This window comes from Streptomyces sp. KL109B, assembly GCF_030766935.1.
In the GTDB taxonomy this organism is placed as follows: Bacteria; Actinomycetota; Actinomycetes; order Streptomycetales; family Streptomycetaceae; genus Streptomyces.
Map to the genome: position 1 here is coordinate 345,013 of NZ_JASERL010000006.1, position 56,791 is coordinate 401,803.

46 protein-coding genes and 1 pseudogene (2 of these 47 running past the window's edge) are annotated in these 56,791 nt (G+C 71.9%); 26 read left to right on the top strand and 21 right to left on the bottom strand.

Annotation, left to right across the window (positions count from 1 at the left end):
• Nucleotides 1-93, top strand: the 3' portion of a protein-coding gene (locus RBJ65_RS22335; RefSeq protein ID WP_306324346.1) for a trypsin-like serine protease. The gene continues 2,118 nt to the left of window position 1, outside the view; the window shows 93 of its 2,211 coding nt (coding positions 2,119-2,211); its start codon lies beyond the left edge, outside the window; the stop codon is at nucleotides 91-93.
• A 20-nt stretch (nucleotides 94-113) separates the two neighbouring features.
• Here the strand turns inward: RBJ65_RS22335 and RBJ65_RS22340 are convergent, their stop codons facing one another.
• Both RBJ65_RS22340 and RBJ65_RS22345 read right to left on the bottom strand, forming a co-directional pair.
• Nucleotides 114-335, bottom strand: a complete 222-nt coding sequence (locus tag RBJ65_RS22340; RefSeq protein WP_306324347.1) for a twin-arginine translocase TatA/TatE family subunit — start codon at nucleotides 333-335, stop codon at nucleotides 114-116.
• A gap of 4 nt (nucleotides 336-339) precedes the next feature.
• A complete protein-coding gene (locus tag RBJ65_RS22345) occupies nucleotides 340-1,254 on the bottom strand; it encodes a sporulation protein (protein ID WP_306324348.1) in 915 nt (304 codons plus the stop codon).
• 107 nt (nucleotides 1,255-1,361) lie between these two features.
• On the opposite strand from RBJ65_RS22345, the gene RBJ65_RS22350 reads away from it, so the two are divergent.
• The gene (locus RBJ65_RS22350; protein WP_306324349.1) at nucleotides 1,362-1,817 is read left to right on the top strand and encodes a tellurite resistance TerB family protein; all 456 of its coding nucleotides are present in this window, start codon (nucleotides 1,362-1,364) and stop codon (nucleotides 1,815-1,817) included.
• A gap of 17 nt (nucleotides 1,818-1,834) precedes the next feature.
• On the opposite strand, the gene RBJ65_RS22355 is transcribed toward RBJ65_RS22350, so the two are convergent.
• Nucleotides 1,835-2,767, bottom strand: a complete 933-nt coding sequence (locus tag RBJ65_RS22355; RefSeq protein WP_306332165.1) for a M56 family metallopeptidase — start codon at nucleotides 2,765-2,767, stop codon at nucleotides 1,835-1,837.
• Nucleotides 2,768-2,771: 4 nt separating this feature from the next.
• Nucleotides 2,772-3,191 (bottom strand): BlaI/MecI/CopY family transcriptional regulator, encoded by a 420-nt coding sequence (locus tag RBJ65_RS22360; RefSeq protein WP_306318927.1) that lies wholly within the window; start codon nucleotides 3,189-3,191, stop codon nucleotides 2,772-2,774.
• A 216-nt stretch (nucleotides 3,192-3,407) separates the two neighbouring features.
• Between RBJ65_RS22360 and RBJ65_RS22365 the strand changes: the two genes are divergently transcribed.
• Together RBJ65_RS22365 and RBJ65_RS22370 are read left to right on the top strand one after the other, a co-directional pair.
• Entirely contained in the window at nucleotides 3,408-4,958 is a 1,551-nt protein-coding gene (locus RBJ65_RS22365) for a CNNM domain-containing protein (protein WP_372341271.1), read from the top strand.
• A complete protein-coding gene (locus tag RBJ65_RS22370) occupies nucleotides 4,955-5,977 on the top strand; it encodes a hemolysin family protein (protein ID WP_306318928.1) in 1,023 nt (340 codons plus the stop codon). Before RBJ65_RS22365 ends, RBJ65_RS22370 begins: the two co-directional genes overlap by 4 nt.
• A 37-nt stretch (nucleotides 5,978-6,014) precedes the next feature.
• Here the strand turns inward: RBJ65_RS22370 and RBJ65_RS22375 are convergent, their stop codons facing one another.
• A complete protein-coding gene (locus RBJ65_RS22375) occupies nucleotides 6,015-7,640 on the bottom strand; it encodes a carboxylesterase/lipase family protein (protein WP_306318929.1) in 1,626 nt (541 codons plus the stop codon).
• A gap of 164 nt (nucleotides 7,641-7,804) precedes the next feature.
• Here RBJ65_RS22375 and RBJ65_RS22380 point away from each other — a divergent pair, with 164 nt between their 5' ends.
• Together RBJ65_RS22380 and RBJ65_RS22385 are read left to right on the top strand one after the other, a co-directional pair.
• Nucleotides 7,805-8,068 (top strand): GlsB/YeaQ/YmgE family stress response membrane protein, encoded by a 264-nt coding sequence (locus RBJ65_RS22380; protein WP_306318930.1) that lies wholly within the window; start codon nucleotides 7,805-7,807, stop codon nucleotides 8,066-8,068.
• A gap of 115 nt (nucleotides 8,069-8,183) precedes the next feature.
• The gene (locus RBJ65_RS22385; protein ID WP_306318931.1) at nucleotides 8,184-8,987 is read left to right on the top strand and encodes a PaaX family transcriptional regulator C-terminal domain-containing protein; all 804 of its coding nucleotides are present in this window, start codon (nucleotides 8,184-8,186) and stop codon (nucleotides 8,985-8,987) included.
• 33 nt (nucleotides 8,988-9,020) lie between these two features.
• Here the strand turns inward: RBJ65_RS22385 and RBJ65_RS22390 are convergent, their stop codons facing one another.
• From RBJ65_RS22390 to boxC, 4 genes are read right to left on the bottom strand one after another with little or no spacing between them, the layout of a single operon-like run.
• The gene (locus tag RBJ65_RS22390) at nucleotides 9,021-9,878 is read right to left on the bottom strand and encodes an amidohydrolase family protein (protein ID WP_306318932.1); all 858 of its coding nucleotides are present in this window, start codon (nucleotides 9,876-9,878) and stop codon (nucleotides 9,021-9,023) included.
• Nucleotides 9,878-11,455, bottom strand: a complete 1,578-nt coding sequence (locus RBJ65_RS22395) for a benzoate-CoA ligase family protein (RefSeq protein WP_306318933.1) — start codon at nucleotides 11,453-11,455, stop codon at nucleotides 9,878-9,880. The genes RBJ65_RS22390 and RBJ65_RS22395 overlap by 1 nt, the downstream gene beginning before the upstream one ends.
• A gap of 34 nt (nucleotides 11,456-11,489) precedes the next feature.
• Complete coding sequence (gene boxB, locus RBJ65_RS22400; protein WP_306318934.1) at nucleotides 11,490-12,908, bottom strand: benzoyl-CoA 2,3-epoxidase subunit BoxB; 1,419 nt, start codon at nucleotides 12,906-12,908, stop codon at nucleotides 11,490-11,492.
• A gap of 6 nt (nucleotides 12,909-12,914) precedes the next feature.
• Entirely contained in the window at nucleotides 12,915-14,576 is a 1,662-nt protein-coding gene (boxC, locus tag RBJ65_RS22405; protein WP_306318935.1) for a 2,3-epoxybenzoyl-CoA dihydrolase, read from the bottom strand.
• Nucleotides 14,577-14,761: 185 nt separating this feature from the next.
• On the opposite strand from boxC, the gene RBJ65_RS22410 reads away from it, so the two are divergent.
• Nucleotides 14,762-16,135, top strand: a complete 1,374-nt coding sequence (locus RBJ65_RS22410; protein ID WP_306318936.1) for an NAD-dependent succinate-semialdehyde dehydrogenase — start codon at nucleotides 14,762-14,764, stop codon at nucleotides 16,133-16,135.
• A gap of 63 nt (nucleotides 16,136-16,198) precedes the next feature.
• Here the strand turns inward: RBJ65_RS22410 and RBJ65_RS22415 are convergent, their stop codons facing one another.
• Both RBJ65_RS22415 and RBJ65_RS22420 read right to left on the bottom strand, forming a co-directional pair.
• A complete protein-coding gene (locus RBJ65_RS22415) occupies nucleotides 16,199-16,336 on the bottom strand; it encodes a hypothetical protein (protein WP_306318937.1) in 138 nt (45 codons plus the stop codon).
• A gap of 27 nt (nucleotides 16,337-16,363) precedes the next feature.
• Nucleotides 16,364-17,260 carry a lysylphosphatidylglycerol synthase domain-containing protein gene (locus tag RBJ65_RS22420; protein WP_306318938.1) on the bottom strand — a complete coding sequence of 299 codons (897 nt, stop codon included), beginning with the start codon at nucleotides 17,258-17,260 and terminating at the stop codon, nucleotides 16,364-16,366.
• A gap of 335 nt (nucleotides 17,261-17,595) precedes the next feature.
• Between RBJ65_RS22420 and crcB (RBJ65_RS22425) the strand changes: the two genes are divergently transcribed.
• Both crcB (RBJ65_RS22425) and crcB (RBJ65_RS22430) read left to right on the top strand, forming a co-directional pair.
• Nucleotides 17,596-18,060, top strand: coding sequence for a fluoride efflux transporter CrcB (crcB, locus tag RBJ65_RS22425; protein ID WP_306319154.1), 465 nt, complete (start codon nucleotides 17,596-17,598; stop codon nucleotides 18,058-18,060).
• Nucleotides 18,057-18,431 (top strand): fluoride efflux transporter CrcB, encoded by a 375-nt coding sequence (crcB, locus tag RBJ65_RS22430; protein WP_306318939.1) that lies wholly within the window; start codon nucleotides 18,057-18,059, stop codon nucleotides 18,429-18,431. Before crcB (RBJ65_RS22425) ends, crcB (RBJ65_RS22430) begins: the two co-directional genes overlap by 4 nt.
• A gap of 100 nt (nucleotides 18,432-18,531) precedes the next feature.
• Here the strand turns inward: crcB (RBJ65_RS22430) and RBJ65_RS22435 are convergent, their stop codons facing one another.
• Both RBJ65_RS22435 and RBJ65_RS22440 read right to left on the bottom strand, forming a co-directional pair.
• Complete coding sequence (locus RBJ65_RS22435) at nucleotides 18,532-19,332, bottom strand: GNAT family N-acetyltransferase (RefSeq protein ID WP_306318940.1); 801 nt, start codon at nucleotides 19,330-19,332, stop codon at nucleotides 18,532-18,534.
• A gap of 214 nt (nucleotides 19,333-19,546) precedes the next feature.
• Nucleotides 19,547-20,365: an SDR family NAD(P)-dependent oxidoreductase gene (locus tag RBJ65_RS22440; RefSeq protein WP_306318941.1), complete on the bottom strand. Its 819-nt coding sequence runs from the start codon at nucleotides 20,363-20,365 to the stop codon at nucleotides 19,547-19,549.
• A 408-nt stretch (nucleotides 20,366-20,773) separates the two neighbouring features.
• Between RBJ65_RS22440 and RBJ65_RS22445 the strand changes: the two genes are divergently transcribed.
• Together RBJ65_RS22445 and RBJ65_RS22450 are read left to right on the top strand one after the other, a co-directional pair.
• Nucleotides 20,774-23,332 (top strand): ATP-binding protein, encoded by a 2,559-nt coding sequence (locus RBJ65_RS22445; protein WP_306318942.1) that lies wholly within the window; start codon nucleotides 20,774-20,776, stop codon nucleotides 23,330-23,332.
• The gene (locus tag RBJ65_RS22450) at nucleotides 23,329-25,260 is read left to right on the top strand and encodes an NAD-binding protein (RefSeq protein WP_306318943.1); all 1,932 of its coding nucleotides are present in this window, start codon (nucleotides 23,329-23,331) and stop codon (nucleotides 25,258-25,260) included. Before RBJ65_RS22445 ends, RBJ65_RS22450 begins: the two co-directional genes overlap by 4 nt.
• Before the next feature lie 121 nt (nucleotides 25,261-25,381).
• On the opposite strand, the gene RBJ65_RS22455 is transcribed toward RBJ65_RS22450, so the two are convergent.
• A complete protein-coding gene (locus tag RBJ65_RS22455; protein ID WP_306318944.1) occupies nucleotides 25,382-25,906 on the bottom strand; it encodes a hypothetical protein in 525 nt (174 codons plus the stop codon).
• 241 nt (nucleotides 25,907-26,147) lie between these two features.
• On the opposite strand from RBJ65_RS22455, the gene RBJ65_RS22460 reads away from it, so the two are divergent.
• The gene (locus RBJ65_RS22460; RefSeq protein ID WP_306318945.1) at nucleotides 26,148-27,998 is read left to right on the top strand and encodes an APC family permease; all 1,851 of its coding nucleotides are present in this window, start codon (nucleotides 26,148-26,150) and stop codon (nucleotides 27,996-27,998) included.
• 49 nt (nucleotides 27,999-28,047) lie between these two features.
• Here RBJ65_RS22460 and RBJ65_RS22465 read toward each other — a convergent pair whose 3' ends face one another.
• Nucleotides 28,048-28,218 carry a DUF5999 family protein gene (locus RBJ65_RS22465; RefSeq protein ID WP_306318946.1) on the bottom strand — a complete coding sequence of 57 codons (171 nt, stop codon included), beginning with the start codon at nucleotides 28,216-28,218 and terminating at the stop codon, nucleotides 28,048-28,050.
• A gap of 393 nt (nucleotides 28,219-28,611) precedes the next feature.
• Between RBJ65_RS22465 and kdpF the strand changes: the two genes are divergently transcribed.
• The 6 genes from kdpF to RBJ65_RS22495 are packed head-to-tail and all read left to right on the top strand — an operon-like array spanning nucleotide 28,612 to nucleotide 36,646.
• Complete coding sequence (kdpF, locus tag RBJ65_RS22470) at nucleotides 28,612-28,701, top strand: K(+)-transporting ATPase subunit F (protein ID WP_018533641.1); 90 nt, start codon at nucleotides 28,612-28,614, stop codon at nucleotides 28,699-28,701.
• A gap of 8 nt (nucleotides 28,702-28,709) precedes the next feature.
• On the top strand, nucleotides 28,710-30,374 hold the full coding sequence (kdpA, locus tag RBJ65_RS22475; protein ID WP_306318947.1) for a potassium-transporting ATPase subunit KdpA: 1,665 nt from the start codon (nucleotides 28,710-28,712) through the stop codon (nucleotides 30,372-30,374).
• Complete coding sequence (gene kdpB / locus RBJ65_RS22480; protein WP_306318948.1) at nucleotides 30,371-32,518, top strand: potassium-transporting ATPase subunit KdpB; 2,148 nt, start codon at nucleotides 30,371-30,373, stop codon at nucleotides 32,516-32,518. Before kdpA ends, kdpB begins: the two co-directional genes overlap by 4 nt.
• Nucleotides 32,519-32,543: 25 nt before the next feature.
• Entirely contained in the window at nucleotides 32,544-33,194 is a 651-nt protein-coding gene (locus RBJ65_RS22485) for a potassium-transporting ATPase subunit C (protein WP_306318949.1), read from the top strand.
• On the top strand, nucleotides 33,194-33,904 hold the full coding sequence (locus tag RBJ65_RS22490; RefSeq protein ID WP_306318950.1) for a response regulator: 711 nt from the start codon (nucleotides 33,194-33,196) through the stop codon (nucleotides 33,902-33,904). Before RBJ65_RS22485 ends, RBJ65_RS22490 begins: the two co-directional genes overlap by 1 nt.
• Before the next feature lie 48 nt (nucleotides 33,905-33,952).
• On the top strand, nucleotides 33,953-36,646 hold the full coding sequence (locus RBJ65_RS22495) for a DUF4118 domain-containing protein (protein WP_306318951.1): 2,694 nt from the start codon (nucleotides 33,953-33,955) through the stop codon (nucleotides 36,644-36,646).
• 33 nt (nucleotides 36,647-36,679) lie between these two features.
• Here the strand turns inward: RBJ65_RS22495 and RBJ65_RS22500 are convergent.
• Both RBJ65_RS22500 and RBJ65_RS22505 read right to left on the bottom strand, forming a co-directional pair.
• Nucleotides 36,680-37,861 (bottom strand): annotated as a pseudogene (locus RBJ65_RS22500) (SLC13 family permease); the annotation flags it as partial.
• A gap of 105 nt (nucleotides 37,862-37,966) precedes the next feature.
• The gene (locus RBJ65_RS22505) at nucleotides 37,967-38,707 is read right to left on the bottom strand and encodes an IclR family transcriptional regulator (protein WP_306318952.1); all 741 of its coding nucleotides are present in this window, start codon (nucleotides 38,705-38,707) and stop codon (nucleotides 37,967-37,969) included.
• Nucleotides 38,708-38,893: 186 nt separating this feature from the next.
• Here RBJ65_RS22505 and RBJ65_RS22510 point away from each other — a divergent pair, with 186 nt between their 5' ends.
• From RBJ65_RS22510 to RBJ65_RS22525, 4 genes are all read left to right on the top strand, one after another.
• Nucleotides 38,894-40,060 carry an alanine--glyoxylate aminotransferase family protein gene (locus RBJ65_RS22510; protein WP_306318953.1) on the top strand — a complete coding sequence of 389 codons (1,167 nt, stop codon included), beginning with the start codon at nucleotides 38,894-38,896 and terminating at the stop codon, nucleotides 40,058-40,060.
• Entirely contained in the window at nucleotides 40,057-42,960 is a 2,904-nt protein-coding gene (locus tag RBJ65_RS22515; protein WP_306318954.1) for an FAD-binding and (Fe-S)-binding domain-containing protein, read from the top strand. Before RBJ65_RS22510 ends, RBJ65_RS22515 begins: the two co-directional genes overlap by 4 nt.
• The gene (locus RBJ65_RS22520) at nucleotides 42,957-44,930 is read left to right on the top strand and encodes an enoyl-CoA hydratase (RefSeq protein WP_306318955.1); all 1,974 of its coding nucleotides are present in this window, start codon (nucleotides 42,957-42,959) and stop codon (nucleotides 44,928-44,930) included. Before RBJ65_RS22515 ends, RBJ65_RS22520 begins: the two co-directional genes overlap by 4 nt.
• A 123-nt stretch (nucleotides 44,931-45,053) precedes the next feature.
• On the top strand, nucleotides 45,054-46,475 hold the full coding sequence (locus tag RBJ65_RS22525) for an aminotransferase class V-fold PLP-dependent enzyme (RefSeq protein WP_306318956.1): 1,422 nt from the start codon (nucleotides 45,054-45,056) through the stop codon (nucleotides 46,473-46,475).
• Here RBJ65_RS22525 and RBJ65_RS22530 read toward each other — a convergent pair.
• Complete coding sequence (locus RBJ65_RS22530; RefSeq protein ID WP_306318957.1) at nucleotides 46,441-48,168, bottom strand: ATP-binding cassette domain-containing protein; 1,728 nt, start codon at nucleotides 48,166-48,168, stop codon at nucleotides 46,441-46,443. The two genes, RBJ65_RS22525 and RBJ65_RS22530, sit on opposite strands and share 35 nt — an antisense overlap.
• 251 nt (nucleotides 48,169-48,419) lie before the next feature.
• Here RBJ65_RS22530 and RBJ65_RS22535 point away from each other — a divergent pair, with 251 nt between their 5' ends.
• Both RBJ65_RS22535 and lysA read left to right on the top strand, forming a co-directional pair.
• A complete protein-coding gene (locus RBJ65_RS22535) occupies nucleotides 48,420-48,782 on the top strand; it encodes an SAV_915 family protein (protein WP_306318958.1) in 363 nt (120 codons plus the stop codon).
• Complete coding sequence (gene lysA, locus RBJ65_RS22540; RefSeq protein ID WP_306318959.1) at nucleotides 48,779-50,119, top strand: diaminopimelate decarboxylase; 1,341 nt, start codon at nucleotides 48,779-48,781, stop codon at nucleotides 50,117-50,119. Before RBJ65_RS22535 ends, lysA begins: the two co-directional genes overlap by 4 nt.
• Before the next feature lie 25 nt (nucleotides 50,120-50,144).
• Here the strand turns inward: lysA and RBJ65_RS22545 are convergent, their stop codons facing one another.
• Nucleotides 50,145-50,705 carry a DapH/DapD/GlmU-related protein gene (locus RBJ65_RS22545; RefSeq protein ID WP_306318960.1) on the bottom strand — a complete coding sequence of 187 codons (561 nt, stop codon included), beginning with the start codon at nucleotides 50,703-50,705 and terminating at the stop codon, nucleotides 50,145-50,147.
• Between the two features lie 158 nt (nucleotides 50,706-50,863).
• Between RBJ65_RS22545 and RBJ65_RS22550 the strand changes: the two genes are divergently transcribed.
• On the top strand, nucleotides 50,864-52,756 hold the full coding sequence (locus RBJ65_RS22550) for an alkyl/aryl-sulfatase (RefSeq protein WP_306318961.1): 1,893 nt from the start codon (nucleotides 50,864-50,866) through the stop codon (nucleotides 52,754-52,756).
• 65 nt (nucleotides 52,757-52,821) lie between these two features.
• Nucleotides 52,822-53,724, top strand: coding sequence for an NAD(P)H-binding protein (locus RBJ65_RS22555; protein WP_306318962.1), 903 nt, complete (start codon nucleotides 52,822-52,824; stop codon nucleotides 53,722-53,724).
• Nucleotides 53,725-53,829: 105 nt separating this feature from the next.
• On the opposite strand, the gene RBJ65_RS22560 is transcribed toward RBJ65_RS22555, so the two are convergent.
• Together RBJ65_RS22560 and RBJ65_RS22565 are read right to left on the bottom strand one after the other, a co-directional pair.
• On the bottom strand, nucleotides 53,830-56,211 hold the full coding sequence (locus RBJ65_RS22560; protein WP_306318963.1) for an MFS transporter: 2,382 nt from the start codon (nucleotides 56,209-56,211) through the stop codon (nucleotides 53,830-53,832).
• A gap of 53 nt (nucleotides 56,212-56,264) precedes the next feature.
• Nucleotides 56,265-56,791: the 3' portion of a TetR/AcrR family transcriptional regulator gene (locus RBJ65_RS22565; RefSeq protein ID WP_306318964.1), read on the bottom strand. Its footprint extends 73 nt past the window's final position; the window shows 527 of its 600 coding nt (coding positions 74-600); its start codon lies beyond the right edge, outside the window; the stop codon is at nucleotides 56,265-56,267.

Consider the following 56,791-nt stretch of genomic DNA (forward strand, 5'->3'; position numbering starts at 1 on the left):
CCCGGCGGCACCAGCGGCACGGTGACCACCTACAAGCCCGGCACCGGCGGACTGCCCGCCGCGGGCACGGAGTTCGGTTCCGCGGCCCGCTGACGCGGGTCACGAACGGATTGTTACTGGGCGGGCGGTGGCTTCCGGGTCACCGTCTCGCCCGGGATGACGCGGGGCGGGCGCTGTGCGGCGTCCGCCCCGTCCTGCTCCTTCGCGGCGCGGGCCTCGGCCTTGAGGATGCGGGCCGACTTGCCCGCGCTGCGCGTCAGTTCCGGCAGTTTCTTCACGCCGACCACCACGGCGATCACGATCAGGATGATGGCCAGCTCGCTGAGTCCGAACATGGTGTCAGTCCTCGCCGCTCTCGTCGTCGCCTTCGTCGTCCTCGTCATCGCCCTCGAAGAAGTCGCCGACCTCGTCCACGACTTCGGCCGCGACCATACCGCCGACCACCCCGACCGCGAGCCCGGCCGCGCCCGCCGCGACGGCCGTGCCCATGCCGGGGCCGGTGTCGGCGTAGTCGTCGCTGAAGGAGTGCCAGTGCTCGCAGCGGGCGGTCAGCTCGCGCATCCAGCCGTCCACGACCGAGGTCCAGTCCTGGTGCCGCACCTCGTCGTGGGACACGGTGAAGCGGGTGAGGGTGTCGTGGCCGCGGTGCTTGTCGGCCTCCAGGACCACCTCCATGCCGTCGGGCGCCGCGAGGAAGGCCACCTCCAACTCGTAGAGGGCGTAAGCGTATTGGGGAGCCGGGGCCAGGTCGATCTCCTGGTAGAAGGGGAGTCGCTGACCCGTGCCGCCGATGTGTCCGTACTCCAGGTCGGCGGACGTGAAGCCGAAGCCGAGCCGGCCGAAGGCTTCGAGGATCGCCTCCTGTACGGGCAGGGGGCCTACGGCGAGCCGGTCGAGGTCGCCCGTGTCCTTGCCGCCCGCGACGGCGAGTTCGGTGCGGACGCCGAGCGTGATGCCGAGGTCCTGCCCGTACAGCTCGGTGATCGGTGTCTCCCACGGCAGCGTCACCGTGAACGGCACGCTGTGCTCGGCGCCCGCGACGAGCCGGAAGCCGCCGCCGACCACGAACCGGTCGAACACCTCGTCACCGGCGACGAGCTCCAGGGTGATGTGCTCGATGTCGAAGTCCCCGCTGCCGCCCCTGAGATGGACCTGCCCCGAGACGGTGCCGCCGGGCGCGGCGGTCCAGGCGGGGAGCACGGTGTCGACGGTGGGGCCACCCGCACCGAGCGAGCCGAGCAGTCTCTTGAACACGGGAACTTCCCCCGATCTCCGTTAGTTTCTACGTTGCCGAGTTTCTACATTGCTGTAGAAGTATGGCACGGCAAGACATCTCAATCCGCTCGATCCAAGGAGCATCCGTGGCCCTGTGGGACCGCATCAAGGAATCCGCGTCGACGATGCAGACGCAGCTGGTGGCGAAGAAGAACGACCTGAAGTCCGGGGCGTTCCGCGACGCCTCCATGGCCATGTGCGCCCTGGTCGCCGCGGCCGACGGCACCATCGACCCCTCGGAGCGGCGCCGCGTCGCGCAGCTCATCATGAGCAACGAGGTACTGCAGAACTTCGACGCCACCGACCTCCAGCGCCGCTTCGAGGCCAACCTCGACAAGCTGACGGCCGACTTCGACTTCGGCAAGGTCAGTGTGTTGCAGGAGGTCGCCAAGGCGAAGAAGAAGGAGGCCGAGGCGCGCGCCGTCATCCAGATCGGCATCGTCATCGGCGGCGCCGACGGCGACTTCGACAAGACGGAGCAGGGCGTCGTGCGGGAGGCATGCCAGATGCTGGGCCTGCCGACGCACGAGTTCGACCTCTAGGCTCCGGGCCAGCTACGTCACAGTGGGGTCGCCGCATGCAGCGTGGCCGCCAGCGTGAATGCCGAGTTGGCGGACGACATGGCGGAGGCGACCGCGCCGAACCCCGCCGTCCACGTGGCGAGCCCCACGGCGGTGAATGCCGTGGCCCGGCCCGGCCTGCCGGGCGGCGGGGCGAGCAGCGCGGCGACGCGGCGGGGCACCGGTCCTGGAGCGGCGAGCGCCGCGAACACCGGCTCGCGCGCCCCGCGCGTCGACAGCGCCGCCTTGCCGATGGCGCGCGCCACCACCGTGCGGTCGCCGACCCGCGCCGCCGCCTCCTCGTCGGCCCACCGCTCGGCCGTGTACGCCACGGCCGAACTCAGCGGGCGCAGAAAGGGGTTGGCGCGGGCGGCGAGGCGCACGGTCAGCAGGTGTCGGTGGTGGCGGGCCGTCAGATGGGTGCGCTCGTGCGCGAACAGGGCCCGGCGCTCCGCCGAGCTGAGCCGGTCGAGCAGCGCCGTGGTGACGACGACCCGGCCGCCCCCGCCTCCGGGCAGCGCGTACGCGTACGGCCGCGGGTCGGGCAGCACCGCGACCCGCGTGGCGGGCAGTCCGGCGAGCGCCGCGTGGGCGCGGCGGCGCAGCGCGAAGTGCCGCCACACCGTGCGGGCGCAGGCGGCGACGACGGCGATCAGCGCCGGAATGGCCGCCTTGCCCGCGATCTCGTCCTGCGGCACGGCGGCCCGCACCTCCGGATCCGACCAGCCGTCCGGCAGCGGGTTGCCCGGCAGCTGCGCGGTGCCGACCACCATCAGGAGACCGAGGCAGACCGTGCTGCACACCGCCATCACCGCGGCGACGCGGGTCAGGAGGCGGGTCGCGGTGCGCGGATGCAGTCGCTGCGCGGCGAGCCGGGCCACCGGCCAGGCCGTCAGCGGCAGCACCAGCGGAAGGAAGACGAAGATGCCCACGCGCTCAGTCCGTGCCTTCCTCGTCGACGCCGCTGCCGGTTTCCTCGGCGCCTTCCGCGCGGCGCAGCAGATCCCGCAGCAGCCGCTCGTCGCCTTCGGCCAGCGAGGTCACGAAGCTCGCGAGCACCGCCTCCCGGTCCGGCTCGGCGTCCAGGACCCTGCGCATCTTGAAGGCGGCGAGCCCGGCCTCGTCGGCCACGGGCGTCCACACGAACGAGCGGCCCTCGCGCCGCCGGGTCACCGCGTCCTTGGCCTGCAGCCTCGCCAGGATCGTGACTACGGTGGTGTACGCGAGGTCCCCGCCCAGCTGGTCGCGCACCCACCCGGCGCTCACCGGGGCGTCGGCCGCGCGGAGCGCGGCGAGGACCAGCGCCTCCAGCTCGCCCTGAGCGCGCCGCGGGGTCCTGTGGCCTGGCTTCGTCACCTGGGCCTCCTGATCGCCGGGGTCGTGGACCCGCCCATCTTCTCAGCGGGCGGGAACAATGGTGACACCTCGGCCGTTGTGAAGATCAAGGCAAAGAGAAAGTAAAACGCGAAGGAGCAGCCGGTTGTCCGCCAGATCGACGGACCCTCCGGGGCACAGTCCCCGACCACCCCGCCCCACGAGCCATGAGCACGGCACACGGCGAGGTGGTGTCACATGCTGAGTGCCGTGCTCGGTCTCCTCGCGGTCCTCGTGCTGACCGCCGGAACCGGATACTTCGTCGCGCAGGAATTCGCCTACGTCGCCGCCGACCGCCTGGCCCTCGCCCGCGACGCCGATGCGGGCGACAAGAAGGCGGCGAAGGCCCTCAAGGTCCTCGAGCGGCTCTCCTTCATGCTGTCGGGCGCCCAGCTCGGCATCACGGTCACCGGCCTGGTCGTCGGCTTCCTCGCCGAACCCTCCGTCTCGACCCTGCTGCGCCCGGCCCTCGAAGGCATCGGCATCCCGGCCGCGGCCGTCACCGGAATCTCGGTGGTCCTGGCGTTCGTGCTGGCCACGGTCGTGCAGATGGTGCTCGGCGAGCTGGCCCCGAAGAACCTCGCCCTCGCCGTCCCGGAGCGCCTCGCGAAGTCCCTCGCCGGGTCCACCCTCGCGTATCTGAAGGTCGTCGGCCCCGTCGTGCACCTCTTCGACAGCGCCGCGAACAAGCTGCTGCGCAAGGTCGGCATCGAACCCGTCGAGGAGCTGCACCACGGCGCGACCCTGGAGGAGCTGAGCCACCTCATCGGCGAGTCCCATCAGCAGGGCGAGCTGCCCCGCGAGACCGCCGCCCTCCTCGACCACGCCCTGGCGTTCAACGAGCGGACCCTCGACCAGGTGATGGTGCCGCGCGCGGACGCCGTCTTCGTCCGCGCGGAGGCGACGGCCGCCGACACCGTCGAGCTGATCGCCAAGCACGGCCACTCCACGTACCCGGTCATGGGCGACCACCCGGACGACGTCACGGGCGTCGTCGGCGTCCGCGAACTGACGCGGCTGCCGCAGTCCGCGTACGAGGACACCACGGCCGGGGCGCTGGCCAGGCGTCCCCTGCTGCTGCCGGACCGGCTCCAGCTCCCGGCCGCCGTCGACCGGATGCGGGAGGCCGACGACGAGTTCGCTGTCGTCCTCGACGAGCACGGTGGCGTGGCGGGCGTCGTCACGTACGAGGACATCGCCGAGGAGCTGGTCGGTGACATCGCGGACGAGACCGACCGCGAGACACGGCCGGCCGTCCCGGACGTCGACGGCACCGGCTGGGTGGTCGACGCGGGCCGCCGCCTCGACGAGATCGCCGAGGCCACCGGCGTCGAGCTGCCCGAGGGCGAGGGGTACGACACCGTGGCCGGCCTGATCGTCGACCGCCTCGGCCGCTTCCCGGCGGTCGGCGACCGGGTCGCGATCGACCTGGACGACGACGCGGGTGGCGTGCAGGCCGTGCTCGACGTCCGGACCCTCGACCGCCACGTGGCCGAACTGGCCGGTCTGACCCTCCGCACCCCAACCGCCCCACAACCACCGCCCGACACCGAACCCGGCACCGTCCCTGGCCCCGAGCCCGCCGCCGGTCCCGAACCCGGCACCGGCCCCGAGTCCGCCGCAGGTCCCGGCACCGGCCCCGAGCCCGCCGCCCGTCCCGACACCGAGCCCGCCGCCGGACCCGGCACCAAGGCCGCCACCGGACCCGCCACCGCATCGTCCGACACCGAAGAGGAGCCGCGCTCATGAGTTTCCCCATGGCCCTCTTCATCACCGTCCTCCTCCTCATCGGCAGCGGCTTCTTCGTGGCCGCCGAGTTCGCCCTCGTCGCCGCCAAGCGGCACCGCATGGAGCAGGCCATCGCGTCCGGCGCGCGCGGCGCCAAGGCTGCCCTCGCCGGGATGCGCGAGCTGTCGCTGATGCTCGCGGGCGCCCAGCTCGGCATCACCATCTGTACGTTGGGCCTCGGCTCGATCTCCAAGCCCGCCATCTCCCACGAGCTGGACCCGCTGCTGCACAGCTGGGGCCTGCCCAGCGGCCTCAGTTACGGAGTCTCCTTCGCGTTCGCGATGATCGTCGTGGTGTTCCTGCACATGGTCGTCGGCGAGATGGCGCCCAAGTCCTGGGCGATCGCGCACCCCGAGCGTTCGGCGATGCTGCTCGCGCCGCCGTTCCGCGCCGTGGTCAAGGTCGTCCGCCCGCTGATCTGGGTCCTCAACCGGGTCAGCAACGCGCTGGTACGCATGTGCCGAGTCACCCCGCGCGACGAACTCGCCGAGGTGCACAACCGCGAGCAACTCACCCACCTCGTCGTGGAGTCGGAGCGGCTCGGCCTGATCAGCAAGGACGACTCGGAGCTGATCACCAGCTCCCTGGTCGAACCACTCACCCCGGTCGGCGACCTCCAGACACCCGCCGCACACATCACCTCCGTCCCTGCGGACGCGGACCTCGACACGGTCCTCGCCACGGCGGCGGACCGCGACCGCAGCCGTCTCCTCGTACGCGACGGGGGCCGGGTCGCCGGTTCCGTGCACGCCCGCGACGCGCTGATCGCGCGCAGCCGGGGGCGCGCCACGACGGCCGGTGAGCTGGCCCGCCCGGTACCGGAACTGCTCGCGACCGACACGGTCGGCCAGGCCATCGAACAGCTCCGCAAGGGCCGTGCCTCCCTCGCCGTCGTCCACGACGACACCGGCCGCCTCACCGGCCTCGTCGCCCTCGACGACCTCCTGGCCCGACTGACCCACCCGCAGGCGGCGGCCTGAGTCCGGGCAGGGTCCGGCGGCACTGGTCCGGGCGGCATCAGCCCAGCGCCTTCCAGAAGGAGTCGTGGTGTTCCTTGGCGAAGTCGACGGGGCGTATGCCGCCAGGACCGGAGGCCAGGGACTGGGCGTTGAGCGCGGAGCCGGTGCCGGGCTTCCAGGGGGCGCGGCCGGTGCGCGCGAAGCCGGACCAGACGTCGATCATCGCGGCGGACAGCGCCCGTTGGCGGGCGTCCAGCGGACGGTGTGCGGCGAGCTCGAAGAGGTACGGGAGCTCGAAGGTGTGCATGGCGCCGGCGGGGAACGACGGCTCGGGGTAGGCCGGATCGGCGTACCAGGGCGTGGGGTCGTCGGCGAACTCGTAGGTGTACGTGGGGACATGGCGGGCCAGGGCCTCGCCGGTGGCGACCGTGGCGCGGCCGTGGTCGGCATCGGTGAGCGCCGCGCCGAGGGCCAGGGCGGGGGAGCCGTCGTGTGCCCCGATGGGATATTCGGCGGCGATCGCGCGGGCCTGCTCCTCTCCGAAGTCGGCGTCGAGCCGGGTGCGGTAGTCGCGCTCGTCGAGGACGGCGTCCGGGTCGCCGGTGGACCGCCGTTTCATCAGCTCCATGTTGTAGGCGAAGGCGAGGTTCTCGTCGCGGGTGATGCCCTGCAGCACGGGCACCCTGTTGAACTCGCCACTCGCGAGGGCCTGTTGCGGCGTCCGCGGCAGCAGCGCGCCGCCGTACACGGGTCCGTAGTGCGGTCCGGTGCCGAAGGGGTGCACGAGCTGCTCGGGTGACGCCTCGCGCCAGTCGTCGATCCCGTGCGTCTCCTCGATGTCCCGCGCCGTGGCCTCGCCCTGCCGCAGCGCGTCCGCCCGATCGGCCGTCGCGTCGGCCCGCGTGCACGCGCCGCTCTGCAGGATCGCCCGGTGGAACAGTCCGGCCGAGGTGGGCGCGACCAGATGGGCGCAGGTGCTGGTGGCCCCGGCGGACTGGCCGAAGAGGGTGACGTTGCCCGGGTCGCCGCCGAACGCCGCGGCGTTGTGCCGCACCCACCGCAGCGCCGCCTGCTGGTCGAGGAACCCGTAGTTGCCGGACTCGCCGCCCTTCTTCTCCAGGTCGGGGTGGGCGAGATAGCCCAGTGCCCCCAGCCGGTAGTTGACCGTCACGACCACGACATCGCCCTGCGCCGCGAGCCGCGCCGCGCCGTTCATGGCGCCCTCCCCGTCGGTGTGGTCGCCACCGTGCAGATAGACCATGACGGGGCGTGGCCGCGGCGAACTCGCCCTGGGTGCGGTCACGTTGACGTACAGGCAGTCCTCCGAGTCCGAGTGCGGGCCCACGGGCGGGACGAGCCCGGTCTGCGGGCACGGCGAGCCGGGCCTGGTGGCGTCCCGGACTCCGCGCCACCGGGGCGCGGGCGCGGTCGGCGCCCATCTCAGGTCACCGACGGGCGCGGCCGCGTACGGGATGCCCGCGAAGGAGCGGACCGTGCCCTCGGCCGAGCCACGTACGACCCCCTTGTCGGTCCGCACGGTCGGACCGGCGACGCCGCCCGTGGCGGTGACGGCACCGGAGGCCACGGCGTCAGAGGCCGCGGCACCAGAGGAGGTGGCCGTGACCACGAGGGCGCCGGAGACGAGCGCGACGGCGATGGCCGCGTGTGTTGTCCGCTTCAACATGCCCATCAACGTACGCAGTTGGAGACATCCTCAGTAGCCGGGTAGCCACCACTCTCCTCCGGGGGATATCCCCCGCAGTGACACTCAACCCGCGCCGACGGGACTGCGTCACCTATGCCGGGAAACACGTAAACCGACATCCGAATGCGAACAGGCAGGCAGGTATGGAGATCTCCGGCATCTTCACCGCGATCGTCATCGGCATCGTCATCGGCATCCTCGGCCGACTGGTCATCCCCGGACGCCAGCGCATCGGCATCCTGTGGACGCTTCTGGTCGGCATCGTCGCGGCGCTCGTCGGCACGGCCATCGCCGGCGCCTTCGACGTCGCCGAGACCGACGGCGTCGACTGGATCGAACTGGCCATCCAGATCGGCCTCGCCGCGCTCGGCGTGGTGGGCGTGGAGCGGCTCAAAGTCCGGCGCTGAGAGGTGGCACACCCGCTACGCAAAGCTCCAAAGCTCTACGTACACCTGACGTAACGTGGTAGTTCCGTAGCAGGATTCGGCTATCCTTGGTCAACGTCCAGCGGAGGAGTCGGCATTGACCAGGTCGAGTGCGCGTTCCCTCCTGCTCACGGTGCTCGGCGAGTACGTGCTGCCGCGCGACGCCCCGGTGTGGACGTCGGTGCTGCTGCGCGTGATGGAAGGACTCGGTGTCGAGGAGAAGGCGGCGCGGCAAGCGCTCAACCGGATGGCGGCGAGCGGGCTCGTCACCGCCGAGCGGTCCGGGCGGCGGGTGCGCTGGGCCCTCACCGAGCGGGGCCGGACGCTGCTGAGCGAGGGCGCCGAGCGCATATATTCCTTCGGGCGGGCGCGGGCGAGCTGGGACGGCCGCTGGCTGGTGCTCCTCGTCAGCGTCCCCGAGGCCCGGCGCGAACTGCGCCACCGGCTGCGGACCCGACTGACCTGGGTGGGCCTCGGGAGCCCGGCCCCGGGCCTGTGGGTGTGTCCGCACACCTCGCGCGAGGCGGAGGCCAAGCAGGTGGTGGAGGACCTGGGGCTCGGGCCCGAAGTGTCCTCGTTCTGCGGCCCGTTCGCGGGCATCGGCTCCGAGCGGGACATGGTGGAACAGGCGTGGCGGCTCGGTGAACTCGCCACCGAGTACGAGGAGTTCGTGCGCTCTTTCGCGGGGACCCGGGCCGAATCCGGCGAAGCCACCCTGCTGGCCCAGGTCCGCCTGGTCGACGCGTGGCGCCGCTTCCCGGCCCTCGACCCCCAACTCCCGCTGGAGTTGCTGCCGCCGCACTGGATCGGCGTACGCGCCACGAACGTCTTCACCGAACTGCACGAGCGGTGGCACCACGAGGCGCAGGACGAGTGGGACCGATGGACCGAAGGCGGCTGACCCGCCCCGCGACCCGCCCCACCGGCCGCCCCGTCACCCCTCCGGCTTGAGCCGGTACACCTGCGCCGCGTTCCCCGCGAGCACCAGACCCGTCGTCGTCTCGTCGGGGCAGAGCTCCGCGATCGCGCGGGCGTTGCGCGCGATGCCGGGCACCCCGGGCCAGTCCGTACCGAAGATCATGCGGCGGGTGAGGCGGGCCCAGTCGAACTTGCCGTAGTACGTGCGCAGCCGGGACGGCGGCAGGCCGGAGAGCTCGATCCACACGTGTTCGTTGGACAGCGCCATGAACGCCGCCGCGTCGTACCACCAGCCACGCCCGCCGTGCGCGAGCGCCACGTCGAGGCGGCGGAAGTCACGCAGCACGTCGTCCAGGAAGACCGGGTCGGCGTACTTGTTGAGGGCGCCGGGGAACGTGCTGGTGCCGCAGTGCACGACGAGCGGGATCCCGGCGGACTGGCACAGCTCGTACGCGGGGTACAGGCGGCGGTCGTTGGCGGCGACGCCCGCGTGCACCGGGTGCAGCTTGCAGGCGACCGCGCCGAGGTCGAGCTGGCGCTGGAGCTCCTCCTCGATGGGGTAGTGCAGGTGCGGGTTGACGTTGGCGATGAACTTGGCGCGGGACGGCTCGTACGAGGTGAGCGGCAGCAGGTCCTCGACCGGCTGGATGCCGGTGGTGCGCGGGCTGTACTCCGACAGCAGCAGCGCGATGTCGACGCCCTCGGCGACGAGGTGGCGGTGGAAGGCCTCGGGGTCCACCGTGTCACCGTCGTAAACGCGCGCGAGGAGGTCGTGGTCGGCGACGCCCTGCGTCCACTCCTCGTAGCTGGGTTTCAGGGTGGACAGGCGGGCCGGGTGGAGGTGGACGTCGATCAGCGGGTAACCGTCCAGCATCAGGTCTCCTCAAAGGCGGCGGTCAGGTCGGCGGCGGCGCGCGCCCGCAGCTCCACGCGGCGGATCTTGCCGGTCGCGGTCGTCGGCAACGCCTCCGTGAACAGCACGTGCCGGGGCCGCTTGAACGAGGGAAGACCCGTGCGGCAGAACGCGATCAGCTCGGCCGCCGTGATGTCCTGCCCCGGCGTCCCGACGACGTACGCGACCGGCTTCTCCAGGCCGTCCGTGTCCGTCGCCGCGACCACCACCGCCTGCGCGACGGCGGGGTGTTCGAGCAGCCGGGCCTCGACCTCGGCCGGTGACACCCAGATGCCACCGGCCTTGAGCATGTCCCCGGTGCGGCCGAGACACGTGTAGTAGCCGTCCTCGTCGCACACGTAGGTGTCTCCGGTGCGCAGCCACTCGCCGCGGAACACCTGCCGGGTGTCGTCGTACCGGGACCAGTAGCCGGTGGCGACGGACCGGCCGCGTACGTACAGGGTGCCTGGTGTGCCGGTGGGGGTGTCGTGGCCGTCCTCGTCGAGGATCCGCAGGTCGTAGCCGGGGACCGGGCGGCCGGTGGTGCCGGGGCGGATGGCTCCCGGAGCGTTCGACAGGAAGATGTGCAGGGTCTCCGTCATGCCGATGCCGTCGAGGATGTCGATCCCGAAGTGCTCGCTCCAGCGGTGCTGCAGCGCGGCGGGCAGTGCCTCGCCCGCCGAGGCCGCCCGCCGCACACCCGCGAGCGCGTCGCCCGGCAGCCCGGCGCGGAGCATGTGCGCGAAGAAGGTGGGCCCCGCGAAGAACAGCGTCGCCCCGTACGCGCGAGCCCGCGCGGTCAGCAACTCCGGCCTGGACGGCTCCGGTTCGAGGACGCTCGCCGCGCCGACCGCGAGCGGAAAGAGCACCGAGTTCCCGAGCCCGTACGCGAAGAACGCCTTCGCCGCCGACAGACACCGGTCGTCGGGCCCGATGCCCAGGACCCGCGCCGCGTACGTCTCGCAGACCTCGGGGACCGCGCCGTGCCGGTGCATCGCGGCCTTGGGGGAGCCGGTGGTGCCGGAGGTGTAGAGCCAGAAGGCGGGGGAGTCGGCCGTGGTCGTGTACGTGTCGGTGGTGGCCGGGTGTGCCGCCACCAACTCCCTTATTCCGTGCACCGGTTGGCCGCCGGTGAAGGCGTCAGAAGTGACGTCGGATGCGGCGAGCACACCTCGCAGCTCGGGCGCCTGAGCCACCGCCTTGTCGGCCACGGACACGTACGCGGAACTCACCGCGAGGAACGCGGCCCGCGCGTCCCGCAGCAGCTCGCCCAGGTCGCCCGCGTGCAGCATCGTCGACACCGGCACCGGTATCGCCCCGACCCGAAGCGCCGCAAGGAACACGGTGACGAAGTCGGGGGAGTCGGCCATGAACAGCAGCACGCGCTGCTCGGGGCGCAGGCCGACGGCGCGAAGCCCGGTCGCCGTGCGGCACACCCGGTCGTGGAGTTCCGCGTACGTGAACTCCCCGGCGGGGCCGGTCAGCGCGAGCCGGTCACCGTCGCCGTCGTCGATCCTGCGGTCGAGCAGATAGCGGCACGCGTTGAAGGGCTCGCTCATGGTCCCCTCCTCGGAACGTCGGGCCAGGCGGTCGTCAGGCCAAGTGGACGTACTCGTAGTCGAACGGCTTGCCGTTGATGCCCTGGCGGGGTGGCGCGATCCAGGAGGCGATCCGGCCGGGCTCGTGCACGGGCCGCATCAGCGAGCGGATGTACGTCTTGTCCACCTCGGTCGGCAGCCACGCGTCCTGCGCGTCCTCCCACGCCCCGGGCGCGAGCACCGTGCCGTCAGGCGCCGCCTCGACCCCGGCGAAGGCACCCACCCGCCGGTTGAACGCGACGTGCGGGAGGTAGAGCCGCCGGTCGATCCCGGCCTCCTCCAGGAGCCGGTTCCAGCGGGTCAGGCCGCTGTGGCAGTCGCGGATGTACTCGCGGCGCAGATCGGTGTTGAGGCCGACGAGCGCCGCCACCTCCCGCTGCCCGAACGCGCCCTCCACCAGCGCGTCCACCAGGTACGAGTCGTCGGTCAGCGCGTGGTCGTCCTTGCGGCGCTCCTCCGCCCAGCGGCCCTTGAGGCCGGAGGTGTAGTAGTTGGCGACGTTCGTCGACGTCTCTGAACCGAAGAGGTCGAGCGAGACCGAGTAGTGGAAGTTGATGTACTTCTGGATGACATCGAGGGGGATGCCGCCGCGGGCCGTCACGTCGTCGGTGTCGTGCTCGCGCATCAGCTCCGCCGTGCGCAGCACCACCCGGTCGATGCCGGTGGTGCCGACGAACATGTGATGCGCCTCTTCCTTCAGCATGAACTCGCAGGTACGTGACAGCGGGTCGAAGGCCGACTCTTTGAGCGTGCCCAACTGGTATTTGCCGTCGCGGTCGGTGAAGTACGTGAACATGAAGAAGGACAGCCAGTCAGGTGTCTCCTCGTTGAACGCGCCCAGGATGCGCGGCGAGTCGTCGCTCCCCGAGTTCCGGTGCAGCAGCTCCTCGGCCTCCTCGCGGCCCTCCCGGCCGAAGTAGGCGTGCAGCAGATACACCATCGCCCACAGATGCCGCCCCTCCTCGACATTCACCTGGAACAGATTGCGCAGGTCGTAGAGGCTGGGCGCGGTCGCCCCCAGGTTGCGCTGCTGCTCGACGCTGGCCGGTTCGGTGTCACCCTGGACGACGATGAGGCGTCGCAGATCGGCCCGGTACTCGCCGGGCACCTGCTGCCACGCCGGCTCGCCGCGGTGCGCGCCGAAGGCGATACGGCGGTCGGGTTTCGGCTCCGCGAGGAACACACCCCACCGGTAGTCCCGCATCGCGACGTGCCCGAACCGCGCCCAGCCGTCCCGGCCGACGTCTACAGCCGTCCGCAGATACACGTCGTCGGTGGGGAGGGTGGGGCCCATGGAGTCCCACCAGGAAAGGAAGTTGGGCTGCCAGGACTCCAGGGCGCGCTGGAGGCGGCGGTCCTCGTGCAGGTCGACATTGTTGGGGATCCTGTCCGTGTAGTCGGCGGTGAGCGCCATGGTGAGTCACACCCGCTTCCGGTCGAATTCCGCGCGCTGTCCGGTGCCGTACCGGCGCAGGGCGCCTTCGGGGCCCGACGCGTTCGGGCGGTTGAAGATCCAGTTCTGCCAGGCGGTGAGTCGTCCGAAGATCTTCGTCTCCAGGGTCTCGGGGCCTACGAAGCGGAGGTTCGCCTCAAGACCCGTGAGGGCGTCCGGGCTGAATCCGGCCCGCTCCTCCAGGGCGATGCGCACCTCCTCGTCCCAGTCGATGTCGTCGGGGGCGAAGGTGACGAGGCCGAGGCGTTCGGCCGCCTCGGCGTCGAGGGGGCGGCCCTCGGCGGCGCGGGCCGCCGACAGCGACTCCGGGTCCCCCAGGAAGCGGGTCCCGAGGCGGCTCAGTCCGTTGCTCATGGGGAGCGGGCCGAGGTTCATCGGGCCGACGGTGAGCGTGGCGTGCTCGGCGTCGGGGTCGATCTCCTCGAAGACACCGGCCAGGTGGAAGGAGCGGTCGGCGGCGAGCGCGACCTCCAGGAGCGTTCCCGCGAAGCAACTGCCGGGCTCGATCAGGGAGATGAGGCTGCGGCTGCTCAGGTCGAGGCGCTTGAGGGTGCGCTTCAGATAGAGGGTGATCTCGCGGGCGAGCCAGTCGTCGCCGTGGGCGAGGAGGAGTGCGTCGTGGGCGAGGACCCGGGCCGCGTCGCCACGGGTGCGAAGCACCCACGTCCCCAACTCCGGTTCGTTCGTACGCAGATCGAGGACGAGGTCGTCCAGTTCGCGGGCCAGGGCGAGCGGCCACGAGGCGTCGCCCTGTCGGTGCAGGGCGGCGAGATCGGCCGGAGCGTCGTCCCGGGGGCCGAAGAGAGTGATCTCCACGAGGCGGCGGGTACGGTCCAAGTCCGCCTGGACGTAACGGTATTCGACGCGATCCTCGGTCCGCGTCTTCTCCAGCGGCCCGAGCCGGATCCCCTCCGCCCCGCCCGTCGGACGGTCGGAGCGGGCGGCGGCCTCGGCCGCGCGGGCGGCGACCGTGGGCTCCCACTCCTTGCGCGGCACCGCCTCGTCGACAAGGCGCCAGCGCGCGGCCCGCCCGCCACCCACGCCCTCCGCCCTCGTGGCGAAGTGGTCGGCGAGATCCCGGCGCACGTGCCGCTTGTCGACGAGCCGCGTCAGACCACCCGTACCGGGAAGCACGCCGAGCAGCGGCAGTTCGGGCAGGGACACCGTCGACGAGCGGTCGTCGACGAGGAGGATCCGCTTGCAGGCGAGCGCCAGCTCGTAACCGCCGCCGGACGCCGTGCCGTTGAGGGCGGCCAGATACGTCTGCCCCGAGTGCGCGGAGGCGTCCTCGACGGCGGCCCGTGTCTCGTTGGTGAACTTGCAGAAGTTCACCTTCCACTCGTGGCTCGACGCCGCCAGCATCCGGATGTTCGCCCCCGCGCTGAACACCTTCTCCTTGCCGCTCGTCACCACCACGGCCCGCACCATGGGGTGCTCGAAGCGCAGCCGCTGCACGGCGTCGTACAGCTCGATGTCGACGCCCAAGTCGTAGGAGTTGAGCTTGAGTTCGTAGCCGGGAGCGATCCCGCCGCGCTCCGCGACGTCCATCGTGAGCGTGGCGACGGACTCGTCGACCTTCAGCTTCCAGTGGCGGTAGTGGCTCGGCGCGGTCCGGAACTCGACGCGCATGGCGTGTCCCCTCGTCCTCGGATGAGTCGTCCTCGGATGACACAACACTCCACGCTCGGCTGTAGGAGCGTCAATAACCCGTAGCACGTTTCCTGGGTGTCGACGGGGCCGACGGCGGGGCCCGGGACAGGGTCGGGGCCGGGGGTCTGGACGCGTATCGGGAGGTGAAAGGTATGGTCGCGAGCATGACGGCCTACAAGACGGTGAACCCCGCGACCGGCGAGACCCTCAAGGAATTCCCCGAGGCGACCGCGAAGCAGATCGAGACCGCGCTGGCCGACTCTCATGCGGCGTATCAGAGTTGGCGCACCTCGGACGTCGAGACCCGCTCGGCGGTGCTCCGCCGGGTCGGTGAGATCTACCAGGAGCGCAAGGACGAGCTCGCCCGCATCATCAGCCTGGAGATGGGCAAGCCGCTCGCCCAGGCCAAGGGCGAGATCGACATCGTCACCAGCATCTACGACTACTACGCCACCGAGGGCCCCGGCTTCCTCGCCGACGAGGAGCTCTCGGTCAGCGGCGGCGGCACCGCCACGGTGCGCACCGCGCCCCTCGGCTCCCTGCTCGGGATCATGCCGTGGAACTACCCGTACTACCAGGTGGCCCGGTTCGCCGCGCCGAACCTGATGCTCGGCAACACCATCCTGCTCAAGCACGCCCCGAGCTGCCCGCAGGCGGCCCTCGCGATGGAGCAGATCTTCACCGACGCCGGCCTTCCGACCGGCGCGTACCTGAACGTCTTCGCCACCAACGACCAGGTCGCCGACATCATCGCCGACCCGCGCAACCAAGGTGTCTCGCTCACCGGCAGCGAGCGGGCCGGTTCCGCGGTCGCCGAGATCGCGGGCCGGAACCTGAAGAAGTGTGTTCTGGAGCTTGGCGGCTCGGATGCGTTCATCCTCCTCGACACCGAGGACGTCGCGAAGACGGCCCGCGCGGCGGCGGGCGGCCGACTCGGCAACGCCGGACAGGCCTGCAACTCGCCGAAGCGCTTCCTCGTCCAGGACGGCCTGTACGAGGACTTCGTGCGCGAGCTGACCGCGAACGTCGGCGCGGTACAGGCGGGCGACCCGCTGGAGCCCGGCACCAAGTTCGGCCCGCTGTCCTCGCGCGCCGCCGCCGACCAGCTGCTCGGCCAGATCAAGGACGCCGTCGACAAGGGCGCCACGCTGCACACCGGTGGCGGCCGCGGCGAGGGCCCGGGCGCGTACGTCCAGCCGACCGTGCTGACCGGCATCACGCCCGAGATGCGCGCCTACACCGAGGAGCTGTTCGGCCCGGTCGCCGTCGTCTACTCGGTGAGCGACGAGGACGCCGCCGTCGAGCTGGCCAACAGCTCGCCGTACGGGCTCGGCGGCGCCGTCTGGAGCGGCGACGTGGAGCGCGCCAAGCGGGTCGCCGACCGGCTCGACACCGGCATGGTGTGGATCAACGGCTTCGCCGGCACCCAGGCGGACCTGCCCTTCGGCGGCGTGAAGCGCTCGGGCATCGGCCGTGAGCTGGGCAAGTACGGCATGGCTGAGTTCGCGAACAAGAAGCTGATCCGCGTCCAGGGCTGACCGCGCGGGCACCTTCGTACGGAGGAGTGGGAGGGCGGGCCCGTGCCCGCCCTCCCGCGTCTCCTACTTCCGGCGCCGGAGGAACAGCACCACCCTGGCGACCAGCAGGCCGAGGACGACCACGCCGGCGGTGATCTGCAACCAGCGGGGGACCGCGCCCAGCTCGGGCAGGTACAGGGCGAGCGGCGTCATGGGCTCCACGCCTCCACAAGTGTCGCGACCGGTCGGTCAGATCACCTTGCGGCGCACCAGCGAGGCAAGCAACAGGGCGCCCGGCAGCAGCGGCAGCCAGACCGTGAGCAGCCGGAAGCCCACGACCGCCGATGTCGCCTCGACGACCGGGGAGCCCGCGCCCACCAGCGCGAACCCGAGCGCCGCCTCCACGGAACCGACCCCGCCGGGCGTCGGCACGAACCCGGCGACGGCCGTGGCCGCCAGATACGCGAGGGCGAGGTCCAGGGTCGGCACCGGTATCTCAAGGGCCCGCGCCACCGCGACCAGGACCGTCGCCTGCAGCGCGGGAAAGCCGATCGCCCCGCACCACAGGGCGAGCACCCGGGCGGGCCGGGAGTGCAGCGCCCGCACGTCGGTCAGCGCGCTGCCCAGGAAGTCCCGGACGGCCCCGCGCAGCGGCCGCACCCACCACAGCACCGCCGCGACGAGGGCACACGCCCCGAGCAGCACGAGCACCGCGAGCCCGCCGCGCTCGACCGGCAGCAGCCCACCCAGCGGCAGCGCGTCCGGCGCGGCCGCCATCAGGGCGATCAGCAACGCGTACCGGCCGACGGGCCCGGCCAGCGAGTACAGCGCGAGCGCGGCGCAGGCGCGGGGCGTCGGTACCCCGCAGGAGTGCATGAAGCGCAGGTTCACGACGTGCGCACCGAGCCCCGCCGGCAGCAGATGATTCGCGGACCCCGCCGCGACCTGCGAGGCGAACAGCCGCCCCACGGGGAGCGGTTCGAGCACCGCGCCCTGCCGCAGCAGACACACCGGCACCCAGCACGCCACCGTGGCCACCGCCGCGGCCAGCAGCCAGCCCGGATCGGCGCCGCGCAGCCGCGCGAGACCCGAGACGAACAGCGGCCAGTTCCAGGCCACCCATACGGCGACCAGGACGAGCGGCACGAGCGGGAGCCACTTCCGGGCGCCGCGTGCGCACCGGGTGACGCGGGGGTTGTCTCGTAAGGGCAGGCGGCGGCGGAGGACAGGGGGAGGGGAGACGGCCACCCTACGGTGATGCCCACTTCCGCCCGGTCCGAGCCCTCCGGGCCCCGAGCGGTGCGCCGACCGGCCGGAAGGTAGGGTCTTCCCGGCGGTGGACGTGATCACCGCACGGCGGTGGGGCCCGCCGTCCTCCAACCGCGGCGACGCCGCCGCCAACGGTCCCTACTTGCGACGACGCGCACCCGTAACCTGTGCCCGGCGAGTAGGAGACTTACGTGGGAGAGGCCCGCACCCCGATGCTGAACGAACCCGTCGACCCGGACGTGGATCTGCACGCCCCCGTCCGGCACAAGGCCACGTGGCGGGGGCAGGGACCCGTCGTCGCGGCGGTCTCGCTCGGCGGCGCCGTCGGCGCGTCCGCCCGCTACGGAGCCTCGCTGCTGTGGCCCACGGCCCCCGGCGCCTTCCCGTGGACGACGCTCGTCGTGAACGCCGTCGGCTGCGCGGTCATCGGCGTCTTCATGACCGTCGTCGCGGAGGTGTGGGACGCCCACCGCCTTGTTCGGCCGTTCTTCGGCACGGGTGTACTCGGCGGCTTCACGACCTTCTCCACGTACGTGGTCGACATCCGGAACCTGACGGCCGAAGGACACCCGCGCACCGCCCTCGCCTACCTGGCGCTGACGGTGTGCGCGGCGCTCGCCGCCGTATGGGCCGCGGCGCACCTGACCCGGCGCGTCATCGCGGGGAGGCAGCGGTGAACTGGGTGTGGGTGATCGCGGGCGCGATGGTCGGCGCCCCGCTGCGCTATCTCACCGACCGCGCCGTCCAGTCCCGGCACGACACGGTGTTCCCGTGGGGAACCTTCGCCGTCAATGTCATCGGCTCGTTCGTCCTCGGCCTGGTCACCGGCGCCGTCGCGGCGGGCGGCGCGGGCGACCAGGTGCAGTTGCTGCTCGGCACCGGGCTCTGCGGGGCGTTGACGACGTACTCCACGTTCTCGTACGAGACGCTGCGCCTGGCCGAGGGCAGGGCGGGCTTCTTCGCCGCCGCCAACGTCATCGGCAGCGTCGTCGCGGGACTTGGCGCCGCCTTCACCGGCGCGGCGGTCGCGGCGGCCGTCTGGGGCTGAGCGGGCGGGGGTGTGTCGCCCGGGTGCCGTATGGGGTCCGAGTGCCCTATGGGGTCCGAGTGTCCTATGGAGTTCGAGTGTTCTATGGGGTCCGGGTGGCCTACGAGGCGGCGCGCGCGGCGGCGCGTTCCGTCGCCGCGGCGAGGTCCGCCGCGCCCCCCGCCGCGTAGTACACGTACTCGCGCACGAGCCGGAAACCCGCCGTCCACGCGAGCAGGCGGCTGGCCCGGTTGAGGGTCGAGCAGTTCCAGCTCGGGATGTGGCCGCGGGACCTGATGTCGGCGGTGAGCGCCGTGACGCAGGACAGGGCGAGGCGGTGGCGGCGGTGGTCGGGGGCCGTGAGCACCGCGACGTCTTCGTGGCGGGTGCCGCGGAAGTAGGTGCAGGCGAGGGCGAGCACGGCGCCGTTACGGTCGGTCGCCGCCCAGCCGTGCCCGCTGGAGGCGAGGCCGAGCGGTCCGCCCCAACTGGCGGTGATCCAGGCCGAGTCGGGGCCCAGCACCGCGAGGGCGTCGGTGTCGGCCGGTTCCAGGCGGCGCACCCGCACGCCGCGCGGCAGGACGGCGGGGCGGGCCGGAGCCACCTGCGTCCACACCATCCGCTCCCAGGGCGTGACCCGGTCGAACGCGGCGCCGAGCAGCGGCAGGAAGCGGGCCGGCGCGTCGATCCGGGAGTGTGCCAGCGGCGCCAGATCGGCGGGCGTGAGCCCCTCCGGTGAGCCGCGCAGCATGGTGTGTCCCGCGCAGCTCACCGCGAGGGCGCGAGGTGACTCGGCGTGGTCGGCCCACCAGGTGCCGAGCCCGGTGGCGAGGGCGTGCTCACCAATGACCCCGGGACCGGGCGCCCCGGTGGGGAACCAGCGGGACAGGGCGGGGAGTTGACGGGGGGCCGTCTCGATCATGCGGACCTCTTTCGGGGGTGTGGGTGTGCGAGAGGGGCGGTGCCGGCGGGCATGGGGATGCGCCGGCACCGCCCCGGTCGAGGTCGGCCGGTCAGCGCTGTCAGGTCAGCGCTGACCGGCCTTGCTGCCGTGGTTCGCCTTCTTCTTCCGGCGTGCCTTCTTCTTCCGGGACCGCTTGGACATGACGGTCAACTCCTCTGCTGGTGAGGGGTGTTCATACGGTGTTGGTGGCGCGGCCGACCAGCAGGTCGGCCAGCTTGTTGAGGCGCTTGACGGTGCGGTGCTCGCGGGCGGCGGGGGCCGGGTCCACGCGCTCGGCGCGGTCGTAATAGGCGCCGTTGACGATCTCCACCGCCGGGTCGCAGAGGCGTGCCACGTGTGCGGCGCCCTCGGCGGGGGTCACACCTTCGTGGGCGTAGAGCGGGAGCAGCGCCGTCTCGCAGACGCCCGGGTGCACGGACACGGCGGTGACCCGCGGGTCCGCCGCGAAGACGGTGAGCGCCAACTGCGCCTGCGCGTACGCGGCGAGGCGGGAGTAGCGGCGGCCCCGGTTCGGGTCGTTCCACTGGATGTTGCCGGTGCGGTGCAGCGAGGACGACACGTTGACGACGCGGCCGCCCGGGTCTGTGGTCAGCGCCGGCTCCAGCAGACACGTCAGCAGGTAGTGGGAGAGGAAGTTGACCTGGAAGGCGATCTCGTTGCCGTCCGCCGTGATGGTGTGCCGCTCGGGGGCGGCCATGCCGGCGTTGTTGACGAGGACGTCGAGGTGCGGGTGCTCGTGCACCACCTTGTGCGCGAGGGTCTCGACCTCGCCGAGGTGCGCGAAGTCCGCGGCGAGCGAGCAGAGTTGCTGCGCGTTCACCCCGGCCGTCGCGATCAGCTTGTCGGTCGCGGCGCGTGCCTCTTCGGCGGTGCGCCCGTGCACGAGCACCGTGGCTCCGCGCTCGGCGAGCAGGCGCGCCGTCTCGTAGCCGATGCCGGAGGTGGCTCCGGTGACCAGAACGGTGCGGCCGGAAAGGCTGGATGCAGACATGGGTCTTCCAAGGGGGCGGGTACGGCCGTGCCGGTGGGCGGCGGCGACGTACGGGCTGATACGGGATGCGAAAGGGGCGCCCCGATCCGGATCGGGGCGCCCCGGGTCGCGCGGATGCGTCAGCGCATGCGCGGGCAGCGGGGCGTGCGACCGGGGGCCGGATGAGGCGGCCGGTCGAGCAGGAGCCACTCGCTGTTCACGCTGTCCATCTCAGCGGGTCGCGGGGGCCGCGGCAATGGTGTCGGGGGTTTCCTTACGAGGCCCTGATGGCGAGGAGGCGGGAGAGAGGGAGGGGCGGCGGCCGTCCGTCAAGACGGTGTCAACGCGACGGCCGCCCACGCCAAGGAGCCGCCAAGGATGCGACAACGTACGCGACCAACTCGCCCTCATAGGGCTTTCTTTGGAGGCATGAGTGAGGTGACACGAGGCCGCCTGAAGGTCTACCTGGGGGCCGCTCCGGGCGTCGGCAAGACGTACCGGATGCTCGACGAGGCGCGGCGCAGAGCCGCGCGCGGCGCCGACGTGGTGGTCGGCGTCGCCGAGTGCCACGGGCGGCCGCACACCGAGGCGATGCTCGGCGGGCTCGAACAGCTGCCGCGCACCCCGTGCGCGTACCGGGGCGGCGGGTACACCGAGTTCGACGTGTCCGCGCTGCTCGCGCGCCGACCCGAGGTCGCCGTCGTCGACGAACTCGCGCACACCAACGTGCCCGGCGGCGGCCGCAACGCCAAGCGCTGGCAGGACGTCGAGGAACTGCTCGCGGCCGGCATCGACGTCGTCACGGCCGTCAACATCCAGCACCTCGCCTCCCTCAACGACGTCGTCGAGAAGATCACCAAGGTGCCGCAGGCGGAGACGGTGCCCGACGAGGTCGTGCGCCGCGCCGACCAGATCGAGCTCGTCGACCTGCCGCCGGAAGGGCTGCGCCGCCGCATGGCGCACGGCAACATCCACCCGCCCGAGAAGGTCGACGCCGCGCTCGCCGACTACTTCCGCCCCGGAAACCTCACCGCGCTGCGGCAGTTGGCGCTCCTCTGGGTCGCCGACCGGGTCGACGAGGCGTTGGTGGCCTACCGTTCCGAACACCGCATCGGGGGTGTCTGGGAGACACGTGAGCGGGTCGTGGTCGCCCTGACCGGCGGTCCCGAGGGCGACACGCTGATCCGCCGCGCGGCCCGCATCGCAGACCGGGCGGCGGGCGGCGACCTGCTCGCCGTGCACATCGCGCGCAGCGACGGCCTCGCCGCCGGTGCCTCGTACGCCGCGCTCGCCCGCCAGCGGCAGCTCGTCGAGGACCTCGGCGGCAGCTACCACTCCGTGGTCGGCGACGACGTGGCGAGCGCCCTCGTGGAGTTCGCGCGCGCGGAGAACGCCACACAGCTCGTCCTCGGCACCAGCCGCCGCCGCAGGCTCGAACGCTTCCTCACCGGGCGCGGCACCGGCGAGACCGTCGTCGCCCGCTCCGGCGACATCGACGTCCACACCGTCACCCACGAACGCGCGGGCCACGGCACGCTGTTGCCCTCGCGCCGCCGTACGCTGTCCAGGACGCGCCGCGTCGCGGGCCCGGTCGCCGGGCTGCTGCTGCCGCTCGCGCTGACCTGGCTCCTGGCCGCGGAGGGGGCGCGCTCCGCGCTCGACCTGACCAGCGAGGCGCTGCTGTTCCTGCTCGCCGTGGTGGGCGTCGCGTGCATAGGGGGAGTGGCCTCGGCGGTGGTGGCGTCCGTCACGGCCTCGCTCCTGCTCAACTACTGGTTCATCCCGCCCATCGGCCACTTCACCCTCGACGAGCCCAACGCGGTGCTCGCGGTGGCGGTCTTCGCGGTGGTGGCGGCCACCGTCGCGGCCGTCGTCGACCGTTCCCTGCGCCTCTCCCGCCGCTCGGCCCGCGCCACGGCGGAAGCGGAAACCATGTCCTCCCTCGCAGGAACGATCGTGCGCGGCGGGGCGACGATCCCGGCACTCCTGGAACGCACCCGTGAGGCGTTCGGGGCGGAGGCGGCGGAACTGGTGGCGCTCGGAGACGGCCGGGAGCGGGACCACCACGAGCCCTCCGGCCGGGCCGGTGGTGGTCGCGCGCCCACCACCCTCACCCGCGTTCCCGCTGGCCCCGCCCACGAACTCGTCCTCCGCGGGCGCCAGTTGCCCGCCGCCGACCGGCGCGTGCTCACCGCGTTCGCCGCGCACGTGGGCGCCGCCGTCGAACGGGCGCGGCTCGCGGAGGCCGTGGCCGAGGTGGAGCCGGTGAAGGCGGCCGACCGGATGCGGACCGCACTGTTGCGGGCCGTCGGGCACGATCTGCGGACGCCGCTCGCCGCGGGCTGGGCCGCCGTCGCCTCGTTGCGCAGTGCCGACGTCGACTTCTCCGCGGACGACCGGGCCGAACTCCTCGCCACCGCCGACGCGTCGATGGCCCGGCTGAACCGGCTCGTGGAGAACCTGCTCGACCTGGCCCGCCTCGAAGCGGGCGCCGTGCGCCTCGACCTGCGGGCCACCGCCCTGGAGGAGGTGCTGCCGGGCGCGCTCGACACGCTGCCGGACGGCGCGGCGGGCATCGAGGCGGGCGACCTCCAGGAGGTGCCGCCGGTGCTCGCCGACCCGCCCCTCCTGGAACGCGTCCTCGCCAACCTCGTGAACAACGCCGCCCGGCACACCCCGCAGGGCCGCAAGGTCGTCGTCACCGCCAGCGCGCACGCGGGCCGCGTCGAGGTGCGGGTCGTCGACCGGGGACCGGGCGTTCCGGCCGGGGACCGCGAGCGGCTCTTCGAACCGTTCCAGCGGCTCGGCGACACCGACAACACCACCGGCCTCGGCCTCGGCCTCGCCCTCGCGCGAGGGCTCACCGAGGCCATGGACGGCACCCTCGCCCCGGAGGACACCCCGGGCGGCGGACTGACCATGGTCCTGTCGCTGCCCTTCGCCCCCGCACTCCACGTACCCCACCACCAGGCGGTCACCCCGGCATGACATCAACTCTCCATCTGCGTACGGGACAGCAGGGCGCCCGCTCGCAGCACATGGTCATCTGTGGCGACGACGGCCTCGCCCACCGCCTCGCCGTCGAACTGGACGCGGTGTGCGGCGAGGCCGTGACCGTCGTCCTGCCGAGCCGCCGCGACGAACACGGCGCCGAGATCGCCGCGCTGCACCGCGACCCGCACTCGCCGATCGAACTCCTCGTCTCCGCACGCCCCGACGAGCAGACACTGCGGGCGGCCGGAGTCGAGCGCGCCGCCGCGCTCGCCCTCGGCTACCGCGACGACCAGACCAATATGACGGCGGCGCTGCTCGCCCGCGGCCTCAACCCGCAGATCCGCCTCGTCATCCGGATGTTCCACCGCGAGCGCGGCCGCCACCTGGAACGCCTCCTCGACCGGGCCGCCGCCGAACAGTGCGCCCCCGGCGACCAGTCGCTCGACATGTCGACCACGGTGCTGTCCGACGCCGACACCGCCGTGCCCGAACTCGTCGCGGCAGCCGCCCTCGGCCACGGCCCCACGCTGCTCGTCGAGGGCAAGGTGCTGCGCGGCGTCGTGCGCCCCGCCGCCACCTCGCCCCAGCCCGGCGACCTGGCCACCCTCGCCATACTGTCCGGCGCCGACGCCGACGACCCGGCGGGCTCGGACAGCCACGAGACGCCCGGAGCCGAGGGCACCCAGCTGCTGCCCGACACCCAAACCGCCGACCGCCGTCAGTTCACGCACGGCCGCCTGATGCTGGAGGAGGTCGCGCAGAGTCAGCGGGTCACGCATGAACTGCCGGGCCGAGAGCGGCGGTTGGGGGTGGGGTCCTGGGTGCGTGCCCGCCTCGCGCACCTACCGCTGAGGGTGTTCCTGAGCCGCGAGGTGCTCGCCGTCTTCGGCGCGCTGTTCGCGGTCGAGGCGCTGTTGTCGGTGGCCACGTGGGTCTGCACCGAGCAGGACGTCTGGTGGAAGAACTTCTTCCTGCCGCTGCTCGACATCTTCACCATGGGCGACCCCGCCACCGACGACGGCACGGGGCGGCGCTGGCTCCAGATCATCGCCGGCTTCGTCGGCCTCGCGATCCTGCCGCTCGTCGTGGCCGCCACCTTCAACGCCACCGTCGCCTTCCGCGCCGCGTCCACCACCCACCCGCCGGGTGACGACCTCGCCGACCACATCGTCGTCGTGGGACTCGGCAAGATCGGCACCCGGGTCCTCGCCCACCTCAGCGCCAGCGGCCACCGCGTCGTCGCCGTCGAACGCGATCCGCACGCGCGCGGCGTCGAGTTCGCCCGCTCACTCGGCGTACCGCTGATCGTCGGCGACGCCGCGCACGCCGAGGTCCTCGACCAGGCGCGCATCCGGCACAGCCGCTCGGTCCTCGTGCTCACCCGCGACGACGGCGAGAACCTCGACATCGTGATGACGGCCCGCGAGGCCAATCCGTCCGTACGCGTTGTCATGCGGCTGTACGACGACGACTTCGCGGCCACCGTGCAGCGCACCCTGCGCGCCTCCTACCCGCACGCCCTCACCCGCAGCCGCTCCGTGTCCGCGCTCGCGGCGCCCTCGTTCGCGGCGGCGATGATGGGGCGGCACGTGCTGGGTGTGATGCCGGTGGAGCGTGGTTCGCTGCTGTTCACCGTCGTCGACGTGGCGGGTCACCCGGAGCTGGAGGGGCGCAGCGTGCACGCCGCGTTCCGCGTCAACGAGTGGCGGGTGCTCGCCGTCGGCAGGGCGGGGCCGCCCGCCGCAACGGCCACCGACACCCTCGGCGGCATCCGCGTGGACACCACCCGGCACGGCTTCGACTGGCGCCCGCCGCACGGCCGGGCGCTGCGGGCCGGCGACCGCGTGGTCCTCGCGACGACCCGGCGCGGCCTTGACGTCCTGATGACGGGAGTACAGCCGCATCCGCCGGGCCGCAGGTGATACCGGAGCGGGGGCGGGCCTCCGGGCCCCGAGAGCCGGGAGTTCCTGAGCGCCCGCAACCCGGGAGTTCCTGAGCGCCCGCAGCCCGGGAACGCCTGAGCGCCCGCAACCCGGCAACGCCTCAGAGCCCCGACACCCGGAACACCGTCCGCGCCAGCTCCCCGTCCACCCGCCGCGCCAGCGTGCGCAGCGCCGTCCCGCCGCACAGCAGCAGCCCGCGCCGCTCCGAGACCCGGGCGGCGTCGTCGAGCAGCCGCCACAGCGGGGGATTGGCGACGAGGACCTGTGGGTCGATCTCGACCCGGCCGCCCAACTCGTCGCGCAGCACGAGGCGTTGCGCGACGCCGTCCACGCAGCGCACCGACACCAGCCGGTCCGTGCGCACCGTGTGCCGCCGCCACAGCCCGCGCACGGTGAGCCGGTCCGGCGTTGCGGTGATCCGGGCGGGCAGCAGCACCACGGTCAGTGCGACGCCGAGACCCAGCCACAACGCGCAGCGCCACGCGGAGAGTTGACCCGACAGGGTGTCGATCCCGAGCAGCAGCGCGCACAGCGTCGCACCGCACCACACCGCGCCGCGTGCTTCGCCGGCCCACCGCTCGTCGCTCGCGCTCGTGAGGTCCGCCGCGCTGAAGATGTCTGCCATGCCGTCGACGCTAAGCAGTCGATCCGGCGCCGTCCGCAGTCTTGATGCGGTCCGAACGGCTCCCTGTACGCCTTCTTGACGCGCGCGTGCCGCCCGGCCTGGGGCGCTGTCAACGGTGCGTCAAGTTCGCCGGAGCGACCGCGAAGATCCCGCTAGGAGGCGCCGCCGTCGCCGGTCCACGGGCACAACCTGGCCGAACCGTTCCACCGGGCGACCGCCCCCGACCGCGAGTAGGACTCCCATGACAACCCAGGCCACCGAAACCGCGGACGTCACCGCGGCCACCGCGACCGCCGCCGAGGAACCCCCTGATCCCGCGAGCAGCGACCGGCACCGCCTCACCGCGCTCACCGGTCTCGCCGCGCTCTCCCTCGACGCCATGGCCTCCGTCGCGTACGGCCCCGAGGCGATCGTCCTGGTCCTGGCCGCCGCCGGCGCCCACGGCCTCGGCTTCACGCTCCCCGTCACCCTCGCGATCGCCGCGCTGCTCGCCGTGCTCGTCGCCTCCTACCGGCAGGTCATCGCCGCGTTCCCGGACGGCGGCGGCTCGTACGCCGTCGCGAAGAAGCACCTCGGCGCGCGCACCAGCCTCGTGGCCGCCGCGTCCCTCGTCCTCGACTACGTGCTGAATGTCGCCGTCGCCGTGACCGCCGGGGTCGCCGCACTCACCTCCGCGTTCCCGGAGCTGTACGGCGAGCGGCTGTGGATCTGTCTGGCCGTGCTCGCACTGATCACCGCCGTGAACCTGCGCGGCATCGTCGACTCGGCACGCGCCTTCATCGCGCCGACGGCGATATTCGTCGTCTCGATCCTCACGTTGATCGTGATCGGGCTTTTTCGGGATGCGCCCGTGTCCACCGAGGCCGCCGCGGGACATGCCTCGGTCCTCGCCGACAACGCCACCACCGTCGGCGCGCTGCTCCTGCTGAAGGCGTTCGCCTCCGGCTGCTCGGCGCTGACCGGCGTCGAGGCCATCGCCAACGCCGTACCGCAGTTCCGCACCCCGCGCGCCCGCCGCGCGCAGCACGCGGAGATCGCGCTCGGCGCGGTCCTCGGGGTCATGCTCGTCGGGCTGAGTGTGCTCATCTCGCGGTTCCACCTCCAGCCGGTGGCAGGTGTCACCGTCCTCGCGCAGCTCGCGGACGCCTCCCTCGGCCACAACTGGGCTTTCTACGTCGTGCAGTTCGCGACGATGATCCTGCTGGCGCTCTCCGCGAACACGTCGTTCGGCGGGCTCCCGGTGCTGCTGAAGCTGCTCGCCCGCGACAACTATCTGCCGCACGTCTTCGCCCTCAAGGCCGACCGCCAGGTCCACCGGCACGGTGTCCTCACCCTCGCCGGTGTCTCGGCCGCCCTACTGGTCTTCTCCGGCGGAGACACCAACACCCTCGTGCCGCTCTTCGCGATCGGTGTCTTCATCGGCTTCACCATCGCGCAGGTCGGCATGGTGCTCCACTGGCGCGGTGTGCCGGGTTCGCTGGGGAAGGCACTGCTCAACGGGTTCGGCGCCCTACTCACCGGGGTGTCCGCGGTCGTCGTCACTGCCACCAAGTTCCACGACGGGGCCTGGCTGATCGTGGTCGCGCTGCCCGTGCTCGTCCTCGCGTTCCAGGCCGTGCGCCGCGCGTACGACCGGATCGGCGAGCGGCTCGGGCTCGGCCGGATCCCGGAGTGCCCGACGCACGCCCGCTCCCTCGTCATCGTCCCGGTCTCCGGCATCTCCCGGCTCACCAGCGAGGCGCTGACCGCGGCGAACTCGCTCGGCGACGAGGTGCGCGCCGTCACCGTCGTGCACGACGACCCGGAGGACCGGGCCGCGAGCGAGGCGCTCACCCGGGACTGGGCGCTGTGGGACCCGGGCGTCGACCTGGTCCGGCTGCCGTCCGAGCGCCGCACCCTCGGCAGGCCCGTCGCCGCGTACGTACGCGAAGCGGCCGAGCCCGGCACGCGCGTGACCGTGCTCATCCCGGAGGCCGAACCGGGGCAGGCCTGGCAGCGGCTGCTCCAGAACCAGCGCGGCGCGGTCGTCGCGCACGCCGTGCGCAGGGACACCGACGCGGTCATCTGCCGGCTGCGCTTCAAGCTGTCCTGACACGTCCTGACACGTCCTGACACGTCCTGACGTGTCTTGTCGTCCGGCCTCAGGCCGCGACCGCGTACGCCCCGTGCGGGTCCACGACCCGTCCGTCGGGCAGCAGCTCACCCGTGTCGTCGAAGACGATCGTGCCGTCGCAGCGCAGGCTCCAGCCCTGTTCCGGGTGGGAGGCGACGACGTGCTCCGGGCTCGTGCACGCGGGTTGGTGGTCACACATGGCGCACCTCCAGGTGAGCTGTTTCCTGCTTCGACGATGCGCGCGGCGCGGCCCGTCGGCCAGAGCCCGGGGCCGAGTGTGACAGCTCCGGGACAGTCCCCGGACAGAGCCAGGACGCGGCCGCCGGGCACCCCGCGCAAGCACCGCCGGGCCACCCCCGCGTAAGAGACGCGTCAAGGGCGCACACGGCGGCGTATGGGAGCCGTCAATGGGGCTCGAATCCGCCCCTGACCGGGGGTTTCCTCTGTGTGTCAGTTCCGATTCCCGTTCGGAATCACGTTCCGAATCAAGTCCTTCAACCAGGGAGCTCACGATGGCCGACGTGGCCTTCGTTGTCACCACGATCGCGGTGTTCGCGCTGGTGGCACTCGTCGCCAAGGGGGTGACCAAGCTGTGACCGCCGAGAACATCGTCGGCCTCGTCGTGGCCGTCGCCCTCCTGGGCTATCTCGTCCTCGCCCTCATCTACCCGGAGAGGTTCTGAGCACAGATATGAGCCCCGAACTCGCCGGCGTACTCCAGCTGCTCGCGCTGATAGCGGCGCTCGCACTGGCGTACCGCCCCCTCGGCGACTACATGGCCCGGGTCTACTCCTCCTCCAAGCACCTGCGGGTGGAGAAGTGGATCTACAAGGGCATCGGCGCCAACCCCGATGCCGAGATGCGCTGGACCGCCTACCTGCGCGGCGTCCTCGCCTTCTCCGCCATGAGCGTCCTGTTCCTGTACCTGCTCCAGCGGATCCAGGGCAGCCTGCCCGGCTCGCTCGGCTTCTCGTCGATCGACCCGGACCAGGCCTTCAACACGGCGGCGTCTTTCGTCGCCAACACCAACTGGCAGTCGTACTACGGCGAGCAGGCCATGGGCCACGTCGTGCAGACCGGTGGCCTCGCCGTGCAGAACTTCGTCTCGGCGGCCGTGGGGATCGCCGTGGCGGTCGCGCTCGTCCGCGGTTTCGCCCGCTCCCGCACCGGTGAGCTGGGCAACTTCTGGTCCGACCTGGTGCGCGGCGTCGTCCGAATCCTCGTCCCGATCGCGGTCGTGGGCGCGCTGATCCTCGTCGCCTGCGGCGCCATCCAGAACTTCTCCGGCATCCACTCCGTCGGCCAGTTCATGGGCGGCTCGCAGCAGTGGAACGGCGGCGCCGTCGCCTCCCAGGAAGTCATCAAGGAGCTGGGCACCAACGGCGGCGGCTACTTCAACGCCAACTCCGCCCACCCCTTCGAGAACCCCAACGCGTTCTCGAACCTCTTCGAGATCTTCCTGATCCTCGTCATCCCGTTCGCCCTGACCCGCACCTTCGGCACCATGGTCGGCTCGGTCAAGCAGGGGTACGCGATCCTCGCGACGATGGCGACCATCTGGGTCGGCTTCATCGCGCTGATGATGTGGACCGAGTTCAACCACCACGGCCCGGCGTTCGACGCCGCGGGCGGCGCGATGGAGGGCAAGGAGACCCGCTTCGGCATCGGCGCGTCGGCGATCTTCTCGATCTCCACGACGCTCACCTCGACCGGCGCGGTCAACTCCTTCCACTCCTCCAACACCGGACTCGGCGGCGGCCTCAACCTGCTGGGCATGCAGCTCGGCGAGATCGCGCCCGGCGGTGTCGGATCCGGCCTCTACGGCATGCTGATCATGGCGATCATCGCGGTGTTCATCGCGGGCCTGATGGTGGGCCGCACGCCCGAGTACCTCGGCAAGAAGATCGGCACCCGCGAGATCAAGTTCGCGGCCTGCTACATCCTCATCACGCCGGCCCTCGTGCTCGTCTTCACGTCGATCTCGATGGCCCTGCCGACGCCGCCGAACTCCATGCTCAACTCCGGGGCGCACGGCTTCTCCGAGATCCTGTACGCGTACACGTCCGGCGCCAACAACAACGGTTCCGCCTTCGCGGGCCTGTCCGCCGACACCCAGTGGTTCAACACCACGATCGGCATCGCGATGCTGCTCGGCCGCTTCCTGCCGATGGTGTTCGTGCTCGCGCTCGCCGGTTCGCTGGCCGAGCAGAAGCCGATCCCGGCCACCGCGGGCACCCTGCGCACCCACAAGCCGCTCTTCACCGGCCTGCTGGTCGGCACGCTCCTGATCATCACCGGCCTGACGTACTTCCCGGCGCTCGCGCTCGGCCCGCTCGCGGAAGGGCTCGCGTCATGACCGTACGTATAAAGGAACCAGAGGAAACCGAGGACGCGATGTCCACTGCCACACCCACCAGGGCGCCCCACCAGGACGTGCCCACCGGGCACAAGCCGGGTCAGGACGGCGCCGGCAAGGTCGGCGCGGGTCTCTTCGACCCCAAGCAGCTGCTGAAGTCGCTGCCCGACGCCTGCCGCAAGCTCGACCCGCGCGTCATGGTCAAGTCGCCCGTGATGTTCGTGGTGCTCATCGGGTCCGTCCTGACGACGGTGTTCTCCTTCACCGACCCCACCGACTGGTTCGGCTGGGCGATCAGCGCCTGGCTGTGGCTGACGGTGATCTTCGCGAACCTGGCGGAGGCCGTCGCCGAGGGCCGCGGCAAGGCGCAGGCCGACACGCTGCGCAAGGCGAAGACCGACACCGTGGCGCGCCGGCTCACCGGCTCCACCGAGGAGCAGGTTCCCGGCACGGAGCTGAAGATCGGCGACCTGGTCGTCTGCGAGGCCGGTGATGTCATCCCCGGTGACGGCGACGTCGTCGAGGGCGTGGCCTCCGTCGACGAGTCGGCCATCACCGGCGAGTCCGCCCCGGTCATCCGCGAGTCCGGCGGCGACCGGTCCGCGGTCACCGGCGGTACGAAGGTGCTCTCCGACCGCATCGTCATCAAGGTCACGACGAAGCCCGGCGAGACCTTCATCGACCGCATGATCAACCTGGTGGAGGGCGCGGCCCGGCAGAAGACCCCGAACGAGGTCGCGCTCAACATCCTGCTGGCCTCGCTGACCATCGTCTTCCTGCTGGCCGTCGCCACCCTGCCGCCGTTCGCGGACTACGCGGGCAAGCACCTCAGCATGGTCGTCCTCGTCGCCCTGCTGGTGTGTCTGATCCCGACCACCATCGGCGCGCTGCTCTCCGCGATCGGCATCGCCGGCATGGACCGGCTCGTGCAGCGCAACGTGCTCGCCATGTCAGGCCGGGCCGTGGAGGCCGCCGGTGATGTGTCGACGCTGCTGCTCGACAAGACCGGCACCATCACCCTCGGCAACCGGCAGGCCGCCGAGTTCGTGCCCGTACGTGGCACCACCGAGGCCGAGGTCGCCGACGCGGCCCAGCTGTCGTCGCTGTCCGACGAGACGCCCGAGGGCCGCTCCGTCGTCGTCCTCGCCAAGGAGAAGTACGGGCTTCGCGAGCGCCACCAGGGCGAGCTGACCGGCGCCGAGTGGATCGAGTTCACCGCCCAGACCCGCATGTCGGGTGTGGACGTCGACGGGCGCAAGATCCGCAAGGGCGCGGCCGGTTCGGTCATCGCCTGGGTCGAGGAGCGCGGCGGCCGCGTCGCCGACGACGCCGACACCCTCTCCAACCGGATCTCCGAGGCGGGCGGTACGCCGCTGCTCGTGGCGGTCGAGGACTCCGAGGGCGCCCGCGTGCTCGGTGTCATCCACCTCAAGGACGTCGTCAAGGACGGCATGCGCGAGCGGTTCGTCGAGCTGCGCCGCATGGGCATCAAGACCGTCATGATCACGGGTGACAACCCGCTGACCGCCAAGGCGATCGCCGACGAGGCGGGCGTCGACGACTTCCTCGCGGAGGCCACTCCCGAGGACAAGATGGCGCTCATCAAGCGGGAGCAGGCGGGCGGCAAGCTCGTCGCGATGACCGGTGACGGCACCAACGACGCGCCCGCGCTCGCGCAGGCGGACGTGGGTGTCGCGATGAACACCGGTACGTCGGCCGCGAAGGAGGCCGGCAACATGGTCGACCTCGACTCGAACCCGACCAAGCTCATCGAGATCGTCGAGATCGGCAAGCAACTCCTCATCACCCGGGGCGCGTTGACGACCTTCTCGATCGCCAACGACGTCGCGAAGTACTTCGCGATCATCCCGGCGCTGTTCGCGGCGGTCTACCCCGGCCTGGACAAGCTCAACATCATGGGTCTGTCCTCGCCCGACTCCGCGATCCTCTCCGCGGTCGTCTTCAACGCGATCATCATCATCGCGCTGGTCCCGCTCGCCCTGAAGGGCGTCCAGTACCGGCCGGTGAGCGCGGACAAGCTGCTCCGTCGCAACCTCGGGATCTACGGCCTGGGCGGGCTCGTCGCGCCGTTCATCGGCATCAAGCTCATCGACCTCCTCATCTCCCTGATCCCCGGTCTTTGACCTCCAGAAAGCGTTGCTGATCACCATGAACAACACGGTAGGAAACACGGGCCGGTTGCTGTGGGCGGGGCTGCGCGCCCTGATCGTCCTGACGGTCGTCTGTGGCGTGCTCTACCCGCTCGCCGTCACCGGTATCGCACAGGCCGCCTTCCACGACAAGGCCAACGGTTCCGAGATCAAGTCCGAGGGCAAGGTCGTCGGCTCCTCCCTCATCGGCCAGACGTACCTCACCAAGGATGGCAAGCCGGACCTCAAGTGGTTCCAGCCCCGGCCGTCCAACGGCCTCGGCGAGAACAGCGTGAACACCCAGTACAAGCTGATCCTCTCCGGCGCCACCAACCTCTCCGGTGACAACAAGGAGCTGGTCAAGCAGGTCAACGACGCCAAGGCCGCTGTCGTCAAGGACAACTCCACGGCGACGTACAAGGTGAAGCCGTCGGACATTCCGGCCGACGCCGTCACCTCCTCCGGCTCCGGCCTGGACCCGGCGATCTCCCCGGAGTACGCCGACCTCCAGGTGCACCGGATCGCGGAGCGCAACGGCCTGAGCGTCGCGCGGGTCCAGAAGCTCGTCGACGCGCACAAGGACGGCCGGCAGCTCGGGTTCATGGGGGAGCCGAGGGTCAACGTCCTCGAACTCAACGTCGCGCTCAAGCAGTTGACCACCACGAGCTGATGACACGGGTCCTGGTGGTCGAGGACGACCCACAGCTCGTCCGTGCCCTGGTCATCAACATGCAGGCGCGCCGGTTCGGCGTCGACGCGGCACCGGACGGAGCCACCGCGCTCCGGCTGGCCGCCGCCCGGCAGCCCGATGTCGTGGTCCTCGACCTCGGGCTGCCGGACATGGACGGCGTCGATGTCATCAAGGCGCTGCGCGGCTGGACCCGCGTGCCCATCATGGTGCTGTCCGCGCGCCGGGCCTCGGAGGAGAAGGTCGCGGCCCTCGACGCGGGCGCCGACGACTACGTGACCAAGCCGTTCAGCATGGACGAACTCCTGGCCCGGCTGCGGGCCGCCGTGCGGCGCACCGAGACGGCGCCGCTCGCGCCCGACACCCTCCTTGTCACCACGGACGACTTCACCGTCGACCTCGTGGCGAAGAAGGTGAAGAGGGCGGAGAAGGCGGCGAGCGGCGGGCGCGACATACGACTGACACCCACCGAGTGGCACCTCCTGGAGATCCTGGTGTGCAACCCGGGCCGGCTCGTCAGCCAGAAGCAGTTGCTCCGGGAGGTGTGGGGGACCTCCCGGAGCAACAAGACCAACTATCTACGCGTCTACATGGCGCAGTTACGGCGCAAGCTGGAGGCCGACCCCTCGCACCCCCGGTACCTGATCACCGAGCCCGGCATGGGCTACCGCTTCGAGAACCCCGACAACTGACGACAACTGACGGCAACCGACGGCAACCGACAGGGAACTGACAGGCAGATGGCGCGCGGCAAGCTCAGGATCTACCTCGGTGCCGCCCCAGGCGTCGGCAAGACCTACGCCATGCTGGCCGAGGCACACCGCCGCGTCGAACGCGGCACCGACTGCGTGGTGGCGTTCGTCGAGCACCACGACCGGCCGCGCACCGAAGTGCTGCTGCACGGCCTCGAACAGGTCGAGCGGCAGCAACTCGCCTACCGGGACACCGAGTTCAGTGAGATGGACGTGGACGCGGTGCTCGCCCGCCGGCCCGCCGTCGCCATGGTCGACGAACTCCCGCACACCAACGTCCCAGGCGCCCGCAACCGCAAGCGCTGGCAGGACGTCGAGGAACTCCTCGCGGCGGGCATCGACGTCGTGTCCACGGTCAATATCCAGCACCTGGAGTCCCTCGGCGACGTCGTCGAGTCCATCACCGGCGTACGCCAACAGGAGACCGTCCCCGACGACTTCGTGCGCCGCGCCGACCAGGTCGAGCTCGTCGACATGTCACCGCACGCGCTGCGCCGCCGCATGGCCCACGGCAACATCTACAAGCCCGACAAGGTCGACGCGGCGCTCTCCAACTACTTCAGGCCCGGAAACCTCACCGCGCTACGGGAGTTGGCGCTGCTGTGGCTCGCCGACCGCGTCGACGAATACCTCCAGGAGTACCGCAGCGAACACCGCGTCTCGAAGATCTGGGGCTCCCGCGAACGCATCGTCGTCGGCCTCACCGGAGGCCCCGAAGGGCGTACGTTGATCAGGCGCGCGGCACGCCTCGCCGAAAAGGGCGCGGGCGGCGAGGTGTTGGCGGTCTACATCGCCCGCAGCGACGGCCTCACCGCCGCGTCGCCCAAGGAACTCGCCGTCCAGCGCACCCTCGTGGAAGACCTCGGCGGCACTTTCCACCACGTCGTCGGCGACGACGTGTCCGCCGCCCTGCTGGACTTCTCACGCGGGGTGAACGCCACCCAGATCGTCCTCGGTGTCTCGCGCCGCAAGTCCTGGCAGTACGTGTTCGGGCCCGGCGTCGGAGCCACCGTGGCCCGCGACTCCGGACCGGACCTCGACGTCCACCTCGTCACCCACGACGAGATCGGCAGCGGCCGCGGCCTCGCCCCGGCCGCACGCGCGGGCATCGGCCGGGGCCGCCGCGCTTGGGGCTGGGCCACCGGCATCGGCGGGCCCGCCCTGCTCACGCTCCTGCTCAGCAATGCCGCGCCGCACCTCGGCCTCGCCAACGACATGCTGCTGTTCCTCGCGGTGACGGTCGCGGCGGCGCTGCTCGGCGGGCTGCTGCCGGCGCTCTGCTCGGCGGCCGTCGGCACGATCCTGCTCAACTGGTTCTACACACCGCCGATCCACCGGCTGACGATAGCCGACCCCAAGAACATCCTCGCCCTCGCCATCTTCATAGGGGTGGCGGTCTCGGTGGCCTCCGTCGTCGACGTCGCCGCCCGCCGCACCCACCAGGCGGCCCGGCTGCGCGCCGAGTCCGAGGTGCTCGCGTTCCTCGCGGGCAGTGTGCTGCGCGGCGAGACGAGCCTGGAGGCGCTCCTGGACCGCGTACGGGAGACCTTCGCGATGGAGTCCGTGGCGCTCCTGGAGCGGGCCGACGACACCTCGCCGTGGACGTGCGCGGGCCGGGTGGGACCGGAGTTCGCGACGGGCAGGCCCGAGGACGCGGACGTGGACATGCCCGTCGGCGATCACACGGCCCTGGTGCTGCACGGCCGTGTGCTGCCCGCCGAGGACCGGCGTGTGCTCGCCGCGTTCGCCGCCCAGGCCGTGGTCGTCGTCGACCGCGAACGCCTCAAGTCCGAGGCGGACACGGCCCGTACGCTCGCCGAGGGCAACCGCATCCGCACCGCGCTGCTCGCCGCCGTCTCGCACGACCTGCGCACCCCGCTGGCCGGCATCAAGGCGTCGGTGTCCTCGCTGCGTTCACACGACATCGAGTGGTCCGAGCGGGACCGGGCGGACCTCCTCGAAGCCATCGAGTCGGGCGCCGACCGCCTCGACCACCTCGTGGGGAACCTCCTCGACATGTCCCGCCTCCAGACCGGCACGGTGCGCCCGCTGGTCCGGGAGGTCGACCTCGACGAGGTGGTGCCGATGGCGCTGGGCGGCGTACCCGACGAGTCCCTGGCACTCGTCGACCTCGACATCCCGGAGACACTGCCGATGGTGGTCGCCGACCCGGGCCTCCTGGAGCGCTCCGTCGGCAACGTCGTCGAGAACGCGGTCAAGTACACCCCCGGCGACGTCCCGGTCCTGATCGCGGGGAGCGCCCACGGCGACCGCGTCGAACTGCGCGTCGTGGACCGCGGGCCCGGCGTCCCCGACGACGCCAAGACCCGGATCTTCGCCCCGTTCCAGCGCCACGGCGACGCCCCGCGCGGCGCGGGCGTCGGCCTCGGCCTCGCGGTCGCCCGCGGCTTCGCGGAGGCGATGGGCGGCACCCTCGTCGCCGAGGACACCCCGGGCGGGGGACTCACGATGGTGCTGACGCTGCGGGCGGCGGGGGTGCCGGCGCAGGATGTGCCGTACGTGGACTCAGAGCTGGCCGGGGATGATGAAGATCAGCCACGTGGCGAGCGGGGCGATCAGGGTCATGCTCAGCCCCCACACCATCAGGCGCCGGAAGACGTTGTCCCGCAGCTCGTCCGGGGCGCTCGCCACGGTGAGGGCGCCGCTGGTGGAGAACGGTGAGGAGTCCACCACCGAGGACGAGACCGCCAGGGCGGTGATCATTCCGACCGCGCCGATCTCGCCACCGGCCAGGAACGGGACGGCCAGCGGAATGAGGGCGCCGAGGATGCCCGTCGTGGAGGCGAACGCCGACACCACGCCGCCGATGACACAGATCAGCAGCGCCGACACCAGCGGCGTACCGAGGTCGCTGACACTCTCCCCGGCCCATGTGATGGTGCCCATCTTGTCCATCAGGCTGACGTACATCACGATCCCGCACACCAGCAGCACCGTCGGCCAGGCACAGCGCTCGACGGCCCCCTTCGCGGAGGCGGGGGAGACGAGGCACAGCACCGCCGAGACGACGAACGCCATCAACCCCACGTCGAGGTCGAAGGCGAGGGAGCCGACGGCGAGGCTGATGACACCGAGCACGGTGAGGGCGCGGACGGGGGTGAGGCGGATGACTTCCTCCTCGGTTCCGACCCGGGCGGGTGCCGGGGCGGTCACCGTGGCCGTGGCGCCGCCGGTGGGCTGCGCCGGAACGCCGCCGCCCCCGCCACCGGTGTCGCGGGTGGCGCTGTCCACCCGGCGCCCGATCAGCTTCCGGCCGCCGAACAGGAAGAACACGACCACGCTGAGCGCCAGGTTGAAGAGGAAGGAGCCCAGGAAGAGCATCCCTTCGCTGCCGGGAAGGTGTTCGCGCTGCACAACGCCGTTGGTGATGGTGCCGAAGATGCTGATCGGCGAGAAGCCGCCTGCGCTGGCGCCGTTGATGATGAGCAGGCCCATCAGAATCGGGTTGATCTTGTGGCGCACGACGAAGCCCATGCCGATGGGCGCCATGATGCCCACGGCGCCGGGCACCACCGCGCCGGACGCCGTCAGGGCCGCCGTGATCAGGAACATCACCCACGGGATGAGGGCGATACGGCCGCGCACGGCGCGGGTCGAGGCCTGCACGAGCCAGTCCACGGTGCCGTTGTTCTTGGCGATCGCGAACAGCAGCGTGACGCCGACGAGCACCACGAACAGATCGCCGGGGAACCCGGCGAAGAGCTCGTCCGCCGACTCACCGGCGACGGCCGTGCCGACGACGAACGCGGCGACGATGGCGACGACGCCCATGTGCACCTTGGTGAAGGTCGCGACGACGAACACGAGCACGAGGCCGATGATGGAGATGACTTGATCTGACACGAGGCTTCCCTGCCTTCGGTCGCTGGTCACCACACATTAAGGACATTCCGGAAGTCGGAATCTGCTTTGCGGATGGGGTGGGATCGTTGGGGCGAGAGTATGGAAGTGGCCTGATGGCGCGTCAAGACATGTCGCGCGTCAGGAGATTCGGGCACTGATCGCCCGCGCCGCTTCTCGCACCAGTCCGCCGAAGGTCACAGTGGCTTCCGGGGTCATCCGGCTCGTCGGCACATTCACACTCACACTCGCCACCGGAAGCCCCTCCGTCCCGATCACCGCGGACGCCACCGCCGAGACATCCGTGCGCCACTCGCCACCGTTCGTCGCGTAGCCGCACGCCCTGATCTCCCGCACCTCCGCGAGGAGTTGCTCGCGGTCGGTGACCGTGGTGTCGGTGTAGCGCGGCAGCCCCTCGTCGAGATAGCGGCGGATCGCGTCGTCGGGGTCGGCGGCCAGCACGGCCTTGCCGTTGGCGGACGCGTGCATCGGCAGGTCCTGGCCGAGCGGCAGGATGATGCGCACCGCCTTGCTGGTCTGCAAGCGCTCGACGAGCAGCACCTTTCCGCCCTCGCGGACCGCCAAGTGCACGGTTTCGTCGGTCCGTTCGCGCAGTTCCTCCATCACCGGCAGGGCGGCGTCGCGCAGGCCCAGCTCGTCGGTGGCGTGCCGCCCGACGTGCAGCGCCTTCGCCGTCACCACCCAGCGGGTGGGGGTGCCGCCGGCGGGGCGGATCCAGCCCGTGGCGTGCAGCGTGACGAGCGATCGCTGCACCGAACTCTTCGGCAGGTCAAGGGCCCTGGCCAGGTCGGCGACGCCGACGGGCTGCAGCGCGGCGACTTCCTCCAGCGCCCGAAGGGTGTTCGCGACGTTCTGCATCATCACACGTCCGTCCTTACGCGTCGGTCCTTACGCGTCGGTCCTCACGAGTCCGTCCTCACGCGTCCGGTGACTACTCGTCTCTTACGCGTCCGTTGACTCGTCGGCGACGGGAAGCCTACGCTCCACGTGCCGCTCAACGGTACGGCGTGCCACCTCACGGCACAACACCTTTGAGGAGTCGACCGCATGACGCTCCGCACCGGCCGCCACTTCCTGCAGATCCCCGGCCCCACCAATGTCCCCGACCGGGTCCTTCGCGCCATGTCGGCGCCCACCATCGACCACCGGGGCCCGGAGTTCGCCGAGCTGACACACCGTCTGCTCGCCGCGCTCGGCCCGGTGTTCGGCACGACCGGTCCTGTCGTCGTCTATCCGGCCTCCGGCACCGGCGCCTGGGAGGCCGCGCTGGTCAACACGCTCAGCCCAGGCGACCGCGTACTGTCCTTCGAGACCGGTCACTTCGCCACGCTCTGGCGTGACATGGCACGCGGCCTGGGCCTCGACGTCGACACCGACGCCATCCCCGGAGACTGGCGCCGCGGCGCGGACCCGGAGGCACTGGCCGAACGCCTCGCCGCCGACACCGGCCACCGCATCAAGGCGGTCTGCGTCGTCCACAACGAGACCTCGACCGGTGTGACCAGCCGAATCCCCGAGCTGCGCCGGGCCATGGACGAGGCGCGGCACCCGGCCCTGCTGCTCGTCGACACCATCTCCTCGCTCGGCTCCATCGACTACCGGCACGACGAGTGGGGTGTCGATGTCACCGTCGCGGGTTCCCAGAAGGGGCTGATGCTGCCGCCCGGCCTCAGCTTCAACGCGGTCAGCGAGAAGGCCCTCGCCGCGTCCCGTACGTCCGGGCTTCCCAAGTCGTTCTGGAAGTGGCAGCCGGTCATCGACGCCAACACCAAGGGCGCCTTCCCGTACACCCCCGCCACCAACCTCCTCTACGGCCTGGACGAAGCGCTGCGCATGCTCGCGGAGGAGGGACTGCCGAACGTGTTCGCAAGGCACGCCCGGCACGCCGCCGCCACCCGCGCAGCCGTACGGGGATGGGGACTTGAGGTGCTGTGCGCCGACGAGCGCGAGCACTCCGGCTCGCTCACCGCCGTCCTGATGCCCGACGGGCACGACGCCGACAAGCTCCGCAAGGTCATCCTGGAGCGCTTCGACATGTCACTCGGCTCCGGCCTCGGCAAGCTCGCGGGACGGGTCTTCCGCATCGGACACCTCGGCCACTTCAACGACCTCACCCTCGCGGGCACGCTCGCCGGTGTGCAGATGGGGCTCGAACTGGCGGGGGTGCCATCCCAACGGGGCGGCCTCGAAGCGGCGTTGGACGTGCTGCGATGACGGCCCCCAGCGAAGTGCGCGCCGCCGCCCGCGACCTCGAAGCCACGCTCCGCCGCGACCTCGAAGGCGAGGTCTCCTTCGACGACTACACCCGGCACCTGTTCTCCCGCGACGCCAGCATGTACGCCATCGAACCGCAGGGCGTCGTCTTCCCGCGCCACGCCGACGACGTGCGCGCCACCGTCGCCGCTGCCGCCGCACACGGTGTGCCGCTCGTGCCGCGCGGCGCGGGGACCAGCCTCGCCGGGCAGACCATCGGCCCCGGCCTCGTCCTCGACCTCTCCCGGCACCTGCACCGCATCGTCGAACTCGACCCCGAGGCCCGCACCGCGCTCGTCGAACCCGGCGTTGTACAGGACCAGTTGAACCGCGCCGCCGCCGCGCACGGCCTCATGTTCGGCCCGGACACCTCCACCAGCAACCGCGCCACCATCGGCGGCATGGTCGGCAACAACTCGGCGGGCAGCGGCTCGATCCGCTACGGCATGACCATCGACCACGTACGGGAGCTGGACGTCGTCCTCTCCGACGCCACCACGGCACGCCTGGGCCCCGCCGACGAGGCCGAACGCGCCCGCCGCGCGGGACACGACACCTTGGAGGGGCGGCTCTACGGGGAGTTGCCACGGATCGTCAAGGCACACTCCGCGTCCATCGCCACCGACTTCCCCGCCTACTGGCGGCGCTCCGGCGGCTACCGCCTGGACCGGCTCGCCGACCCCGACACACCCTTCGACCTCGCCAAGTTCGTCGTCGGTTCGGAAGGCACCCTGGTCGTCGCCACCCGCGCCCTCGTCGACCTCGTCCCCAAACCCGCCCGCACCGTGATCGCCGTCGGCCACTTCACCTCCGTCGCCGGGGCCGTCGAGGCCACCGAGGACGCGCTCGGCCTCGACCCGTCGGCCGTCGAGATGATGGACCGTACGATCCTCGATCTGTCCCGGCAGAAGATCGAGTACGCCTCCCTCGGCAGCATCCTCGAAGGCGACCCGGAGGCCCTGCTCTTCGTCAGCTTCACCGGCGACGACGAGGCCGAACTCACCGGCCGCCTGCAGAAGTTGACCGAACTCTGGAAGCGGCACGGCCACGGCTACCACACCCTCCAGGCCGTCACCCCCGCCCAGCAGTCCGGGCTCCTCAAGGTCCGCAAGTCCAGCCTCGGCCTGCTGATGGCCGCAAGCGAAGGCACCCGCAGGCCCCTCGCCTTCATCGAGGACACGGCCGTCGACCCGCAGCACCTCGCCGCGTACACCCGCCGCTTCAAGAAGATCCTCGACCGGCACGAACTCAACGCGGGCTTCTACGGGCACTGTTCGGTCGGCTGTCTGCACATCAGGCCCTTCGTCGACGTCGCCGACCCGTCCCAGGTGCGCACGATGCGGGCCGTCGCCGAGGAGATCAAGGACCTGGTACGCGAGTACGGCGGCGTCAACTCCAGCGAGCACGGCGACGGCCTGGCCCGCAGCGAGTTCAACCGCGAGCTGTACGGCGACGACCTGTACGAGGCGATGCGCGAGGTCAAGGGCCTCTTCGACCCCGACGACCGGCTGAACCCCGGAAAGATCGTCGACGCCCCCGCCATGACGGAACACCTCCGCGACGCGGCGCTCCCGCCCGCGCCACCCCTGCGTACCCACCTCGACTTCGAGGTCGTCGGAGGGGGAGCGGCGGGCGGTGGCATGCGCGGCGCGGCCGACCGGTGCATGAACATCGGCCTGTGCCGCAAGAGCGACGCGGGCGCCATGTGCCCCTCGTACATGGTCACCAAGCACGAGCCCGACTCCACCCGAGGCCGCGCGAACGCCCTGGTCAAGGCGCTCTCCGAGCCCGACCCGCAGGCGGCGCTCGGCGACGAGGGGCTGCACGAGGTCCTCGACCTGTGCCTGATGTGCAAGGCGTGCAAGAGCGAGTGCCCGCTCGGCGTCGACATGGCCACCCTCAAGGCCGAGACCCTCGCCCACCACCACGAGCGGCACGGCACCCCGCTCCGCTCCCGCGTGTTCGGCGCCATCCGCCGCCTCAACCGGCTCGGCTCGGCGACCGCGCCCATCTCCAACCTGCCCTTGCCGAGGCGGCTGTTGGAGCGCGGCCTCGGCATCGCGCGCGCCAGGCCACTGCCGGTGTTCGCGCGCCGGAACCTCGTGTCATGGTTCCGCCGCAGGCCGGGGACGGTGGCCGGGAGCCAGGGCACGGTCACCCTCCTCGCCGACTCCTTCACCACGTACACCGACCCGGCCGTCGGCCGCGCCGCCGTCGAACTCCTCGAACGGGCGGGCTGGAACGTCCAGTTGGAGAGCGGTGGCTGCTGCGGGCGCGCCGCCTTCTCGAAGGGGCTGCTCGACCAGGCGAAGGAGCAGGCGCGCGGACTCGTGCACAACCTCGCGAAGTCCGGGGACGGCGGCCCCGTCGTCGGCTGCGAACCCTCCTGCCTGCTGACCCTGCGCGACGAACATCGGGCCCTGCTGCCAGGCGACCCGGCGGTGGCCGAAGTCTCCGGCCGCGTACGGCAGTTGGAGGAACTGATCACCGAGGCCATCGACGAAGGCCGGCTGTCCCTGCGGGACTCGGACGCGGGCCGCATCCTCTTCCACGGCCACTGCCACCAGAAGGCCGAGGTCGGCACGGCCGCCACCGTCGCGCTCCTCCAACGCATCCCCGGTGCCGAGGTCGTCGAGCTCGACGCGGGCTGCTGCGGCATGGCCGGCTCGTTCGGCTTCGAGGCCGAGCACTACGACACGTCCATGGCGGTCGGCGAGGACCGGCTCTTCCCGGCGGTGCGGGCCGAACCGGAGGACACCGTCGTCGCCGCCACCGGTGTCTCGTGCCGCCAGCAGATCCACCACGGCACCGGACGCGGCGCGGTGCACCCACTCCAGCTCGTACGGGAGGCACTGCGATGACACCTCCCGACGGGCATGGTGCCCTCGACGGCGTCCGCGTCCTCGACCTCACGCAAGTCATGGCGGGCCCGTACTGCACGATGCTCCTCGCCGACCTCGGCGCCGATGTCATCAAGGTCGAGCAGCCGAACGGCGGCGACCAGACCCGCACCTCCATGGGCACACCACGCCCCGGCAGCGACACCCCCGCCTTCCACGCCCTCAACCGCAACAAGCGCAGTGTCACCCTCGACCTGCGCACCGACAGCGACCGCGCCGAGTTCCTGCGGCTCGCCGCCGAAGCGGACGTGGTCGTGGAGAACTTCAGGCCCGGCGTCGCCGACCGCCTCGGCGTCGGCTACGAAGCCGTGCGCGCGGTCCGCCCGGACGTCGTCTACGCCTCGATCTCCGGATTCGGCCAGTACGGCCCGTACGCCGACCGGCCCGGCTACGACCTCATCGCGCAGGGCATGGCGGGCGCCGTCAGTGTCACCGGCGACCCGGAGGGCCCACCCGTGAAGTGCGGGCTGCCCGTGGGCGACCTCGGCGCGGGCATGCTGTGCGCGCTCAGCATCGCCGCCGCCCACGTGCACCGGCTGCGCACGGGGGAGGGGCAGTACCTCGAAACCTCCCTCTACGAGGCCGTGTTGGCGATGTCGGTGTGGGAGTCGGTCGAGTACTTCTCGGGCGGCGAGCCACCACAGCGCCTCGGCTCCGCCCACCGGATGTCCGCGCCCTACCAGGTCGTCCGCACCAAGGACGGCCACGCCACCATCGCCGCGAACAACCAGCGGCTGTGGCTGCGGCTGTGCGAGGCCCTCGACCTCCAGCACCTCGCGGACGACGAACGGTTCGCCACCAACACCGACCGGATGCGCCACCGCGCCGAACTCATCGCCCTCCTCGAAGGGCGGCTCGCCGCCACCAGTACGGAGGAGTGTGTCACCCAACTCCTCGACGCGGGCGTCCCCTCTGGCCCCATCCTCGACTACGGCCAGATCCTCGACCACGACCCGCACGCCCGCGCCCGCGGCATGGTCGAGGAGTACGACCACCCGGTCGACGGCCGCAGCCGCGTCGTCGGCTTCCCGGTGAAGCTCGCCCGCACCCCGGCGCGGCTGCGCCGCCACCCACCCGTGCTCGGCGAGCACAACAGCGAACTCCTGCGAAGGGAGGACGAGTTGCCTTCCGATCACGGCGAGGGCTCCGTCACCTGGACCCGCCACCCCGTCCCCGGCACCGCCGCCCACGCCGCCCACCTCACCCTCGCCAACCCCGACCGCCTGGGCGCCCTGACCCTCCACATGTACGACCAACTGGAGCGCGCCTGCCAGGAGATCGACGCCGACCCCGGCATCCGGCTCACGGTGATCCGCGGCGCGGGCGGCCGTGCGTTCGCGGCCGGCACCGACATCCGCGAGTTCCGGGACTTCGCGAGCGGCGCGGACGGCGTCGCCTACGAGGCGCGGGTCGCGCGTGCGGTCGACCGCCTGGCCGCCCTGCGGATGCCGGTCGTCGCGGCGGTCGAGGGCCCGGCGGTCGGCGCGGGCAGCGCCCTCGCGAGCTGCTGCGACGTGGTGCTGTGCACGCCCGACGCGGTCTTCGGCGCCCCCATTGGCCGCACCCTCGGCAACTGCCTTTCCCCCACCGTCATGGCCCGCCTCTACGCGGGCCTCGGCCGCGCCCGCACCCTGCGAGCGCTGCTGGCAGGGCGTCTGATCACGGCGGCGGAGGCGTACGAGGCGGGGTTCGTGGCGGAGGTCGTCGACCCGGCGGACCTGGACGCCCGCCTCGCCGACCTCACCACGGAGATCGCCGGCTGCGCCCCGCTCACCCTGGCCGCCCTGAAGGAGGCGGACCGCCGCGTCCTCGCCGCCTCCGCCCCCGGCCACGCCGAAGACCTGTACGCCCGCGTCTACGGCAGCCGCGACTTCGCGGAGGGCGTGGCGGCGTTCCTGGCCAAACGGAAACCGGACTGGCAAGGCCGGTAGGCCCCGCCTCTTTGCCCAGCCCCCTCACCCAGCCCTCTGACCGAGGCCCCCTGGACACCACCCCATAACGGGGTGACCCTACGCAAAGGCGGGATCGCGTTGACGGGGAGCCCAGGGGGAATCATGGGAAACAGCGCAGGAGACAACGGCCGGGACACACACGGCGCGGCGGACTTCGCACGGCTGCGGGCCGAGGAGTTCGGCTACCTCGACGAGACACACCAGATCTACCTGGACCACACGGGCGCCGCCCCGGTACCCCGCAGCCTGCCCGCCGCGCACGCGGCACGGCTCGGCGGCGCCGCGTACGGCAACCCGCACACCGAGAGCCCCGCATCCGCCGCCTCGACCGAACTCGTGGAAGCGGCGCGGCGGCGAGTGCTGCGCTTCCTGGACGCGGACCCGGCCGAGTACACCGTGGTGTTCACGGCGAACGCCTCACAGGCGGTGAAGCTCGTCGGCGAGGCGTACCCCTTCGGCGGCAGGACCGGCAGCCTGCTGCTGACGCAGGACAACCACAACTCCGTCAACGGAGTACGGGAGTTCGCGCGCACGGCGGGCGCGAAGGCGGGCCTCGTACCGTTCGACGGGAACGCGCTGCGGGTGTCGGACGCCGCGGTCCGCCGGGCGCTGACCGGTCGGCGCCGCGGCCTGTTCTGCTATCCGGCGCAGAGCAACTTCAGCGGCGTACGGCATCCCCTGGAATGGGTGGCCGAGGCGCGCGCCGCCGGATGGCACACGCTCCTCGACGCGGCCGCTTACCTGCCGACCGGAACCCTCTCGCTGCGCCGCGTGCCCGCCGACTTCACCGTCGTGAGCTGGTACAAGGTGTTCGGCTACCCGAGCGGCGTGGGCAGCCTGGTGGCTCGGCGCGAGGCGCTGGCCGCGCTGCGCCGCCCCTGGTTCGCGGGCGGCACCATCAAGGTCGTGAGCGCGCGGGCCCGCTGGCACCGCATGGCGCGGGCCCCGGAAGCCTTCGAGGACGGCACCCCCGACTTCCACGCCGTACCGCAACTCGTCACCGGACTCGACTGGTACGAGGACGTGGGCGCCGCCGCCGTCGCCGCACACGTCGACCGGCTGACCGGGCGGCTGCTCGCGGGCCTGGCAGGACTGCGTCGCCGTGACGGCGGGCCGCTCGTCCATGTCTACGGCCCGCGCGACACCGAACGGCGGGGTGGGACCGTCGCGTTGAACGTTCTGGACCGGCAAGGGCGCGTCGTCGACGAGCGGATCGTGGCGCGGGAGTGCGCGGCGGCCGGGATCTCCGTACGGACCGGGTGCTTCTGCAATCCGGGCGCGGGCGAGGAGGCCTTCGCCATCGCGCCGCGCCTGCTGCGCAGGACCGGCGCGCGCAGGCGCCGCGCCGACACCATCGACGGATACATACGGCGCCTCGGACTGCCGTCGGGCGGGGCGGTGCGGGTGTCGCCGGGCATCGCCAACACGCCTGAGGACATCGACCGGTTCGTGGAGTTCCTCGCCGAGACGTTCTCGGCGGGCACACCCGTCAGCGAGGGGCTCGCGCCACGTCTGGTGTGCTGAGGAGGCGGTGCGCGGACACAGGGCAGCGGCGCCGCAGCACCAGCCAGGCGACGGCGAGGAAGGCCGTCGCGCACCCGGCGAGGACCACCCACCCCACCCACTCCGGACGCCCGAAACTGTCCCCGTACGAGGCGAGCGACGCCCGGCCCTCCGTGCCCGCGCCCCGCCACAGTTCCGGGAGGCCCGCGCCCGAGCCCAGCGCCTCGAACGCCCACCGGTTCGTCATCGCCACACTGATCCAGCGCCCGCCCTCCGCCATCCTCGGCACCGGCACGAACGCCCCCGAGAACAGCACCTGGGGGAAGCACAGCAGCGGCAGCACCAGCGCCGCCTGGCTCGGCTCCGACACCAGCGCCGAACAGCACAGGCCAAGCGCCAGCGCCGCGAACGAGGCCAGCGCCGTGCTCGCGAACAACGAGGCGTAGAAGGACGGTTCGGCGCTCGGCAGCCGGTCGAGGGCGCGCAGCACGGCGAGCAGCAGCGCGTCGGCCAGCAGCAACACGGGCCCGAGCACGGTGAGTTTGGCGAGCAGATACGGGCCGAGCCGCAGCACGGTCCGCCGCTCGCGCCGCACCACCGCCAACTCCCCGCAGATCTGCGGGAGTCCGTACGCGAGCCCGAAGAAGAACGCCCCGAACGCGATCCAGAACAGCACCATCGCCGACGCCGCGGGTGACGGGTGCGCGGGATCGAAGACACCCGGCCGGAACAGCAGCGCGAACATCGCGATGATGAGGAGCGGCGAGCCGACCGTGATGGCGGCGGTGAGCCGGTCGTGCCGCAGCAGGCGCAGATCACGGCCGGAGAGCACGGCCCACTGGCGCAGCCGCCCGGTGGCCGGTGCGAAGCGTGCGCGGGGGCCGACCGGGGCTGTCGTGGCGGTTTCCGGGGCCGTCGTGGGTGCGGCCTCCGTCGAGTACAGCGCCTCGAACGTGCCGTCGGGGGAGTGGTGGTTCAGCAGCGCGTCGGGTGTCCCCGCCGGCCCGGGCCGGCCGTTGGGGGCGATGAACATCACCTGGTCGCAGTGGCGCAGATCGGCGGGTGTGTGGGTGGTGAAGACGACGGTGACACCCCGTGCGGCGAGCAGGCGCAGGTGCCGCACCAGTTGCGCTCCCGCCAACGGGTCGAGGCCCGAGGTCGGTTCGTCGAGGAACAGCAGCTCGGGCCGGGAGAGCAGTTCGATCGCGATGCTCGCGCGCTTGCGCTGGCCGCCGCTGAGCGTACGCACCGGCTGTTCGGCGACGTCGTCGAGCCCCAACTCGCGCAAGGTGCCCGGCACCGCGCCGACATCGGTGCCGCGCAGGCGGGCCGCGTACTCCAGGGCGGCGCGCAGCGGCAGTGCCCGGTGCACGATGTCGTCCTGTGGCACGAACCCGTAGCGGAGCCCGTCCCCAGCGTCCCCGGCGTCCCCGGCGTCCCCAGCACCCCCGGCTCCGGAGTCGTCCCACCGCACCGACACCCTCCCGGAGCGCGGTACGCGCAGCCCGGCGAGCACTTCGAGCAGCAGTGTCTTGCCCGCCCCGCTGCCACCCGCGATCCCCAGCACACTCCCGGGAGCGACCGTGGGCACGTCCACCCCGGACAGCGCCACGACCCCGCCCGGCAGGGCGAGTTCGATGCCCCGCGCGGACAGCTCCACACCCGCCACGCGCCCGGTGTCCGACGCGCCACCCCGTCCTTCGGCAACCGCCATGTGCCCGTCCTCCCACCCCTGTCGGCCCGGCCCTCATGACCTGCCCCGGCGGCGGGCGGAGTACGCGCGGGGTCTCGCGGCGGGTGTCGTCAGCGGCGCGTCAGCATCGCGGCGGGCGACGTCAGCGTCCCATCAAGGAAGTGCCGAAGGTGGGGGAGGGCGGGCATAGCGTCCTTGGTGATCCGCATGGATGACTGATCCGCACGGATCACCCCGCAGCTCCACCGCCCGGACGCTCCAGGAGGCACCCCATGGCAGCACCCCGCCCCGCCGAGGACCCGGAACCCGCCGATCGGTTCCCGGCCGGACCCCTGTACGTTCCCGTCCGGCCGGGCCGGCTCGGGCACGCCGCCCGACTGTTCCGCACCCCGCTCGGCGACCGTACGGCGGTCGGCTTCACCTCCGCGTACGCGCTGACCAGTACGCTCGGCACCGGCCAGCCGTGGATCCGGCTCGCGGAGCCCGCCCTGCGCGCCATCACCGCGCCCCTCGGCGCGACCGTCGTCACGGTCGACCCCCAGCTCTTGGCCCCGGCACCGGACTCGGGCGGGCGGCGCGGCGCGCCGAGCCAGCGGACGAGCGCGCCGGCGCCCCGAGTGGCGGCGACCCGATGACGACCCTTCACGAACCCGCCGCTGCCGCCGCCACGCCCGACCACCAGCTGTCGGTGTGGCCGGCCTCCACCGCCGAACCGCGCCCCGGCGACCCGACCGTCGGAGGTGTGTCCCTCGCGGAGGTCGCGGGCCGCTACGGCACCCCGGCGTACGTCCTCGACGAGGGTGAGGTGCGCCGCCGCTGCGGCACCTACCGGGACGCCTTCCCGGAGGCGGAAGTCCACTACGCCGCCAAGGCGTTCCTGTGCCGGGCCATGGCCCACTGGGTCGCCGAGGAGGGCCTCGGCCTCGACGTCTGCTCCGCCGGGGAACTGGAACTCGCGGTCGCCGCCGGGTTCCCCGCCGACCGGATCGTCCTGCACGGCAACGCCAAGACACCCCAGGACCTGAAGCGGGCCCTCTGGTACGGCGTCGGCCGCATCGTCATCGACAGCCCCTCCGAGATCGCCCGGATCGCCGCGGCGGTCGGCCCCGGCGGCCACCAGAAGGTGATGGTCCGTGTCGTCCCCGGCATCAGCGCGGGCGGCCACGACAAGATCCGCACCGGCACCGAGGACCAGAAGTTCGGCCTCTCCATCGGCGACGGCTACGCCCAGCACGCCATCACCCGCATCCTCGACCAGCCGCAGCTCGAACTCACCGGCCTGCACTGCCACTTGGGCTCACAGATCACCGACGTCAAGCCGTATCTGTCGGCCGTGCGCCGGATGGTCGGCCTGATGGCCCGCCTCCACGAACAACACGGCCTCGTACTGCGCGAGTTGGACCTCGGCGGCGGCCACGGCATCGCCTACCGCCCCGGCGAACCCGCCATGGACCTCACCCGCCTCGCCCGCAAGGTGCGCGCCGAACTGACCGAGGCGTGCGCGGTGGCCGGGCTCACCGTGCCGCGCCTGATCATCGAGCCGGGCCGGGCGGTCGTCGGGCCCGCCGGGATCGCCCTCTACCGCGTCGTGTCCGTCAAGCACACCGCGGGCCGCACCTTCGTCGCCGTCGACGGCGGCATGAGCGACAACCCGCGCCCCGCGCTCTACGGGGTGCGCTACGTGCCGCGCCTCGTCGGCCGGCGCGGCAGCCCGGACCACGCCGCGGTCACGGTCGTCGGGCGGCACTGCGAGGCCGGTGACGTGCTCGCCACGGACGTCGCGCTCCCCGACGACGTACGCGCGGGCGATCTGCTCGCCGTGCCGGTCGCGGGCGCGTACCACCTGTCGATGGCCTCCGGCTACAACGCGGTCGGCCGCCCACCGGTCGTCGCCGTCCACAACGGCCACGCCCGACTCCTCGTCCGCCGCGAGTCATTGGAGGACATCCGCAGCCGCGACGTGGGCCTCTAGGCTCCCGAGAGCCGCTGGGGACCGGCTAAGGCCGGTCATCCCAGCGCTTGCGCTCGGCCGCCGCGGCCCCGGTCACCAGAGAGTTCGCGGGAACGTCCTTGGTGACCACGGCGCCCGCCCCCACCACGGCGCCGGGCCCGACGGTGACACCGGGCAGCACGGTCACGGCCGCGCCGAGCCACGCGCCCGCCCCGATGGTGATGGGCGCCCGGGTGATGAACTCGCTGCGCTCGGACGCCCGGACGGGGTGGTCGGAGGAGATGAGGTTGGTCTTCGGGCCGATCAGCACGCCGTCGCCGATGCGGATGCCGCCCTGGTCGTAGAAGGTGCAGCTCTGGTTGACGAAGACGTGCTCGCCGAATTCGGTATGGAGCCCGAAGTCGGTGTAGAAGGGCGGGTAGAGGGTGACGGAGTCGGGTAGCGGTCCGCCGAAGATCTCCGACAGCAGCGCCGCGCGCGCCGCCCTGTCGTCGAAGGGCAGCACGTTGAGGCGGGACGTCAGCGCGGTCACGCGCTCGATGCGCTCGGCGACGCGCGCGAACTCGGGCGTGCGGACGTACAGGCGGTCCTGGGCGGGGGAAGTCATGGCCGTCATCCAAGTGGTGCGTGCACGACGCGATCAAACAACGGCGGAGGCGGTGGCGGACAACGTCCGGTTGTACGCGTTCGTCTTGTACGTGTTCGTAGGGCCAAGAGCGCGAGTCGAACCGCGTAACTGGGGTGGAATGGTGTGAATCTGGCGATATGACTTCGACGCCGAACGCCGCCCAGCCCTCCATCAGCCAGCAGCAGGCGGACGTCCGCGCCCGCCTGCCCTTCGACGACACCGAGGACTTCGAGGACGCCACGCGCGGCCTTCTCGCCAGGCGGGAGCCGAGCGCGGTCACGGACGCCGAGGGCCGTGTCGTATGGGACAACGACACGTACGCCTTCCTCAAGGGCGAGGCCCCCGACACGGTGCACCCGAGCCTGTGGCGGCAGTCCCAACTCGTCGCGGAACAGGGCCTGTTCGAGGTAGTCGAAGGCATCTACCAGGTGCGCGGGCTCGACCTGTCCAACGTCACGTTCATCGAGGGCACCGAAGGCGTCGTCGTGATCGACCCGCTGATCTCGACCGAGACCGCCGCCGCGGCCCTCGACCTGTACCGCGAGCGGCGCGGCGAGCGCCCCGTCACCGGAGTCGTCTACACCCACTCCCATGTCGACCACTTCGGCGGCGTCAGGGGTGTCACCACCCAGGAGGACGTCGACGCCGGGCGGGTGCCGGTGCTCGCGCCGGAGGGCTTCACCGAGCACGCCGTCGCCGAGAACGTGTACGCGGGCACCGCCATGGGCCGCCGCGCCGCCTACATGTACGGCGCGGCCCTCGCCCGCGGCCCGCAGGGCCAGGTCGGCGCCGGGCTCGGCCAGACCACATCGACCGGCACCGTCTCGCTGATCCCGCCGACCGTGACCGTCACCACGACCGGCCAGGAGGAGACCGTGGACGGCGTCCGTATGGTCTTCCAGATGGCGCCCAATACCGAGGCCCCGGCCGAACTCCTCATCCACCTCCCCGACTTCAGGGCCCTGTGCACCGCGGAGGACGCCACCCACACCCTGCACAACCTGCTGACCCTGCGCGGCGCCGTCGTCCGCGACCCGCACGCCTGGTCGCACGCCCTCACCGAGACCATCGACCTCTTCGGTGACACCACGGACGTCGTCTTCGCCTCGCACCACTGGCCGACCTGGGGCCAGGAGCGCGCCATCCGCTTCCTGGAGACCCAGCGCGACCTGTACGGCTACCTCCACGACCAGTCCCTGCGCCTCATCAACAAGGGCTGGACCGGCAGCGAGATCGCCGAACACCTCCAACTCCCGCCCGCGTTGGAGAACGCCTGGAACACGCGCGGCTACTACGGCTCCGTCAGCCACAACCTCAAGGCCGTCTACCAGCGCTACATGGGCTGGTTCGACGGCAACCCCGCCCACCTGTGGCAGCACCCGCCCGTCGAGGCCGGCAAGCGCTACGTCGAATTCATGGGCGGCGCCGACGCGGTCGTGACCAAGGCGCGCGGCTCCTTCGACGCGGGCGACTACCGCTGGGCGGCCGAGGTCCTCAGCCACGTCGTCTTCGCCGAGCCCGAGCACGCCGCCGCCCGCGCCCTGCTCGCCGACACCTTCGAACAGCTCGGCTACGGCGCCGAGAACGGCACGTGGCGCAACTTCTACCTCTCCGGCGCCACCGAGCTGCGCGACGGCCGCTTCGGTACGCCCACGGTCGCCGCCGCGCCCGACATCGTCGCGAACCTCAGCCCGACCATGCTGTTCGACGCGCTCGCCATCCAGATCGACGGCCCCAGGGCCTGGGACGAGAGGCTCAGCGTCGACGTGTGCCTGACGGACGTCGACGAGCGCTACCGGGTCCGCCTCGCCAACGGGGTGCTCACCTACAGCCCCGCGTCGCAGAAGACGGCCGCCGACGTCACCCTCACCACCACCGTCCGCGCGCTGGCCGGCCTCGCCGCCAACGGTCTGACGCCGGAGGGCCTGGAGCGGGCGGGAGTCCAGGTGGAGGGCGACACCTCGGCGCTGTCCCGGCTCGCCTCGGTCCTCGACCCGGGCGACCGTGACTTCGCGATCGTGACGCCGTGAGGGCTGTTGTCGCCGTGACGGCCCGACCGTAAAAAATGTAACTCGGTTACGTTATCGTGGGGCTCATGGTGACCGAGGCGCAGCAGCACACGAACGAAGAGCAGGACCCGACCCACCCCGTCCTCGTGACGGGCGCCACCGGCCGCATCGGGCGCGCGGTGGTCGACGAACTCCTGGCCGCGCGCGTGCCCGTGCGGGCGCTCACCCGCGACCCCGCGGCCGCCGGACTCCCGGACGGGGTCGAGGTGGTGGCGGGCGACTTCACAGCCCCCGCCTCCCTCGACCCCGCACTGCGCGGCGTGCGCTCCGTGTTCCTCCTGTGGACCGCGCCGCCCGCCACCGCAGGCGCCGTCGTCGACCGGATCGCGGCGCACACGCGGCGCGTCGTCCACCTCTCCGCACCGCACCGGACACCGCACCCGTTCTTCCAGCAGCCGAACCCGATGGCCGCGCTGCACGCGGAGATCGAGCGCCTGATCGCGGCCGCGGACCTCGACGCGACGTTCCTCAGGCCCGGCATGTTCGCCTCGAACGCGCGCCTGTGGTGGGAGCCCGCGATCCGCGCGGGCGAGCCGGTGCGATGGCCGTACGCCGATGTGGAGACGGCGCCGATCGACGAGCGCGACCTCGCCGCCGTGGCCGCCCGCACCCTGTACGAGGCAGGTCCCCGGCACATCGGCGGCGACTACGTCCTCACCGGCCCTGAGGCCCTCACGCAGGCCGACCAGGTGCGGGTGATCGGCGAGGTCATCGGCCGCCCGGTCCCCTTCGAGGAACTCTCGCCCGAGGAGTTCCGGCGCGCCACGGAAGGTGTCTGGCCGCGCCCGGTCGTCGACATGCTGCTCGCCGCCTGGGGCGCGAGCGCCGGACACCCGGCGTACGTGACGACGACGGTGGCGGACGTGCTGGGAACACCCGCGCGTACCTTCCGGCAGTGGGTCACGGACCACTGGAGCACACAGCAATAGGCGCGCCGGGTACGAAGACGCCGCGGGCGGGGCAGAAGTCATCTGCCCCGCCCGCGGCGGTGTGTCACCGGTTCGATTCGGTCCGGCCCGGTCCCCGACGTGGTGTCAGTCGCCGTGGCCGAGCGCGACGTCCAGGTCGCTCGGGTTGCCACCGGCCACCGTGACCGCCTTCGAGGCCGGCGGGTAGCCGCTCGCGATGACGGTGTACGTGTCACCGGCCAGGCCCGCGAAGGCGTACGCGCCGTCGGCGCCGGTGGTGTGTACCGCGACCACGTTGCCCGCCTGGTCGAGGAGGGTGACGCGGGCGTCGTTGACCGGGGTGCCGTCGGTGCCGCGGACCGTGCCGGTCAGGCTCGCGGCGGAGCGCAGCACGGCGTCCTGCCGGGTGGCGGTGCCACCGGCGACCTGGGCCTGACCCGCGTACGGCTGGAAGCCCTCCGCGCTGGCGGTGAACGTGTAGGCGCCGGGCGGCAGTTGCGGCAACGAGTAGCCGCCGTCCGTGTCGGTGAGCGCCGAGCCCACCGTCTCGCCGCGCTCGTCCGTGGTGATGACGAGCGCGCCGACGACCGGCCCCTGGTCGGACTCGGCCCGCACGGTGCCGAAGAGGCCACCGTCGCCGCTCAGGACGAGGTCGAAGCTGACCGGGCCGTCCGCGCGGAGCGCGAGCGTGGCGACGCGCGGGTCGCGGCCGGGAGCCGAGCCCACGAGGACGTAGCCCTCGCCGTCACCGGACGGCGCGGACACCGAGTAGCTGCCGTCGGCGGCGGCCGTGCCACGCCCGATCTGGGCGCCCGCCCGGTCGATCAGGGTGACCACGGCGCCCGACAGGGGAGCGCCCTGACCGTCGAGGATCCGGCCCTGCACACCGGGTCCCTCCACCGCGGAGGCGGTGGCGACGACGGTGACAGGGGCGGCGATGGCAGCCGTGGCGGCCGTCGCCTCGGCGGCCGTCTCCACGGCCTCGGCGGCCTCGGAGGTCTCGGCGACCTTCTGCTGAACCTGCGCGTGCGGACGGCCCGCGCGGTACATCAGGACCGAGACGATCAGGCCCGCCGCGAAGAACCCGGCGGCCCACCAGTACGCGGTCGCGTAGCTGTGCACGGCGGCCTCGGCCTGGTCCAGCTTCGAGGTGCCGTGGTCGGCGATGTAGTTCGTGGCGGCGGTCGCGGCCATGGTGCTGAACAGCGCCGTACCGATCGAACCGCCGACCTGCTGCATGGTGTTGACCGTCGCGGCGGCGACGCCCTGGTCCTTCGGGTCGACCCCGAGGGTGGCGAGGCTCATCGCGGGCGGCATCACGAGACCGATACCGACACCGATCATGATCAGCGGCGGCAGCACGTGCGAGGCGTAGCTGCTGGTCACGTCGAGCGCGGTCAGCCACACCAGACCACCCGCGGTCAGCCCCATGCCGACCGGGACGACCGGCTTCGGGCCGAGCTTCGGGACCAGCACCATGGTGGCGAGCTGGGCCGTGACCATCAGCGACAGGATCATCGGCAGGAAGGCGACGCCCGTCTCCATCGGCGTCTTGCCGAGGATCAGCTGCAGGTAGTACGTCAGGAACAGGAAGATCCCGAACATGCCCGCACCGGTGATGAACACGCTCACGTAGGACGCGGCACGGTTGCGGTCGGCCAGGACGCGCAGCGGAAGCAGCGGGTGCTTCGCCCGGGTCTGCCAGAAGATGAAGAGCGCGAGCAGCACGACACCCGCGGCCAGGAACACCCAGCACATCCAGTTGCCCCAGCTGTGCGTCTCGGCGTTGGAGAAGCCGAAGACGATGCTGAAGAGACCGGCGGCGACGAGCAGTGTGCCCAGGAGGTCGAGCTTCGGGCGCGGGCCGGGGGCCGGCTTGCGGACGAAGACGAGCGCGCCGACGACGGCGAACGCGGCGATGATCAGGTTGACGTAGAGCGTCCAGCGCCAGTCGAGGTGCTCGGTGAGGAAGCCGCCGAGCAGCATGCCGATGGCACCACCGGAACCGGCGATCGCACCGAAGATGCCGAACGCCTTGGCCCGTTCCTTCGGTTCGGTGAACGTCGTCGTAAGGAGCGCCATCGCGGTCGGCGCGAGGATCGCGCCGAAGATGCCCTGGAGCGCGCGGCCCGCGACGAGCATCGAGAAGCCGGTGGCGGCACCCGCGAGGGCGGACGAACCCGCGAACCCTATGAGGCCGATGATCAGCGTGTTCTTGCGTCCGAACAGGTCGGACAGCTTGCCGCCGAGGAGCAGGAGGCTGCCGAAGGCGAGCGAGTACGCGGTGACGACCCACTGGCGGCCGTCGTCGGAGAAGCCGAGGTCCGCCTGGGCGGACGGCAGCGCGATGTTCACGATGGTGGCGTCGAGCACCACCATCAGCTGGGCGAGGCCGATGACGGCCAGCACCCACCAGCGGTGGGGCACGTGGTGCGCGGCCTGCGCGCCCGGCGGCTGTGCGGCGGAGGCCGCGGCCGGACGCTCGCGCGCGTCGAGCGGGGTGGGCATTGCGTGGTCCTTCGAAATGTGTGTGGGGGAGCCGGACGTCTGTCAGGCGCTCATCAGGCGTTCAGCAGCAAGGGGAGGACGACGGTGTCCACGTAGCGCTGGAGGTATGTGGTGTCGGCCGCCTGCCGCTCGAGGAGCGGACGGGAGAAGACGGCGCCGACGAACATGTGCGGAAGGAAGTCGCAGGCGGCCGCGGCGCGATCGATCTCACCGCGGTCCGCGGCGCGCGAGAGCATCGCCTCGAACAGGTCGAGCTCGGGCTGCACGAGGGCCTCGTGCACGGCGTCCGCGAGATCCGCGTCCTTGCGGATGGCCAGCGAGATGCCCCGTACGAGGTCGATGTCCTTGCGGGCCTCGCCGACCCGCTCCGCGAAGGCGTGCAGATCGCCCCTGAGGGACCCGGTGTCGAGGTCCTCCAGGGAGAACGGCCGCAGCTCCCGCAGCGCCTCGGACACGAGCCGCGGCTTGCTGCCCCACTGCCGGTACAGCGTGGCCTTGCTGCACTTCGACTCCGCGGCGACGGCGTCGAGCGTCATCGTCTCGTAGCCGACATCGCGTACGAGGTCGAGCGTGCGGCCGT

Bases quoted from the DNA above. Each gene is read 5' to 3' on its own strand.
- RBJ65_RS22485 (WP_306318949.1), top strand. From the start codon at position 32,544: ATGAACAACACGGTAGGAAACACGGGCCGGTTGCTGTGGGCGGGGCTG.
- RBJ65_RS22365 (WP_372341271.1), top strand. From the start codon at position 3,408: ATGCTGAGTGCCGTGCTCGGTCTCCTCGCGGTCCTCGTGCTGACCGCC.
- crcB (WP_306319154.1), top strand. From the start codon at position 17,596: ATGCTGAACGAACCCGTCGACCCGGACGTGGATCTGCACGCCCCCGTC.
- RBJ65_RS22490 (WP_306318950.1), top strand. From the start codon at position 33,194: ATGACACGGGTCCTGGTGGTCGAGGACGACCCACAGCTCGTCCGTGCC.
- RBJ65_RS22340 (WP_306324347.1), bottom strand. From the start codon at position 335: ATGTTCGGACTCAGCGAGCTGGCCATCATCCTGATCGTGATCGCCGTG.
- RBJ65_RS22495 (WP_306318951.1), top strand. From the start codon at position 33,953: ATGGCGCGCGGCAAGCTCAGGATCTACCTCGGTGCCGCCCCAGGCGTC.
- RBJ65_RS22440 (WP_306318941.1), bottom strand. From the start codon at position 20,365: ATGTCTGCATCCAGCCTTTCCGGCCGCACCGTTCTGGTCACCGGAGCC.
- RBJ65_RS22390 (WP_306318932.1), bottom strand. From the start codon at position 9,878: ATGCTGGACGGTTACCCGCTGATCGACGTCCACCTCCACCCGGCCCGC.
- RBJ65_RS22395 (WP_306318933.1), bottom strand. From the start codon at position 11,455: ATGAGCGAGCCCTTCAACGCGTGCCGCTATCTGCTCGACCGCAGGATC.
- RBJ65_RS22450 (WP_306318943.1), top strand. From the start codon at position 23,329: ATGACATCAACTCTCCATCTGCGTACGGGACAGCAGGGCGCCCGCTCG.
- boxB (WP_306318934.1), bottom strand. From the start codon at position 12,908: ATGGCGCTCACCGCCGACTACACGGACAGGATCCCCAACAATGTCGAC.
- RBJ65_RS22455 (WP_306318944.1), bottom strand. From the start codon at position 25,906: ATGGCAGACATCTTCAGCGCGGCGGACCTCACGAGCGCGAGCGACGAG.
- RBJ65_RS22505 (WP_306318952.1), bottom strand. From the start codon at position 38,707: ATGATGCAGAACGTCGCGAACACCCTTCGGGCGCTGGAGGAAGTCGCC.
- RBJ65_RS22530 (WP_306318957.1), bottom strand. From the start codon at position 48,168: ATGGCGGTTGCCGAAGGACGGGGTGGCGCGTCGGACACCGGGCGCGTG.
- RBJ65_RS22375 (WP_306318929.1), bottom strand. From the start codon at position 7,640: ATGTTGAAGCGGACAACACACGCGGCCATCGCCGTCGCGCTCGTCTCC.
- RBJ65_RS22560 (WP_306318963.1), bottom strand. From the start codon at position 56,211: ATGCCCACCCCGCTCGACGCGCGCGAGCGTCCGGCCGCGGCCTCCGCC.
- RBJ65_RS22380 (WP_306318930.1), top strand. From the start codon at position 7,805: ATGGAGATCTCCGGCATCTTCACCGCGATCGTCATCGGCATCGTCATC.
- RBJ65_RS22535 (WP_306318958.1), top strand. From the start codon at position 48,420: ATGGCAGCACCCCGCCCCGCCGAGGACCCGGAACCCGCCGATCGGTTC.
- RBJ65_RS22445 (WP_306318942.1), top strand. From the start codon at position 20,774: ATGAGTGAGGTGACACGAGGCCGCCTGAAGGTCTACCTGGGGGCCGCT.
- kdpB (WP_306318948.1), top strand. From the start codon at position 30,371: ATGACCGTACGTATAAAGGAACCAGAGGAAACCGAGGACGCGATGTCC.
- RBJ65_RS22460 (WP_306318945.1), top strand. From the start codon at position 26,148: ATGACAACCCAGGCCACCGAAACCGCGGACGTCACCGCGGCCACCGCG.
- RBJ65_RS22515 (WP_306318954.1), top strand. From the start codon at position 40,057: ATGACGGCCCCCAGCGAAGTGCGCGCCGCCGCCCGCGACCTCGAAGCC.
- RBJ65_RS22550 (WP_306318961.1), top strand. From the start codon at position 50,864: ATGACTTCGACGCCGAACGCCGCCCAGCCCTCCATCAGCCAGCAGCAG.
- RBJ65_RS22435 (WP_306318940.1), bottom strand. From the start codon at position 19,332: ATGATCGAGACGGCCCCCCGTCAACTCCCCGCCCTGTCCCGCTGGTTC.
- RBJ65_RS22525 (WP_306318956.1), top strand. From the start codon at position 45,054: ATGGGAAACAGCGCAGGAGACAACGGCCGGGACACACACGGCGCGGCG.
- RBJ65_RS22520 (WP_306318955.1), top strand. From the start codon at position 42,957: ATGACACCTCCCGACGGGCATGGTGCCCTCGACGGCGTCCGCGTCCTC.
- RBJ65_RS22545 (WP_306318960.1), bottom strand. From the start codon at position 50,705: ATGACTTCCCCCGCCCAGGACCGCCTGTACGTCCGCACGCCCGAGTTC.
- RBJ65_RS22465 (WP_306318946.1), bottom strand. From the start codon at position 28,218: ATGTGTGACCACCAACCCGCGTGCACGAGCCCGGAGCACGTCGTCGCC.
- lysA (WP_306318959.1), top strand. From the start codon at position 48,779: ATGACGACCCTTCACGAACCCGCCGCTGCCGCCGCCACGCCCGACCAC.
- RBJ65_RS22555 (WP_306318962.1), top strand. From the start codon at position 52,822: ATGGTGACCGAGGCGCAGCAGCACACGAACGAAGAGCAGGACCCGACC.
- RBJ65_RS22410 (WP_306318936.1), top strand. From the start codon at position 14,762: ATGACGGCCTACAAGACGGTGAACCCCGCGACCGGCGAGACCCTCAAG.
- kdpA (WP_306318947.1), top strand. From the start codon at position 28,710: ATGAGCCCCGAACTCGCCGGCGTACTCCAGCTGCTCGCGCTGATAGCG.
- RBJ65_RS22510 (WP_306318953.1), top strand. From the start codon at position 38,894: ATGACGCTCCGCACCGGCCGCCACTTCCTGCAGATCCCCGGCCCCACC.
- RBJ65_RS22370 (WP_306318928.1), top strand. From the start codon at position 4,955: ATGAGTTTCCCCATGGCCCTCTTCATCACCGTCCTCCTCCTCATCGGC.
- boxC (WP_306318935.1), bottom strand. From the start codon at position 14,576: ATGCGCGTCGAGTTCCGGACCGCGCCGAGCCACTACCGCCACTGGAAG.